The sequence below is a fragment of the Brevundimonas sp. TWP2-3-4b1 genome (assembly GCF_049897665.1).
Classification (GTDB): Bacteria; Pseudomonadota; Alphaproteobacteria; order Caulobacterales; family Caulobacteraceae; genus Brevundimonas; species Brevundimonas subvibrioides_B.
The window spans coordinates 1-54,336 of sequence record NZ_JAFCWQ010000020.1 but is presented as its reverse complement, the minus strand read 5'-3'; the positions used below and the strand labels follow the sequence as shown (position 1 = coordinate 54,336).

General features: G+C 66.1%; 64 protein-coding genes and 2 tRNA genes (1 of these 66 only partly in view). 21 read left to right on the top strand and 45 right to left on the bottom strand.

Annotation, left to right across the window (positions count from 1 at the left end; translation table 11 throughout):
- From ACP7A5_RS14215 to ACP7A5_RS14195, 5 genes are all read right to left on the bottom strand, one after another.
- Positions 1–256, bottom strand: the 5' end (the start) of a protein-coding gene (locus ACP7A5_RS14215) for a TIR domain-containing protein (RefSeq protein WP_426042522.1). 566 nt of this gene lie to the left of the window's left edge; the window shows 256 of its 822 coding nt (coding positions 1–256); it begins with the start codon at positions 254–256; its stop codon lies beyond the left edge, outside the window.
- A gap of 69 nt (positions 257–325) precedes the next feature.
- Positions 326–1,858: an acyl-CoA carboxylase subunit beta gene (locus ACP7A5_RS14210; protein ID WP_426042521.1), complete on the bottom strand. Its 1,533-nt coding sequence runs from the start codon at positions 1,856–1,858 to the stop codon at positions 326–328.
- A 252-nt stretch (positions 1,859–2,110) separates the two neighbouring features.
- On the bottom strand, positions 2,111–2,842 hold the full coding sequence (gene recO / locus ACP7A5_RS14205) for a DNA repair protein RecO (RefSeq protein ID WP_426042520.1): 732 nt from the start codon (positions 2,840–2,842) through the stop codon (positions 2,111–2,113).
- Positions 2,842–3,327: a nuclear transport factor 2 family protein gene (locus tag ACP7A5_RS14200; protein ID WP_426042519.1), complete on the bottom strand. Its 486-nt coding sequence runs from the start codon at positions 3,325–3,327 to the stop codon at positions 2,842–2,844. Before ACP7A5_RS14200 ends, recO begins: the two co-directional genes overlap by 1 nt.
- 35 nt (positions 3,328–3,362) lie before the next feature.
- A complete protein-coding gene (locus tag ACP7A5_RS14195) occupies positions 3,363–3,974 on the bottom strand; it encodes a flavodoxin family protein (protein ID WP_426042518.1) in 612 nt (203 codons plus the stop codon).
- A 316-nt stretch (positions 3,975–4,290) separates the two neighbouring features.
- Between ACP7A5_RS14195 and ACP7A5_RS14190 the strand changes: the two genes are divergently transcribed.
- Genes ACP7A5_RS14190 through ACP7A5_RS14165 form a run of 6 tightly spaced genes read left to right on the top strand, consistent with a single transcriptional unit; the run spans position 4,291 to position 6,433 of the window.
- Complete coding sequence (locus ACP7A5_RS14190; protein ID WP_426042517.1) at positions 4,291–4,638, top strand: ArsR/SmtB family transcription factor; 348 nt, start codon at positions 4,291–4,293, stop codon at positions 4,636–4,638.
- On the top strand, positions 4,622–4,993 hold the full coding sequence (locus ACP7A5_RS14185) for an SRPBCC domain-containing protein (RefSeq protein WP_426042516.1): 372 nt from the start codon (positions 4,622–4,624) through the stop codon (positions 4,991–4,993). Before ACP7A5_RS14190 ends, ACP7A5_RS14185 begins: the two co-directional genes overlap by 17 nt.
- On the top strand, positions 4,905–5,126 hold the full coding sequence (locus ACP7A5_RS14180) for an SRPBCC domain-containing protein (protein ID WP_426042534.1): 222 nt from the start codon (positions 4,905–4,907) through the stop codon (positions 5,124–5,126). Before ACP7A5_RS14185 ends, ACP7A5_RS14180 begins: the two co-directional genes overlap by 89 nt.
- A 4-nt stretch (positions 5,127–5,130) precedes the next feature.
- Positions 5,131–5,610, top strand: coding sequence for an SRPBCC family protein (locus ACP7A5_RS14175; protein ID WP_426042515.1), 480 nt, complete (start codon positions 5,131–5,133; stop codon positions 5,608–5,610).
- An 11-nt stretch (positions 5,611–5,621) separates the two neighbouring features.
- Entirely contained in the window at positions 5,622–6,050 is a 429-nt protein-coding gene (locus ACP7A5_RS14170; protein WP_426042514.1) for a VOC family protein, read from the top strand.
- Positions 6,047–6,433, top strand: coding sequence for a DoxX family protein (locus tag ACP7A5_RS14165; RefSeq protein ID WP_426042513.1), 387 nt, complete (start codon positions 6,047–6,049; stop codon positions 6,431–6,433). The genes ACP7A5_RS14170 and ACP7A5_RS14165 overlap by 4 nt, the downstream gene beginning before the upstream one ends.
- A 24-nt stretch (positions 6,434–6,457) precedes the next feature.
- On the opposite strand, the gene ACP7A5_RS14160 is transcribed toward ACP7A5_RS14165, so the two are convergent.
- The 35 genes from ACP7A5_RS14160 to ACP7A5_RS13990 all read right to left on the bottom strand — a co-directional run bounded on the left by ACP7A5_RS14160 (position 6,458) and on the right by ACP7A5_RS13990 (position 36,443).
- Positions 6,458–7,696, bottom strand: a complete 1,239-nt coding sequence (locus ACP7A5_RS14160; protein WP_426042512.1) for a serine hydrolase domain-containing protein — start codon at positions 7,694–7,696, stop codon at positions 6,458–6,460.
- A gap of 146 nt (positions 7,697–7,842) precedes the next feature.
- A complete protein-coding gene (gene era / locus ACP7A5_RS14155; RefSeq protein WP_426042511.1) occupies positions 7,843–8,793 on the bottom strand; it encodes a GTPase Era in 951 nt (316 codons plus the stop codon).
- The gene (rnc, locus tag ACP7A5_RS14150) at positions 8,790–9,503 is read right to left on the bottom strand and encodes a ribonuclease III (protein ID WP_426042510.1); all 714 of its coding nucleotides are present in this window, start codon (positions 9,501–9,503) and stop codon (positions 8,790–8,792) included. Before rnc ends, era begins: the two co-directional genes overlap by 4 nt.
- Positions 9,503–10,225, bottom strand: a complete 723-nt coding sequence (gene lepB / locus ACP7A5_RS14145) for a signal peptidase I (RefSeq protein WP_426042533.1) — start codon at positions 10,223–10,225, stop codon at positions 9,503–9,505. Before lepB ends, rnc begins: the two co-directional genes overlap by 1 nt.
- 402 nt (positions 10,226–10,627) lie before the next feature.
- Positions 10,628–11,029 (bottom strand): holo-ACP synthase, encoded by a 402-nt coding sequence (gene acpS / locus ACP7A5_RS14140; RefSeq protein WP_426042509.1) that lies wholly within the window; start codon positions 11,027–11,029, stop codon positions 10,628–10,630.
- Entirely contained in the window at positions 11,026–11,778 is a 753-nt protein-coding gene (locus ACP7A5_RS14135) for a pyridoxine 5'-phosphate synthase (protein ID WP_426042508.1), read from the bottom strand. The genes acpS and ACP7A5_RS14135 overlap by 4 nt, the downstream gene beginning before the upstream one ends.
- Positions 11,779–11,804: 26 nt before the next feature.
- Positions 11,805–12,389 carry an orotate phosphoribosyltransferase gene (gene pyrE, locus ACP7A5_RS14130; protein ID WP_426042507.1) on the bottom strand — a complete coding sequence of 195 codons (585 nt, stop codon included), beginning with the start codon at positions 12,387–12,389 and terminating at the stop codon, positions 11,805–11,807.
- A 54-nt stretch (positions 12,390–12,443) separates the two neighbouring features.
- Entirely contained in the window at positions 12,444–13,145 is a 702-nt protein-coding gene (locus tag ACP7A5_RS14125; RefSeq protein WP_426042506.1) for an ABC transporter ATP-binding protein, read from the bottom strand.
- Entirely contained in the window at positions 13,138–14,439 is a 1,302-nt protein-coding gene (locus ACP7A5_RS14120; RefSeq protein WP_426042505.1) for a lipoprotein-releasing ABC transporter permease subunit, read from the bottom strand. The genes ACP7A5_RS14125 and ACP7A5_RS14120 overlap by 8 nt, the downstream gene beginning before the upstream one ends.
- The gene (proS, locus tag ACP7A5_RS14115; RefSeq protein WP_426042504.1) at positions 14,436–15,749 is read right to left on the bottom strand and encodes a proline--tRNA ligase; all 1,314 of its coding nucleotides are present in this window, start codon (positions 15,747–15,749) and stop codon (positions 14,436–14,438) included. Before proS ends, ACP7A5_RS14120 begins: the two co-directional genes overlap by 4 nt.
- Positions 15,750–15,843: 94 nt before the next feature.
- Positions 15,844–16,107: a DUF1467 family protein gene (locus ACP7A5_RS14110; RefSeq protein WP_426042503.1), complete on the bottom strand. Its 264-nt coding sequence runs from the start codon at positions 16,105–16,107 to the stop codon at positions 15,844–15,846.
- A gap of 1 nt (position 16,108) precedes the next feature.
- Positions 16,109–16,531: a methylmalonyl-CoA epimerase gene (mce, locus tag ACP7A5_RS14105; RefSeq protein WP_426042502.1), complete on the bottom strand. Its 423-nt coding sequence runs from the start codon at positions 16,529–16,531 to the stop codon at positions 16,109–16,111.
- Positions 16,531–18,216, bottom strand: a complete 1,686-nt coding sequence (locus ACP7A5_RS14100; protein WP_426042501.1) for a ribonuclease J — start codon at positions 18,214–18,216, stop codon at positions 16,531–16,533. The genes mce and ACP7A5_RS14100 overlap by 1 nt, the downstream gene beginning before the upstream one ends.
- Positions 18,213–18,995: a type III pantothenate kinase gene (locus ACP7A5_RS14095; RefSeq protein ID WP_426042532.1), complete on the bottom strand. Its 783-nt coding sequence runs from the start codon at positions 18,993–18,995 to the stop codon at positions 18,213–18,215. Before ACP7A5_RS14095 ends, ACP7A5_RS14100 begins: the two co-directional genes overlap by 4 nt.
- Positions 18,992–19,753 (bottom strand): biotin--[acetyl-CoA-carboxylase] ligase, encoded by a 762-nt coding sequence (locus ACP7A5_RS14090; protein ID WP_426042500.1) that lies wholly within the window; start codon positions 19,751–19,753, stop codon positions 18,992–18,994. Before ACP7A5_RS14090 ends, ACP7A5_RS14095 begins: the two co-directional genes overlap by 4 nt.
- Positions 19,754–19,757: 4 nt before the next feature.
- Positions 19,758–21,203 carry an NADH-quinone oxidoreductase subunit NuoN gene (gene nuoN, locus ACP7A5_RS14085; protein WP_426042499.1) on the bottom strand — a complete coding sequence of 482 codons (1,446 nt, stop codon included), beginning with the start codon at positions 21,201–21,203 and terminating at the stop codon, positions 19,758–19,760.
- A gap of 7 nt (positions 21,204–21,210) precedes the next feature.
- Positions 21,211–22,698 (bottom strand): NADH-quinone oxidoreductase subunit M, encoded by a 1,488-nt coding sequence (locus ACP7A5_RS14080; protein ID WP_426042498.1) that lies wholly within the window; start codon positions 22,696–22,698, stop codon positions 21,211–21,213.
- A 3-nt stretch (positions 22,699–22,701) separates the two neighbouring features.
- Positions 22,702–24,810 (bottom strand): NADH-quinone oxidoreductase subunit L, encoded by a 2,109-nt coding sequence (nuoL, locus tag ACP7A5_RS14075; RefSeq protein WP_426042497.1) that lies wholly within the window; start codon positions 24,808–24,810, stop codon positions 22,702–22,704.
- A gap of 4 nt (positions 24,811–24,814) precedes the next feature.
- The gene (gene nuoK / locus ACP7A5_RS14070; protein WP_426042496.1) at positions 24,815–25,123 is read right to left on the bottom strand and encodes an NADH-quinone oxidoreductase subunit NuoK; all 309 of its coding nucleotides are present in this window, start codon (positions 25,121–25,123) and stop codon (positions 24,815–24,817) included.
- The gene (locus tag ACP7A5_RS14065) at positions 25,123–25,749 is read right to left on the bottom strand and encodes an NADH-quinone oxidoreductase subunit J (RefSeq protein WP_426042495.1); all 627 of its coding nucleotides are present in this window, start codon (positions 25,747–25,749) and stop codon (positions 25,123–25,125) included. Before ACP7A5_RS14065 ends, nuoK begins: the two co-directional genes overlap by 1 nt.
- A gap of 63 nt (positions 25,750–25,812) precedes the next feature.
- The gene (gene nuoI, locus ACP7A5_RS14060) at positions 25,813–26,304 is read right to left on the bottom strand and encodes an NADH-quinone oxidoreductase subunit NuoI (RefSeq protein ID WP_303694282.1); all 492 of its coding nucleotides are present in this window, start codon (positions 26,302–26,304) and stop codon (positions 25,813–25,815) included.
- Positions 26,301–26,519: a hypothetical protein gene (locus tag ACP7A5_RS14055; protein WP_426039149.1), complete on the bottom strand. Its 219-nt coding sequence runs from the start codon at positions 26,517–26,519 to the stop codon at positions 26,301–26,303. Before ACP7A5_RS14055 ends, nuoI begins: the two co-directional genes overlap by 4 nt.
- The gene (gene nuoH / locus ACP7A5_RS14050) at positions 26,516–27,589 is read right to left on the bottom strand and encodes an NADH-quinone oxidoreductase subunit NuoH (protein ID WP_426042494.1); all 1,074 of its coding nucleotides are present in this window, start codon (positions 27,587–27,589) and stop codon (positions 26,516–26,518) included. The genes ACP7A5_RS14055 and nuoH overlap by 4 nt, the downstream gene beginning before the upstream one ends.
- A 4-nt stretch (positions 27,590–27,593) precedes the next feature.
- A complete protein-coding gene (nuoG, locus tag ACP7A5_RS14045; RefSeq protein WP_426042493.1) occupies positions 27,594–29,639 on the bottom strand; it encodes an NADH-quinone oxidoreductase subunit NuoG in 2,046 nt (681 codons plus the stop codon).
- On the bottom strand, positions 29,639–30,136 hold the full coding sequence (locus tag ACP7A5_RS14040) for a hypothetical protein (protein WP_426042492.1): 498 nt from the start codon (positions 30,134–30,136) through the stop codon (positions 29,639–29,641). The genes nuoG and ACP7A5_RS14040 overlap by 1 nt, the downstream gene beginning before the upstream one ends.
- 3 nt (positions 30,137–30,139) lie before the next feature.
- Complete coding sequence (nuoF, locus tag ACP7A5_RS14035; RefSeq protein ID WP_426042531.1) at positions 30,140–31,453, bottom strand: NADH-quinone oxidoreductase subunit NuoF; 1,314 nt, start codon at positions 31,451–31,453, stop codon at positions 30,140–30,142.
- Positions 31,454–31,840: 387 nt separating this feature from the next.
- The gene (locus ACP7A5_RS14030; protein ID WP_426042491.1) at positions 31,841–32,119 is read right to left on the bottom strand and encodes a hypothetical protein; all 279 of its coding nucleotides are present in this window, start codon (positions 32,117–32,119) and stop codon (positions 31,841–31,843) included.
- Positions 32,116–32,292, bottom strand: coding sequence for a hypothetical protein (locus tag ACP7A5_RS14025; RefSeq protein ID WP_426042490.1), 177 nt, complete (start codon positions 32,290–32,292; stop codon positions 32,116–32,118). The genes ACP7A5_RS14030 and ACP7A5_RS14025 overlap by 4 nt, the downstream gene beginning before the upstream one ends.
- A complete protein-coding gene (nuoE, locus tag ACP7A5_RS14020) occupies positions 32,292–32,954 on the bottom strand; it encodes an NADH-quinone oxidoreductase subunit NuoE (RefSeq protein WP_426042489.1) in 663 nt (220 codons plus the stop codon). Before nuoE ends, ACP7A5_RS14025 begins: the two co-directional genes overlap by 1 nt.
- The gene (locus ACP7A5_RS14015; protein WP_426042488.1) at positions 32,954–33,142 is read right to left on the bottom strand and encodes a hypothetical protein; all 189 of its coding nucleotides are present in this window, start codon (positions 33,140–33,142) and stop codon (positions 32,954–32,956) included. Before ACP7A5_RS14015 ends, nuoE begins: the two co-directional genes overlap by 1 nt.
- Entirely contained in the window at positions 33,139–33,486 is a 348-nt protein-coding gene (locus tag ACP7A5_RS14010; RefSeq protein ID WP_426042487.1) for a hypothetical protein, read from the bottom strand. Before ACP7A5_RS14010 ends, ACP7A5_RS14015 begins: the two co-directional genes overlap by 4 nt.
- Positions 33,486–34,664 (bottom strand): NADH-quinone oxidoreductase subunit D, encoded by a 1,179-nt coding sequence (locus ACP7A5_RS14005; protein ID WP_303694485.1) that lies wholly within the window; start codon positions 34,662–34,664, stop codon positions 33,486–33,488. Before ACP7A5_RS14005 ends, ACP7A5_RS14010 begins: the two co-directional genes overlap by 1 nt.
- Positions 34,665–34,780: 116 nt before the next feature.
- On the bottom strand, positions 34,781–35,464 hold the full coding sequence (locus tag ACP7A5_RS14000; protein ID WP_426042486.1) for an NADH-quinone oxidoreductase subunit C: 684 nt from the start codon (positions 35,462–35,464) through the stop codon (positions 34,781–34,783).
- A complete protein-coding gene (locus ACP7A5_RS13995; protein WP_426039141.1) occupies positions 35,461–36,096 on the bottom strand; it encodes a NuoB/complex I 20 kDa subunit family protein in 636 nt (211 codons plus the stop codon). The genes ACP7A5_RS14000 and ACP7A5_RS13995 overlap by 4 nt, the downstream gene beginning before the upstream one ends.
- Entirely contained in the window at positions 36,066–36,443 is a 378-nt protein-coding gene (locus ACP7A5_RS13990; protein ID WP_426042485.1) for an NADH-quinone oxidoreductase subunit A, read from the bottom strand. Before ACP7A5_RS13990 ends, ACP7A5_RS13995 begins: the two co-directional genes overlap by 31 nt.
- A gap of 257 nt (positions 36,444–36,700) precedes the next feature.
- Here ACP7A5_RS13990 and ACP7A5_RS13985 point away from each other — a divergent pair.
- From ACP7A5_RS13985 to ACP7A5_RS13965, 5 genes are all read left to right on the top strand, one after another.
- Positions 36,701–36,777 (top strand) — tRNA-Asp (locus tag ACP7A5_RS13985).
- Positions 36,778–37,145: 368 nt separating this feature from the next.
- A protein-coding gene (locus ACP7A5_RS13980) for an IS5 family transposase (protein WP_426042484.1) occupies positions 37,146–37,900 on the top strand; the annotation gives its coding sequence in 2 pieces (ribosomal slippage) (positions 37,146–37,479 and positions 37,479–37,900; 756 coding nt in all).
- Positions 37,901–38,146: 246 nt separating this feature from the next.
- On the top strand, positions 38,147–39,184 hold the full coding sequence (locus ACP7A5_RS13975) for a PAS domain-containing protein (RefSeq protein ID WP_426042483.1): 1,038 nt from the start codon (positions 38,147–38,149) through the stop codon (positions 39,182–39,184).
- A gap of 93 nt (positions 39,185–39,277) precedes the next feature.
- Positions 39,278–39,871, top strand: a complete 594-nt coding sequence (locus ACP7A5_RS13970) for a PAS domain-containing protein (protein WP_426042482.1) — start codon at positions 39,278–39,280, stop codon at positions 39,869–39,871.
- 52 nt (positions 39,872–39,923) lie between these two features.
- Positions 39,924–40,157: a hypothetical protein gene (locus ACP7A5_RS13965; protein ID WP_426042481.1), complete on the top strand. Its 234-nt coding sequence runs from the start codon at positions 39,924–39,926 to the stop codon at positions 40,155–40,157.
- A 125-nt stretch (positions 40,158–40,282) separates the two neighbouring features.
- Here ACP7A5_RS13965 and ACP7A5_RS13960 read toward each other — a convergent pair whose 3' ends face one another.
- Entirely contained in the window at positions 40,283–41,860 is a 1,578-nt protein-coding gene (locus ACP7A5_RS13960) for an ATP-binding protein (protein WP_426042480.1), read from the bottom strand.
- Positions 41,861–41,914: 54 nt separating this feature from the next.
- Entirely contained in the window at positions 41,915–42,655 is a 741-nt protein-coding gene (lipB, locus tag ACP7A5_RS13955; protein ID WP_426042479.1) for a lipoyl(octanoyl) transferase LipB, read from the bottom strand.
- Positions 42,656–42,731: 76 nt separating this feature from the next.
- Between lipB and ACP7A5_RS13950 the strand changes: the two genes are divergently transcribed.
- The 9 genes from ACP7A5_RS13950 to ACP7A5_RS13910 all read left to right on the top strand — a co-directional run bounded on the left by ACP7A5_RS13950 (position 42,732) and on the right by ACP7A5_RS13910 (position 49,815).
- Complete coding sequence (locus tag ACP7A5_RS13950) at positions 42,732–42,983, top strand: FliM/FliN family flagellar motor switch protein (RefSeq protein ID WP_425987590.1); 252 nt, start codon at positions 42,732–42,734, stop codon at positions 42,981–42,983.
- Between the two features lie 42 nt (positions 42,984–43,025).
- Positions 43,026–43,110, top strand: a tRNA-Leu gene (locus ACP7A5_RS13945).
- 65 nt (positions 43,111–43,175) lie between these two features.
- Entirely contained in the window at positions 43,176–44,585 is a 1,410-nt protein-coding gene (gene mgtE, locus ACP7A5_RS13940) for a magnesium transporter (protein ID WP_426042478.1), read from the top strand.
- Positions 44,586–44,663: 78 nt separating this feature from the next.
- Positions 44,664–46,172 carry a glycoside hydrolase family protein gene (locus ACP7A5_RS13935; protein WP_426042477.1) on the top strand — a complete coding sequence of 503 codons (1,509 nt, stop codon included), beginning with the start codon at positions 44,664–44,666 and terminating at the stop codon, positions 46,170–46,172.
- A 44-nt stretch (positions 46,173–46,216) separates the two neighbouring features.
- Entirely contained in the window at positions 46,217–47,380 is a 1,164-nt protein-coding gene (locus ACP7A5_RS13930) for an isovaleryl-CoA dehydrogenase (RefSeq protein WP_426042476.1), read from the top strand.
- A gap of 36 nt (positions 47,381–47,416) precedes the next feature.
- A complete protein-coding gene (locus ACP7A5_RS13925; RefSeq protein ID WP_426042475.1) occupies positions 47,417–47,905 on the top strand; it encodes a helix-turn-helix domain-containing protein in 489 nt (162 codons plus the stop codon).
- Complete coding sequence (locus tag ACP7A5_RS13920) at positions 47,898–48,281, top strand: type II toxin-antitoxin system VapC family toxin (protein ID WP_303694968.1); 384 nt, start codon at positions 47,898–47,900, stop codon at positions 48,279–48,281. The genes ACP7A5_RS13925 and ACP7A5_RS13920 overlap by 8 nt, the downstream gene beginning before the upstream one ends.
- A 162-nt stretch (positions 48,282–48,443) precedes the next feature.
- Positions 48,444–49,079, top strand: coding sequence for an exopolysaccharide biosynthesis protein (locus ACP7A5_RS13915; RefSeq protein WP_426042474.1), 636 nt, complete (start codon positions 48,444–48,446; stop codon positions 49,077–49,079).
- A 76-nt stretch (positions 49,080–49,155) separates the two neighbouring features.
- The gene (locus tag ACP7A5_RS13910; protein ID WP_426042473.1) at positions 49,156–49,815 is read left to right on the top strand and encodes an exopolysaccharide biosynthesis protein; all 660 of its coding nucleotides are present in this window, start codon (positions 49,156–49,158) and stop codon (positions 49,813–49,815) included.
- Between the two features lie 448 nt (positions 49,816–50,263).
- Here the strand turns inward: ACP7A5_RS13910 and ACP7A5_RS13905 are convergent, their stop codons facing one another.
- From ACP7A5_RS13905 to flbT, 3 genes are all read right to left on the bottom strand, one after another.
- Positions 50,264–51,094, bottom strand: coding sequence for a flagellin (locus ACP7A5_RS13905; RefSeq protein WP_426042472.1), 831 nt, complete (start codon positions 51,092–51,094; stop codon positions 50,264–50,266).
- A 324-nt stretch (positions 51,095–51,418) separates the two neighbouring features.
- A complete protein-coding gene (gene flaF, locus ACP7A5_RS13900; RefSeq protein ID WP_425987647.1) occupies positions 51,419–51,784 on the bottom strand; it encodes a flagellar biosynthesis regulator FlaF in 366 nt (121 codons plus the stop codon).
- Positions 51,781–52,164, bottom strand: coding sequence for a flagellar biosynthesis repressor FlbT (flbT, locus tag ACP7A5_RS13895; RefSeq protein WP_426042471.1), 384 nt, complete (start codon positions 52,162–52,164; stop codon positions 51,781–51,783). The genes flaF and flbT overlap by 4 nt, the downstream gene beginning before the upstream one ends.
- Before the next feature lie 138 nt (positions 52,165–52,302).
- Here flbT and ACP7A5_RS13890 point away from each other — a divergent pair, with 138 nt between their 5' ends.
- Positions 52,303–54,090, top strand: coding sequence for a tetratricopeptide repeat protein (locus ACP7A5_RS13890; RefSeq protein ID WP_426042470.1), 1,788 nt, complete (start codon positions 52,303–52,305; stop codon positions 54,088–54,090).
- Positions 54,091–54,336: the final 246 nt, after the last annotated feature.

The window sequence follows — 54,336 nt, the reverse complement described above, 5'->3', positions numbered from 1 at the left end:
CGGCGCTGAGGTATTCATGGACTTTTGACGGAGGAGTTTCTCCACCGCCCATAAATACAGGTCCTCGATCCAGCGAACCGGCCTGGTGGTATCGGACATACTCCACCGTATCCGCTCCGAATGTGCGTTGAAGCGCTTCGTCGATTGCAGCTTCAAGAGCTTTCGTTTCAGGGGCCCAGCGCTTTGACACGGATGTCGGATCAAACGCCTCGAGATCGAGGACGCGGCGGTTGAGCCGTTCGACGCCCTTGACCATCTGCTCAGTTGAGAGATGCGCCGCTCTGACGGAAGGTGGAGGGCGACGAGCCATCGTGGAATCCCCGAATCACAGCGGAATATTATCGTGCTTCTTCCACGGGTTCGTCTGCTGTTTGTTCTTCAACGTCCGTAGGGCCCGGATCAGCCGCCGGCGCGTGCCGTGCGGCATGATCACGTCGTCGATGTATCCTAGGCCCGCCGCCACGAACGGGTTGGCGAAGCGGGCCTTGTACTCGGCCTCCCGCGCCGCCAGGGCCTCCGGGTCGCCGGCTTCCTTGCGGAAGATGATCTCGACCGCGCCCTTGGCGCCCATGACGGCGATCTCGGCCGAGGGCCAGGCGTAGTTGACGTCGCCGCGCAGGTGTTTGGAGCTCATCACGTCATAGGCGCCGCCATAGGCCTTGCGCGTGATCACGGTCAGCTTGGGCACGGTGGCCTCGGCATAGGCGAACAGCAGCTTGGCGCCGTGCTTGATCAGGCCGCCGTACTCCTGGCGCGTGCCGGGCATGAAGCCGGGCACGTCGACGAAGGTGACCAGAGGGATGGAAAAGGCGTCGCAGAAGCGCACGAACCGGGCGGCCTTGCGCGAACTGTCGATGTCGAGGACGCCGGCCAGGACCTGGGGCTGGTTGGCGACGATGCCGATCGGCTGGCCGTCCAGCCGGCCGAAGCCGCAGACGATGTTCCTGGCGAAGTCGGCGCCGATCTCGAAGAATTCGGCCTCGTCGACCGTCTTCAGGATCAGCTCCTTGATGTCATAGGGCTGGTTCGGATTGGCCGGGACCAGGGTATCGAGCGAAGCCTCGTCGCGGTCGGGGTCGTCGTAGCTGTCGCGGACCGGGGGCTTCTCGCGGTTCGACAAAGGCAAAAAGCCGATCAGGCGGCGGACCTCGCTGAGGGCCTCCAGATCGTTCTCGAAAGCGCCGTCGGCGACGCCGGACTTCTGCGAATGCACGCGGGCGCCGCCGAGGTCCTCATGCGTCACGACCTCGTTGGTGACGGTCTTCACCACGTCGGGGCCGGTCACGTACATGTAGGAGGTGTCCTTCACCATGAAGATGAAGTCGGTGATGGCGGGGGAATAGACGTCGCCGCCGGCGCAGGGGCCCATGATGACGCTGATCTGGGGGATGACGCCACTGGCAAGCGTGTTCTGGAGGAAGATGTCGGCATAGCCGGCGAGGCTCTCGACCCCCTCCTGGATGCGGGCTCCGCCGGCGTCGAACAGGCCGATGATGGGCGCGCCATTGGTCAGGGCCATGGTCTGGAGCTTGACGATCTTAGCCGCATGCGCGCCGCTCAGAGAGCCGCCGAAGACCGTGAAATCCTTGGAGAAGACATAGACCAGACGACCGCCGATCGTGCCGCGTCCGGTGACCACGCCGTCGCCGGGGACGCGCTGGGTTTCCATGCCGAAGTCGTGCGAGCGGTGCTCGACGAACATGTCGGTCTCTTCGAAGGAGCCCTCGTCCAGCAGGACCTCGATCCGCTCGCGGGCCGTCAGCTTGCCCTTGGCGTGCTGCGAGGCGATGCGGGCAGGGCCGCCCCCCTGACGCGCGGCTTCGCGGCGGGTTTCGAGCTGTTCGAGGATGGGCGTCATGCGGGCGGTCTCCGTGTCGTTATGGATTAGGAGGCGGGCGGTTGGGAGGCAAGCAGAGCGAGTCTCCTCCCTGTTCGCCTCTTGGCGAATGGGGAGGTGGCGCGGCGCTTCTTCAGCGCCGTGACGGAGGGGGCGAGGCGGCGTTGAAGGTCGGGCTTCCCATCGTCGGGACCGTGTCGCCCCCTCCGCCAGCTCGCGAAGAGCTCGCTGCCACCTCCCCATCGCTGCGCGACAGGGAGGAGACAGTGTGCGCTACAACCGCCCCTGCTCCGCCAGCTTGTCGACCAGCCAGACGCGGGCCGCCGGGATCGGCCTGTTCTGGGGGTGGAAGACGAACTGTTCGAGGAAATGGCCGGTCAGATCGAGGCCGGCGCGGACATCGCCTTCCGACAGGCCCGCCTGGGCGCCCAGCATGAAGGGCGGCAGTTTCAGCAGCTTGTCGGCATAGGGCGCACCAGCCTCGCGGGACACGGCGCGGCCGGTGCGGGGGCTTACCCACAAGAGATCATCCATTGATCCGGTGACAGCGCAGCGCGACAGGTCCAGGCCGAAGCCGAGATCCTCCAGCAGACCGGCCTCGAAACGCACGAAGATGGCGGGCCAGACGGCCGGGATCTGGAACGCCGCCATCAGGGCCTCGAAGGCCAGGAAGGCGCCGGGGTGGGGCTCGCGTTCCGGCAGGGCGCCTTGGGCCACGGCGGCGGCGGCGGCGAGGCCGGTCAGGGCCAGGCCGTCGTCGAACAGGGCGCTGGGCCCCTCCCCCACCGGCTCCAGACGCGCCGAGCCGAGGTGGTCGCTGGTCCGGGCGCGATAGTCGGCGATGACCCGGGCGCCGGGCTGGAGGAAGGGCTTCATGCGCCGCGACGCCCCGCCGGCGACATAGGCCGAGTGGCGGCCATGGGTCTCGGTCAGCAGGTCGGCGACCACGCCGGTGTCGCCATGGGCCCGCGCCGACAGGACGAAGGCCTCTTCGTGGAATTCCATCAGGGCGCCGGGTCTTCCCCGGCCGCTTCGTAGGTCTTGATGATGCGGGCGATGGGGCTGGCCAGGTCGTTGGGAATGGCGAGGCTGAGCACGTACTGTTCGATCTTCCAGCCGTCGGCGGTCAGTCGCATCACGCCGGAGCCGCGTGTACGGCCGTAGCTGTCGTTGGTCAGCTGTTCCTCAAACCAGGCGATGCAGCGGCACTCGATCGGGGCGATGGTGATGGTCCGTTCGGTGGCCGGATAGGACCAGCCGTTGCCCTCATTGAAATAGGGGGTGGCGTAGGCGCGCAACTCCGCGATGGTCCAGTGCTCGCCGGCGTCGGTGCCGACGAAGCGGGCGTCGGCCGTATAGAGGGCGAAATAGGCGTCGGCGTCGGCGGCGGCCGAGGCGACGTTCAACTGGTCGAGGACGGCGGCGACCTCGGCCTTGGCTGGGTCGGGCGTGGTCTGGACCGCCAGAGCCAGCATGAGCGCTGCAAACATCGACGCCTCCCAATGGTGAAGCGCGAACCCTAGTCTTACTCGCCGCTTTCCGGAACCGGATAGGTGTCCGGCTTCAGAACCTTCGACAGGGCGATCAGGTTGCGGGCGGCGTTGCGGCCGACGCGATCAGAATAATCGTGGCCCTGATCGGTCTCGACATAGTCCGGGCCGGGGCCCGGGCCGAGGTGCCAATAGGTCCAGCTCTGCGCCGGGATGGTGAAGCCCATGTCGATCAAGCCTTGCGAGATCGTCGCCACGATATGGTGGGCGCCGTCCTCGTTGCCGGTGATGACGATGCCCGCAACCTTGCCGAAGGCGACGGGGCGGCCGGTGTCGTCGGTCTCGCCGAACCAGGCGTCCATACGTTCGAGCGCGCGCAGGGCGACGCTGGACATCTGACCGAGCCAGGTCGGGGTGGCGAACACAACGATGTCGGCGGCCTTCAGCTTCCTGTCGACGCCCGGCCATTGGTCGCCACCGCCCTCGTCGGCGGTGAAGCCGGGCTTGATGTCGAGATCGACCAGTCGGATCATTTCGACGTCGGCCCCGGCCTTCTCCAGCCCGGCGATGACGACCTTGGCAAGCGCCTCGGTGTTGGAGACGCCGGGCGAAGGCTTGAGGGTGCAGTTCAGGACGACGGCGCGCATGGTGATCTCCGGGCTTGGTCGGGAGAACGGACGGCGATTGAGCCTGTTCCTCCCCTTCTTTCGTCATCCTCCGGCGAAGCGCAGCGGAGACCGGGGGACACAGTGGCGCGCGGGAGCGCGAACCTGCCGCGCACACGCCTGCTTCTGACATCGAGCGTGAACAGATCGCCTTCGGCGCCGCTGCGTCCCCCGGTCTGCGCCGCCAAGCGGCGACTTGCCGGAGGATGACGAAAGAAGAGGAACCGCATTTAACCGAAAGGTTGACAACCCGATCCAGACAGAGCATTTAACCGATCAGTTCAACACGAAACCCGTCATGCAGACCGATCCCCTCTCCGCCAAGTTCGCCGCCCTGGCCGACCCGACGCGTCGGGCCATCCTGGCCAGGCTGACCGAGGGCGAGTGTTCGGTCGGCGACCTGGCGGAACCGTTCGACATGAGCCTGCCGGCCGTTTCCAAGCATCTGAAGGTGCTCGAGAAGGCTGGTCTGATCTCTCGCGGCAAGGAGGCCCAGTGGCGCCCCGCCCGACTGGAGCCGATGGGCCTGAAGGGCATGGCCGAGTGGCTGGAACACTACCGCCGCTACTGGGACCAGAGCTTCGACCGTCTGGAAGATTATCTGCGCAAGATTCAGAAAGGAAACGACGATGGCAATAGAAGCTGAGACCAATCCCTGCGACACCGACGGCGCAGCACACGCCTTCGACCTGACGCTGGAACGCATTATCGATGCGTCGCCGGAGAAGGTCTTCAGGGCCTATACGGACCCCGCGATCCTGGCCCAGTGGTTCGCGCCCAAGCCCTGGAAGATCGTCGATCCGATCATCGAGGCCCGCGTCGGCGGCCGCTTCAACTTCACCATGCACGGGCCGGACGGCGAGGTGTTCCCGAACAGCGGCGTCTTCCCTCGAGGTCGTACCCAACCGCCGCATCATCACCACCGACGCCTTCACCTCCGGGTGGAAACCGGCCGGCCAGCCCTTCATGGTCGCCCGCGTCGACATGGAGCCGACCGGTGACGGCAAGACGAAATACACGGCCGTCGCCAGCCACTGGAACGAAGACGCGATGAAGCAGCACGAGCAGATGGGCTTCCACGAGGGCTGGGGCACCGTCGCCGACCAGCTGGCCGAAATCGTGAAGACGTTCTGATCCGATGAGCCCCCTCGTCGCCGAGACACCCGCCCGTCCGACCCTGAACCTGCAGCGCGTTTTCGATGCGCCGCGCGACCTCGTCTGGCGCGCCTGGTCCAACCCGGAGATCCTGGTGCTGTGGATGGGGCCGGTCGAATGGCCGGCCGTCAGCGCCACAGTCGACTTCCGGGTCGGTGGCGAGTGGCGCATCTGCCTGCGCTCGCCGACGACCGGCGAGGACCTGTGGCAGGGCGGGGTCTATCGCGAGATCGTCGCCCCCGAACGGATCGTCTTCACCTTCAGGTGGGACGAAAGTCACGAGGACGGTCCGCCCGTCGACACCCTGGTCACCGTCCGCTTCGCCGAAACGGCGGACGGCCGGACACACATGGACTTCACCCACGAGGGCCTGAAGTCCGAACAGAGCCTGACCGGCCACAAACATGGCTGGACCTCCACCGCCGACCGGCTGGAAGCCTGGCTGGCCGCCAACCCCGACTGAAGGTGAGCAGAATGAAGATCGTGACCAGTCTGAGCTTCCCCGGCACCTGCCGCGAAGCCTTCGATTTTTACGCCGGCGCTCTGGGCGGCGAGATCACGGCCGCCATCCCCTATGGCGAGGGTTTCCCCGGCATGCCGACGCCGCCGCAGATCCGCGACTGGCTGATGCACTGCTGGCTGCAGGTCGGCGACCAGGCGATCATGGGCTCCGACATGCACCCGGACTTTGCGCCGGACATGCACAAGCCAAAGGACGGCTTCGACGTCACCCTGCATTTCGACAAGGTCGAGGACGCTCGCCGCATCTTCGAGGGCCTGTCGCAGGGCGGCGAGGTCCGCATGCCGTTTGCCGAGAGCCCCTGGTCGCCCGGCTTCGGCGGCTTCACCGACAGGTTCGGCGTGCCGTGGATGATCAACACCACGCCTGCGGCCCAGTCGTGAAGGCCTCGCCGAAGGTCTGGTCCGGTCGCGTCCTGACCGGCCTGTTCGCCCTGTTCATGCTGGGCGCCTCGATCACTCCGAAATTCATGGGCATGCCGATCGCGGCCCAGACCCTGGTCGATCTTGGCTGGTCGCCCGAGTGGGTTCTGCCGATCGGTCTGATGGAGCTCGGCTTCCTCGCCCTCTACCTCTATCCGCGCACCAGCGTGCTGGGCGCCGTCATGATGACCGGCCTGCTCGGCGGAGCGATGGCGACCCAGGTACGGATCGACAATCCCTTGTTCACCCACCAGCTGTTCAGCCTGTATCTCGGTCTCCTCATGTGGGGTGGGCTGTGGCTCCGGGACCCGAAGCTGCGGGCGCTGTTCCCCTTCCGGCGCTGAGATGCGAACGGGCGGCTCTGGCGGCTAGTCCGCCAATGCGGTCGGGAACGCATGGCCGAGGACCTCTGCCATGGCCTGTTGCGAGATCAGCAGGACCTGTTGCTGCTGATGATAGTTGTTCGACAGCACGATCACGGCGATCCGCTTGTCCGGCTGCCAGACCTCGATGTTGCGGAAGCCCGACCAGCTGCCGGTATGGTAGATTTCCCAATCCTGGAAGGCGGGGGTGACCCGCGCGCCCAGCCGGTTGGCCATCAGGCCGTAGCCCCAGGCGCGATGGGGCCGCCCGCCCCGCTCGTTCGGCTGGTCGGCGGGAGAATGGTCCATGATCATCTGGGCGTAGCTGTATGGGCTCAGGACATGACCGCCGTGCAGGGCCTGTTCCCACACCAGCTGATCGTCCAGGGTCGAATAGAGGGCGCCGGCGCCGGCCACGATCGAGACGTTCGGATTGCGCTGGGCCGTCAGCCCCTCGGGGAAGGTCGCGTGGCCGGTGACGATGCCGAGGTCCGTATCGTCGTCGAAGCCGGTGTCGGTCATGCCGAGCGGCTCGAAGAAAGCTGTGCGTAGATAGTCGGGGAAGTGCTGGCCGCTGGCCTTCTCGACGATGGCGGCGGCCAGGTTGAAGCCGGCGTTGTTATACCGGACCTTGGTTCCCGGCTCGAACGACAGCCGGAACAGTCTGGAGTCCTCGGTCAGTTCGTCAAGCGTCGCGGGGGTGGTGCGGCGATTGCCCCAGCCGGGGCGGGCCATCAGGTCGGGAATGCCGGAGGTATGCGAGATCAGGTGATGGATCTTAAGCGGCGCCCAGGCGGCGGGGCACGGCTGGATCCATTGGCAGACCGGATCGCCGATGGTCAGCCTGCCCTCGTCCTGCAGCTTCAGGATGGCGGCGGCCGTGAACTGTTTCGAGATCGAGGCGAGGCGGAAGCGCGAACCGACCCGAAGCGGCGCCCCGGTGGCGACGTCGGCGGTTCCGTAAGCCTGGCGGAACAGGATCTCGTCGCCGCGTGCGACCAGGACGGCGCCCATGAACCGGCCGGCGTCGGCCTCGCGTTGCAGGCGGGCGGTCAGTTGCGGCAGGGCCTCGACGACCTCGACCGGCGGGCGCGGCGGCAGGGGCGCGAGACGCGACGAGGCCGTCGGCGGCGGCTGCGAGGTCAGGACGGCGGCAAGACCGGCGCCGCCTATCAGGACGACGGCGGCGATCAGGCCGAGGAAGAGCCGGGGATGGTTCCCGGCGGTACGCGGAACGTGAAACATCGGGCTTGGTTAGTCAGTTTTCGGGATTCGTCATCCCACGGACCGATCCCATTTCCGTCATCCCCCACTCTTTTCCGTCATCTCTGGAGCGCAGCGAACCCGAGGATGACGGAAGAGCATGGGTGAGCGACGGATGCGGTGGTCGACTACGCGTTGAAGTCGAGGCCGAACTGGGCGTAGAGCGCGCGGCTGTCCTGCCACTTCGGATCGACCTTGACGGTGATGAACAGGTGGACCGGACGGTCCAGCAACTCCGTCAGTTCCTCGCGCGACTTCTGGCCGATCCATTTCAGGGTCTGGCCGCCCTTGCCGAGGATGATGGGGCGCTGGCTCTCGCGCTCGACATAGATGGTCTGTTCGATGCGGGCCGAGCCGTCGGCTTTCTCGTCGAAGGCCGTCGTCTCCACGGCGGCCGAATAGGGCAGCTCCTCATGGACGCGCAGATAGACCTTCTCGCGCGTGATCTCGGCGGCGAGGACGCGGATCGGCACGTCGGCGGACTGGTCTTCGGGATAGAGCCAGTGGCCCAGCGGCATATCGCGCGCCAGACGCTGTTTCAGGTCGTCGACGCCGTCGCCCGAAAGAGCCGAGATCATATAGACCTCCGAATAGACGCCGGTCTCGAACAGGCTGTGCGACAGGGCCAGCAGGGTGTCGCGGCGCATGCCATCGATCTTGTTGAGCACCAGAATGACCTTGGTCCCCGTGGCCTTCAGGTTGGCGATGATGGTCTCGGTGTCCTCCGCCGACTTGCGGTCCGCGCCCGTGCCGTCCTTGCCTTCCGAGGCGATGTGGGAGGCCGCGTCGATCAGGTGGACGACGACGTCAGCGTCCTGGGCTCCGCCCCAGGCCGAGGCGACCATGGCCCGCTCCAGCCGGCGCCGCGGGGTGAAGATGCCCGGGGTGTCGACCAGCACGATCTGGGCGTCGCCCTCGATGGCGATGCCGCGCACGGGAAAACGCGTCGTCTGGACCTTCTGGGTGACGATGGAGACCTTGGATCCCGTCAGCCGGTTCACCAGCGTCGACTTGCCGGCGTTCGGCGCGCCGATGATGGCTGCAAAGCCCGCGCGGTGCTGGGGGTTGGTATCAGTCAAATCACGCCTTCACGTTGGAGCATGGCCATGGCGGCCGCTTTTTCCGCGTCCTGACGCGAACGTCCAGGAGCGGTCAAGGGTTCGACCCCTTCGATGGAAACCTCGACCGTGAAGGTCGGGGCATGGTCGGAGCCGGTCTGGCCCACGACGCGATAGGTCGGCAGGGGGCGACCCTGGCCTTGCGACCATTCCTGCAGGGCGGACTTGGGATTGTTCAGGGCGCGCGGCGCCGGCGTGGCCAGTTCTTCGGCCCAGACGCGGTCAAACATGGCGCGGGCGGCGTCCAGGCCTGCGTCGAGGAAGACGGCGGCCAGCAGGGCCTCGACGGCGTCGGCGACGACCCCCTCCTTGCGACGACCGCCGGTCTTGGTCTCTCCGGGCGAGAGACGCAGGGCCTCGCCGATGCCGAGACGTTCGCCGACGCGGCCGCACGCATGCTTGTCGACCAGGGCGTGCAGGCGCGAGGACAGCTCACCCTCGTCCGCCGCAGGAAAATCGGTGTGCAGCCGCTGGGCGACCAGCAGGCCCAGGACGCGGTCGCCGAGGAACTCGAGCCGTTCGTTGTGGCGCGCAGGCTTTCCGGCGGCCTTGTCGGCCCCCTCCCCAACGCTGGAATGGGTCAGCGCCCGCTCCAGAAGGGCGGGGTCGCGGAACGCGTGGCCGATGCGGTCGACCAGGGCGGCCACTGCTTCGGCGCGGGCATTGGCCATCAGTCGAGGACGCGGAAGAAGCGGCTGGGCCGGACATTGGCGAACCAGCTGACCGGATTGAACAGCGAAGCCCCGGGCTCCCACGAGAACATGATGATCTCGGCCTTGCCGACGAGGTTCTCGTCGGGAACCAGGCCGACGCCGGCCGATTCCTGGACGCGGCTGTCGATCGAGTTGTCGCGGTTGTCGCCCATCATGAAATAGTAGCCGGCCGGAACTTCATAGACCGGGGTGTCGTCCAGATCGCCGCCGGGGCCGAAGTCCTGGATGGTGATGGTCTTGCCGCCCGGCAGGGTCTCGCGCACCTGGGTGACCGGACGCGGGCCGAAGATGTCATTGACCTCGCCCTGGCTGACGACCACGTCCTGAACCGGCTGGCCGTTGATATGCAGCCTGTTGGCGATCATCTGGATCTGGTCGCCCGGCAGGCCGATGACCCGCTTGATGTAGTCGGTCTTGTCGTCGCGCGGCAGTTTGAACACGACGATGTCGCCTCGCGCCGGCGCGCGACCGAACACCCGATCGTCGCCCAACGGCAGGTTGATCGGCAGGCCCGACGAGAATTTGGAATAGCCGTAGGCCCATTTGGACACGACGATGTAGTCGCCCTCGTAGAGGTTGGGCTCCATCGAGGCCGACGGGATGGTGAAGGGCTGGAACAGCAGGACGCGCAGGACGAAGGCGATGGCCAAGGCCACGACGACCGTCTTGACGATCTCCATCGCCTCAGAACCGGCCGATCCGCCATCGTCGTCGTTCTCGTCGTCCTTGACGCGGACCTGGGCGGGGCCGGGGATCTTTTCCTTCTTGTCGTCGAAGGGGGCGTCGCCGGCGTCGCTCCAGATCGGACGATGCGTGTCGGGGGTCACGACGGGGTCCGGGGTGACCGTGTGATCGCTCTCGGAGGCGGCGAACTCCGCCTCGGGCGTCACGGCATCCGGCTCGCTCGGGGTCAGGTCCACATCGTCAGGCGAGACGTCCTGGCTGACCACGGAGGACGATTCCGCGTCCGTCGTGTCGACCACGGGCTTTTCGCCGTCTTCGGGCTTGTTGTCGCTCATCGTGTGAAAGCTCGATCCCTGGCCGCCGAACGCGGCTCGTATCCGCGCACGGGTATAGCCCGATTACGCCGTGGGCAAGGCTTCGATCACCACGAAGGCGAGTGCATAGGGGTGTTCGTCGGAAAGCGTCAGATGAATGTGCGGGGTGTGGCCTGCAGGCGTCAGCCGCTTCAGGTGCTCCGCCGCCGGGCCGGTCAGGGCCAATGTCGGCTGGCCCGAGCCCAGGTTCACCACACCCACGTCCTTCCAGTAGACGTCGCGGCGCATGCCGGTGCCCAGGGCCTTGGCGCAGGCCTCCTTGGCCGCAAACCGTTTGGCGTAGCTCCAGGCGACGTCGGGCTTGCGTTCGGAGCGGGCGCGTTCGATCCCGGTGAAGCAGCGGGTCTTGAAGCGGTCGCCGAAGCGGTCGATCGACGCCTGGATGCGCCGGATGTCGGTCAGGTCGGCTCCGACGCCGATGATCACGTCCCTGCGCCGGTCCGGACGGCCTCCATCGCCCCGCGCATGCGGCGGATGGCGGCGGCGAGGCCGACGAACACCGCCTCCCCGATCAGGAAATGGCCGATGTTGAGCTCGCGGATCTCGGGGATGGCCAGGACCTCGGCGGCGGTCTCGTAGTCCAGTCCGTGACCGGCGTGGACCTCCAGCCCGAGGATATCGGCCTGGGCGCAGGCGGCGGCGAGGCGATCGAACTCCACGCCGCGCTGTCCGACCGGCAGGTGGCAATAGCGGCCGGTGTGGAACTCCACGACCTGGGCTCCGACGGCGGCGGCGGCCTCGACCTGTTCGGCCGAGGGATCGATGAACAGGCTGACGCGGATGCCGGCGTCGCTCAGCGCCTGCACCACGGGTGCCATGGTCGCCTCGTGTCCGGCCACGGCCAGACCGCCTTCGGTGGTGACCTCCTCGCGCCGCTCGGGCACCAGACAGGCGGCGTGGGGCCGGTGACGCAGGGCGATGGCCAGCATCTCGTCGGTCACAGCCATCTCGAAGTTCAGCGGTTTGCCGGCCTCCGAGCACAGGGCGGTCAGGCGTTCGACATCGGCGTCGCCGATGTGGCGGCGATCCTCACGCAGGTGGGCGGTGATGCCGTCCGCTCCGGCGCCGATGGCCTCCTGGGCCGCGCGCACGGGATCGGGATGGACGCCGCCGCGCGCGTTCCGGACCGTCGCGACATGGTCGATGTTGACGCCGAGGCGAACCTTTTCTCTCACACTGACCCCCGCTGGAAGTTTTGAAATCACTTGGACAGCCGCCGGCTGCCCGGATCCTCGACCGGGATCGCCGCCAGTTCAGGCGGCAGGGCGTCGGCGGGCCAGGCGGGCACGTCCAGCGTCGCCAGGGCCACCAGCGGCACGCCGACAGCGGCCCGCCCGCCGGAGCGATCGACGATGCAGGCGGCGGCCACCACCGTGCCGCCGGCGGCCTGGATGGCCGCGATGCATTCGCGGCTCGACAGGCCCGTGGTGACGATGTCCTCGACCATGACGACCTTCTCGCCCGGCTCGACGTGGAAGCCGCGACGCAGCTTGAAGGCCCCGCCCTCGCGCTCGACATACATGGAGCGGACATTCAGGTGTTTCGCCGTCTCATAGCCGGGAATGATGCCGCCGACGGCCGGAGAGATGGCGACATCGACCGGCCCGACGGTGGCGACGATCTTCTCGGCCAGGGTCTTGCACAGCCGCTCGCAACGGGCGCCGTCCATGAAGACCAGATTCTTCTGCAGGAAGACCGGGCTGTGCAGCCCCGACGAGAGGACGAAATGTCCCTCGCGCAGGGCGCCCGCGGCGCGGAACTCGTTCAGGACGTCTTCGGTGTTCATGGCGCCGTTCTAGGACGTGAACCCCGTCAGGTGAAGCGTGGCCTTGCGCCTGCGTCAGTATTCCCGGCTCTCGGCCTGGCGTTGTTCCAGATGGCCGTCCTTCAGGGCGAAGACGCGGTCCATGTGACCGGCCAGCTCCATATTGTGGGTGGCGATCAGGGCGGCGACGCCGGTCTCCTTGACCAGTTTCTGCAAGGCCTCGAACACAGTCTGGCTGGTGGCCGGATCGAGATTGCCCGTCGGCTCGTCGGCCAGCAAAAGGCGCGGCCTGTTGGCCAGGGCGCGGGCCAAGGCGACGCGCTGCTGTTCCCCGCCGGACATCTGGGCCGGCTGGTGCAAGGTGCGTTCGGACAGGCCGAGAGCGCCCAGGGCCTCCTCGGCGCGCGCGCGGGCCTGTTCCAGAGAATAGCCGGCGATCCGCATCGGCAGGGCGACATTGTCGCGCGCGTCGAACTCCGGCAGCAGGTGGTGGAACTGGTAGACGAAGCCGACGCTGCGCAGACGCAGCCGGGTCCGGGCCCGCTCGTCCAGAGTCCCGACGTCTTCGCCATCGATGCGGACCTCACCAGAGGTGGGGCGCTCCAGCAGTCCGGCCGCGTGCAGCAGGGACGACTTGCCAGACCCCGACGGGCCGATCAGCCCGACCAGTTCGCCGGGAAAGATGTCGAGGTCGACGCCCTTGAGCACCGTCAGGTCGCCCTGGCCGGTCGTATAGGTGCGCGTCACCCCGCGCAGGGAGAGGACCGGGCTACTCATAGCGCAGGGCCTCCACAGGATCGATCCGCGACGCGTTCCACGACGGCGGCAGGCTGGCGACGCAACTCATCAACAGAGACCAGAAGGCGACCCACATGACGTCGACCGGATCGACCTCGGCCGGGATGGCGTCGAGCATATAGACGTCGGCGTTGAACAGCTGGACCCCGGTGATCGCCTCCAGGAAATGCTGGATCGCGCCGATGTTGAGGCAGAACAACAGGCCCAGGGCCAGCCCCGCCAGTGTTCCGGCCACGCCGATGGTGGCGCCGGCCATGAAGAAGACGCGCAGGATCGACGAGGGGCTGGCCCCTATGGTGCGCAGGATGGCGATGTCGCGGCCCTTGTTCTTCACCAGCATGACGATGCCGGAAATGATGTTCATGGCGGCGATGGCGACGACGAGGCCGAGGATGATCGACATCGCCACCCGCTCGACCTTCAGCGCGCCCCAGAAGGCCGCCAGCTTGTCACGCCAGTCGACGACGAACCCGCCCGGACCGGCCGCCTCGCGGACAGGCGCGAGGTAGTCGCCGACGCGGTCGGGATCAGCGACCTTTATCTCGATGACGTCCCACAGTCCCTCCTTGCCGAAGAACAACTGGGCCTGTTCGAGCGGCATGAAGATGAACGCGCGGTCGTAGTCGGCCGTGCCCGAGGAATAGGTCCCGCCGACAGTGTAGGTCTTGTTGAGCCCGCCGAGATTTCCGAATGCCGAGTCGGCGCCGGTCGGCGAATAGATCTCGATCGGATCGCCGACCCGCAGGCCCAGCGAATCCGCCAGGGCCTGGCCGACCAGCACATTGTCGCCGCCGTAGGCGCCCTGGCCGAAGCTGGCGCGCGCCTGGTCCGACAGGCTGGCGTTGACGTATTTCATGGTGTCGAGGTCGGCGGGGGCGATGCCGCGCACGAAGGCGCCGGTCGTCTGGCCGCTAGCCCGGATGATGGCTTGGGACTCGGTCAGGGGCGTGACGCTGACGACGCCCTCGACGCCGCGCAGACGATCGACGATGGCGTCGCGGTTCGAAGCGTTCAAGACCTCGCCCTGGACGTACATATGGCCGTTGAAGCTCAGCATCCGGCCCAGCAGTTCATTCCTGAACCCGGCCATGATGCTCATGACGCTGATCAGCACGGCGACGGCCAGCATGATGCCGATGAAGGAGATGATGGCGATGGTCGCGACGCCGCCCTCCTTGCGCCTGGCGCGCAGGTAACGCAGCGCGAGGCCGATCTCCCAGGCAGAGAAGGCGCCGGCGGGTTTGGGCGGAGGGGTCGTCGTGCTGACCGTCAACCGATGGCCTCCAGAGCGGCGTCCAGGGCCACGGTCGACTTCTCGCTGGTCGCCCGGCGCTTCAGCTCGACCACGCCCTCGGCCACGCCCTTGGGACCGATGACCAGCTGCCACGGAATGCCGATCAGGTCGGCGGTGGCGAACTTGCCGCCCGGACGCTCGTCGGTGTCGTCATAGAGGACCGACTTGCCGGCCTTCTCCAGAGCCTCGACGGCCGCCTCGCAGGACTCGCAGACCGACGGATCGTTGGCGCGCAGGTTGATCACGACCACGTCGAACGGGGCCACGGCGTCCGGCCAGATGATCCCCGCGTCGTCATGGCTGGCCTCGATGATGGCGCCCAGCAGACGCGACACCCCGACGCCGTAGGAGCCCATGTGGACATCGGTATCGACGCCGTCCGGCCCAGCGACCTTCGCCTTCATCGGGGCCGAGTACTTCGAGCCGAAGTAGAAGATGTGGCCGACCTCGATGCCGCGCGCGGTCAGGCGATCGCCTTCCGCCGTCTGGCTCTCGAACTGGGCGGCGTCATGCATTTCCTCGGTCGCGGCGTAAAGCGAGGTTCGCCCGTCGACGATGGCCTGCAGGTCGTTCCAGTCGACGTCGGGACCTGGAGCCGGCATCTCGACGAGGGCCTTGTCGCAGAAGACCTGGCTCTCGCCCGTGTCGGCCAGGACGATGAACTCGTGGCTCAGGTCGCCGCCGATCGGGCCGGTGTCGGCGCGCATCGGCACCGCCTTCAGACCCATGCGGGCGAAGGTGTTCAGATAGGCCACGAACATGCGGTTGTAGGCCCGGCGGGCGGAGGCCTCGTCGATGTCGAAGCTGTAGGCGTCCTTCATCAGGAACTCGCGGCCCCGCATGACGCCGAAGCGCGGCCGACGCTCGTCGCGGAACTTCCACTGGATGTGAAACAGGTTCAGCGGCAGGGCTTTGTAAGATTTGACGAAACTCCGGAAGATGTCGGTGATCATCTCCTCGTTGGTGGGGCCGTACAGCAGCTCGCGTTCGTGCCGGTCCGTAATGCGCAGCATCTCCGGCCCGTAGGCGTCGTAGCGGCCCGACTCGCGCCACAGGTCGGCCAGTTGCAGCGTCGGCATCAGCAGTTCGACGGCCCCTGCCCGCTCCTGCTCCTCGCGCACGATCTGTTCGATGCGATTGAGGACGCGCAGACCCAGCGGTAGCCAGGCGTAAATGCCGGCGGCCTCCTGTTTGATCATTCCGGCGCGCAGCATCAGCTGGTGCGAGACGATCTGGGCGTCGGACGGCGCCTCTTTCAGCGTGGGCAGGAAATAGCGCGACAGGCGCATGGCGGATTCCAAATCGAGTCAGGGATACGTCAGTGCTTTAACCGGGTCGGCACGGCGAAAGCTAGGCGGCATTCCTCCCCCGATGAGGGAGGATTCAGCGAACCGGCGGGGCGAGGTCCGGCAGAGGCATCCAGCCGATAAAGACCAGCCACATCACGAACATCCACAGCAGGAACGACACCCAGGTCGTGGTGATGAATTTCCGCTTCAGGTTCGGCGTCTTCGGCGCGCCCCACTGGCTGCCGTCGGTCGGTGGCTCGTGCGTCTCGCTGGCCGTGCCCAGCGGCAGGACAGTGAACAGAACCACCCACCAGACAACAATGTAGATGGCGAACATGGTGATCGGGCCGATGGGCATGTCAGTGAGCTTCCTTCCGAGTTTCCATCAGCTCGACCAGAACCCCGCCCATGTCCTTCGGGTGCAGGAACAGGATGGGGGTGCCGTGCGCGCCGATGCGGGGTTCGCCAGTGCCGAGCAGGGTCGCCCCCCTGGCCCGCATGGCATCGCGGGCGATCAGGATGTCCTCGACCTCGAAACAGACATGATGCTGCCCGCCCCTGGGGTTTTTGGCCAGGAAGCCATGGATCGGGCTGTCGTCGCCCAGCGGCTCGATCAGCTCAATCTGGCTGTTGGGCAGGTCGATGAAACAGACGCGCACGCCCTGGGCCGGCAGGTCGAACGGCTCTCCGGCCGACGCTGCGCCGAGCATGTCGCGATACAGGGCGATGCTGGTCTCGATAGAGGGCGTTGCAACGCCGATGTGGTTCAATCTGCCGATCATCACAGCCTCAGGATCACCGTCTCGACGATCGGGCGGCGGTCCCAGATCTGTTGCGAGGCCTTCTTCAGCACCCGCGCCACGGCCTGTTCGACCACCGTGTCGTCATCGCGAGCCTCGTTCTTCAGGGAGCCCACAACCTGCTCGACGCGCTCGGCCAGGTCGTCCAAGGCATCGCCCAGCGGCGTGACCTCGTCGCCCGGCAGACCGATGGCGCGGACGTCGATGTCCGAGACGATCCTGCCGCGCTTGTCCATGGCGAAGCTGACCACCAGAACCCCGTTGGTCGAGGCGTGACGACGCTCGCGCAGGGCCTCGCCCTTCTCGGTGACGACCATGCCGCCGTCGACATAGAGGCGACCGTTCGGCACCTCGTCGATGATCACGGCCTTGCCGGGCGCCAGACGAACGAGGTCGCCGTTGCGCGGCGTCACCGTCTCCTCGACGCCCAGATCACGCGCAAAGGCGGCGTGTTCCATCAGGTGGCGGCGCATGCCGTGGGTCGGCACCGAGATGCGCGGACGGGCCCAGGCGTACATCTGTTTGATCTCGTCGCGGCACGGGTGGCCGGAGACGTGGATGCCGGGGTGGTCCTTCTCGGTGTAGAGGCGCACGCCGCGGTCGGCCATCCGGTCCTGCAGGTTGGCGATCGGCAGCTCGTTGCCGGGAATGACCCGCGACGAGAAGATGCAGTGGTCGCCCAGCCCCAGTTTGATGAAGGGGTGCGAACCGTCGGCGACGCGCGACAGGGCGGCGCGATCCTCGCCCTGGCTGCCGGTGCAAAGATACAGGATCTCGTCCGCCGGCCAGTGACGGGCCTCATCCTCGGTCAGGATGCGCTGCGAGTCGTTGAACAGGCCGACGTGGCGGGCGGCGGCGGTGATGCGGTGCATCGACCGGCCGGCCAGGGCGACGCGGCGCCCGGCTTTGTCCGCCGCCTTGATGACGCTGACCATGCGGGCGACGTTGGAGGCGAAACAACCGACGGCGATGCGGCCCTTCTTGAGGCTGCCGATCAGTTCGATCAGGCCGTCCTGGGCCTCCGTCTCCGACCCGGCCTCACCCTCGACGAAGACGTTGGTGCTGTCGCAGACCATGGCCAGCAGGCCGTCGTCGCCCATCTTCGTGATCGTGGCGATGTCGGTCGGTTGACCGATGACCGGGGCGGGATCCAGCTTCCAGTCGCCGGTGTGGAAGACCGTGCCCAGGGGCGTCGTGATCTTCAGACCGTTCGGCTCGGCGATCGAGTGGGTCATGGTGACGAAATCGACCTGGAACGGGCCGAGGTCGACGTGGCCGCCGATCGGGATTTCGATGATCTTGACGTCCCTGACGCCGTTGTCGCGCAGCTTCTCGCGGATCAGGAAGGCGGTGAAGGGCGTGGCGTACAAAGGCGCCTTCATCCGGCTCCACAGCCAGGGCAGGGCTCCGATATGATCCTCGTGCGCGTGGGTCAGGACGATGCCGCGGATGTTCTCGCCCTCGAGGAAGGACGGATCCGGGACGATGATGTCCACGCCGGGCGTCGACAGGTCGCCGAAGGTCACGCCGACGTCGACGATCATCCACTGGCGATTGTCTTCCGGCCCGTAGCCGTAGCAGTTCAGGTTCATACCGACCTCGCCAGAGCCGCCTAGCGGCAGGAAGACGAGTTCGTCGTTGGCCGAAGCCTTGGTTTGTTTTGTCATGTGTCCGTCAGATGGGTATTGCGGCGCCAGATTTCGAGCATGCCGCGGATGGTCAGGTCCGGATCGAACCGGTCGATGGATGGGGTCGCCCCCTCGAACAGGGAGGCGACGCCTCCGGTTCCGATGACGGTCATGGGTTTGCCCCACTCCGCCTTGATGCGTGAGACCATGCCCTCAATGAGGCCGACATAGCCCCAGAAGACGCCGGACTGCATGTTGGACACCGTGTCCTTGCCGATGACCGTGTCCGGCTTCTGGATGGCGATGCGCGGCAGCATGGCGGCCACCTCGTGCAGGGCCTGCAGGGAAAGATTGATGCCGGGCGCAATGGCCCCGCCCTCGAACGCCCCGTCGGCGGCGATGACGTCGAAGGTGGTCGCCGTGCCGCTGTCAATGACGATCAGGTCGCCCGGATAGACCAGGTGCGCGCCGATGGCGTTGACCAGCCGGTCGGCGCCGGCCTCCGACGGCTTCCTGATCCGCACCGGGATGCCCAGCTCGACATTGTCGCCAATGACCAGGGGCTCGACCGACAGATAGCGGCGCGCGAGGTTTCGCAGGTTGAAGATCGACTGCGGCACGACGCTGGAGATGATGCAGCCGTTCAGCGACCCCAGGTCGATCTTGCGCATGGCCAGAAGCTGCGTCAGCCAGACGGCGTATTCGTCAGCCGTACGGCTGGCCTCTGTCGCCGTGCGCCACTGGGCGATCCAGCTTTCGCCGTCATGGACCGCGAACAGCGTGTTGGTATTTCCCTGTTCGATGGCGAGCAGCATCAGGCGGCCCTCTCGTGAGCATCGGCGCCGAAGAAGACATCACCCGCCGAGATGAGGCGCAGGGCTCCGTCCGACGTGCGCAGACGAAGGGCGCCGTCCGGGGCCACGCCCTCGGCATGGCCCTCGACCGTCTCATGCCCCAGCCGGGCGACGCAGGGGCCGTCCAGGCCTTCGGTGCGCGCTGTCCATGCGTCGAGAATCGGCTGGAAGCCCAGGCTGTCCCAGCGCGCCTGCCAGACGGCGAAGGCCTCGGCGAGGACGGTGGCAGCGGCTTCGACCGGGGGCGGATAGGCGATGTCGGCGCGCAGATGGGCGGCGAGGCTGGTCGCGGGGCGCTCTGTCCCCTCTGGCGCATGGGCCAGGTTGACCCCGATGCCGACGGCCAGCCACAGGGCGCCGTTCGCATGGACGCCGGACTCGATCAGGATGCCCGAAGCCTTGGCGCCCGCAATCAGCACGTCGTTGGGCCATTTGATCGAGACCACGCCCGGAACGGCGAAGGCGTCCAGCAGGTCCGCGACCGCGAGCGCGGCCACGAAGGTGACCTGAGCGGCCTCGGCGGGCGGCTTTCGCGTCAGGGTCAGCAGGGTGGCGAACAGGTTGCCCGTGTCGCTGTTCCACGCGCGGCCCCGCCGGCCGCGTCCGGCGGACTGGCGGCGCGCAACGATCCACTGGCTCGCGATTTCACCGGCCTCGGCGCGGCGGCGGGCCTCGGCGTTGGTGGAATCGATCTCGTCGAGGACGTGGATGGCGGGCGTCACCGCCCTACCCCGCTCCGAAACCGGTGGCTGCGATACGGGTCAGGGGCTCCAGCCAGGTCAGGCCGACGATTACCAGCGGGAAGCTGAAGGCCGCGCAGGCCCAGCCGATCCACTGGGCTTCCACCGGCGCCTTGTCGGTCGGCGCCGTGCCCTCGGGCGCCGCGTCGAACCACATCAGCTTGATGATGCGCAGGTAGTAGAAGGCGGCCACGACCGAGGCCACAAGGCCCGCGGCTGCGACCATCCAGTAGCCGGCCGAAGCCGCCGCGCCGAAGACGTAGTACTTGCCCCAGAAGCCGGCGAACGGCGGCATGCCCAACACCGACAGCGACAGAATGGTAATGGCCAGGGCCGTCAACGGACGGTCGTTCTTGAGGCCAGCGAGGTCGGCGATCTTGCGGATCGGACGGCCGTTCCGGCTGAGTGACAGCAGGATGGCGAAGAAACCCATGGTGTCGATCATGTACAGGGTCATGAACATGACCATGGCCTGCAGCCCCTGTTCGGTGCCGGCGGCGATGCCGAGGACGGCGTAGCCGATGTTGGCGATCGAGGAGTAGGCGAGCAGGCGCTGGACGTCCTTCTGGGCCAGACCGCCCCAGGCGCCGACCAGGAAGCTGGCCAGGGCGATCAGGATCAGGACCTGGGCCCACTGGTCGTGGGCGCCGAGGAAACCTTCCGACAGGGCGCGGGCGAACAGCACCATGGCGGCCATCTTGGGCGCCGTGGCGAACAGGGCCACGACCGGCGTCGGCGCGCCTTCGTAGACGTCGGGCGTCCACATGTGGAACGGCGCGGCCGAGACCTTGAAGGCCAGACCACAAATCAGGAAGACCAGGCCGAAGATCAGGCCCGGGCCCGGGTTGGCGGCGGCATAGGCGGCGATGTCCTCGAACCGCATCGAGCCGGCGAAGCCGTAGATCAGGCTGGCGCCGTACAGCAGCAGGCCCGACGACAGGGCGCCGAGGACGAAATACTTCAGGCCGGCTTCCGACGCCTTGAGGTCGTCGCGATGGTAGGCGGCGAGGATGTAGAGGGCGAGGGAGTGCAGCTCGACCCCGACGTAGAGCGAGATGAGATCGCCGGACGACACCATCATGCCCATGCCGACGGCGGCGAGGACGATCAGGATCGGGAACTCGAAGCGGGCGATGTTCATCCGCTGCATCCAGCCGCCGCCCAGAACCACGGCGAAGGCCGAGGCGATGTAGATCGCGACCTTGGCGTAGATGGCCAGCGGGTCGGCGACATAGGCGCCGTTGAAGGCCTGACCCAGCGGGCCGGTGGCGGCGACGGCGGCCGCTGCGACCAGCAGGGCCACAGACAGGATGGAGATCAGCCGAGCCGACTTCTCGCCGATGAAGGCGCCGAGCAGGAGCAGGACGAGAGCGCCGATCGCGAGCGTCAGCTCAGAGGCGGCGAGGTTCAGGGCGTAGGACAGGTCAGGCATTATTCTCTCACCCGCCGGTCGCGAGCTGCCAGCCGTTGACGACGGCGTCGACGGAGGCGGCGGTGTAGTTCAGGACCAGGTCCGGCTGCACGCCCAGCCAGATGGTGCCGACGATCAGGGGGACGAAGATGACCAGCTCACGCAGGTCGATGTCCTTGATCGTGGCCAGGGCCGGGTTGGTGATCTCGCCGAACATGACGTTGCGGTACAGGGTCAGGGCATAGACCGCCGACAGGATGACGCCGGTCGCCGCCACGAAGGCGGCCCAGGTAGAGGCCTGGTAGACGCCGGTCAGGGTCAGGATCTCGCCGATGAAGCCCGAGGTTCCCGGCAGGCCGACGTTGGCCATGGTGAACATCAGGAAGATGGCGGCGTACCAGGGCATCCTGTTCGTCAGGCCGCCGTAGAAGGCGATCTCACGCGTGTGCATCCGGTCATAGACGACGCCGACGCAGAGGAAGAGCGCGCCCGAGATCAGCCCGTGGCTCAGCATCTGGAAGACGGCGCCCTGCAGGCCCTGGGCGTTGCCGGCGAAGATGCCCATGGTCACGAAGCCCATGTGGGCGATCGACGAATAGGCGATCAGCTTCTTGATGTCGGTCTGACGGAAGGCGACCAGCGAGGTGTAGGCGATGGCGATCACCGACAGTGTGAAGACCAGCGGTCGGTACGCGACCGAAGCATCGGGGAACATCGGCACGTTGAACAGGATGAAGCCGTAGCCACCCAGCTTCAGCAGGATGCCGGCCAGGATGACCGAGCCCGCCGTCGGCGCCTGGACGTGGGCGTCGGGCAGCCAGGTGTGCACCGGCCACATCGGCATCTTGACCGCGAAGGAGGCGAAGAAGGCCAGCCACAGGATCGACTGAGCCTGCGGCCCGAAGGCGTATTCCTTCAGCGCCGGTATCGAGGTCGTGCCAGCCTCGTTGGCCATCCACAGCATGGCCAGCAGCATCAGGACGGACCCGAGCAGGGTGTAGAGGAAGAACTTGTAGGCAGCGTAGATCCGGTTCGCCCCGCCCCACACGCCGATGATGATGAACATCGGAACGAGGGTGCCCTCGAAGAAGATGTAGAACAGGAACAGGTCCAGCGACGTGAACACGCCGATGACCAGGGTTTCCAGCACGAGGAAGGCGATCATGTAGTCGCCGACGCGCGTCTCGACCGACTTCCAGCTGGCCAGGATGCAGATCGGCATCAGGAAGGCCGTCAGCAGGACGAACAGGATCGAGACCCCGTCGACGCCCAGATGATAGCCCGCGCCTGCGAACCAGACGTAGTTCTCGACGAACTGATAGGCCGCATTCGTACTGTCGAACTGAAGCACCAGCACGGTCGAGACGGCCAGCACCACCAGGGTGGTGATCATGGCGACCCAGCGGGCGATGCTATCCTCGTTGGACTTGGCCATCAGCTTGGCCAGCAGGATCAGTCCCGCGCCGACCAGCGGCAGGAACGTCACCACGCTCAGGATGTTGGGGATCGTACCCATAACTCAGGCGCCCCAGGTGTAGATGGCGAAGGCGAGCAGACCGGCCACGCCGAGCAGCATCACGAACGCATAGTGATAGACATAGCCGGACTGGATCTTGGCCAGTCGCGCGGCGGACTTCAGCGAGGCCCAGGCGAAGCCGTTCGGCCCCAGCCCGTCGATGATCTTGACGTCGCCGACCTTCCAGAAGAAGTCGCCCAGCGCCTTGGCGCCCTTGACGAAGATGACGTCGTAGATCTCGTCGAAATACCACTTGTTGTAGAGGAAGCTCCACAGCGGTCCCTCGTTGGCGGCCATGCGTTTCGGCAGACCTTCCTTCAGCACGTAGAACCAGAAGGCGATGAAGGCGCCGGTCAGGGTGACGATCAGCGGCGACCACTTCACCCACAGCGGAACGTCATGGCTCTCGTGCAGGACGTGGTTGGTCGGGCCGTTGAAGATGGCGCCGCGCCAGAACTCGGTCTCGTAGTGACCGATGAAATTCGGGGCGAAGACGAAGCCGGCCGCGATGGCGCCGATCGACAGGGCGATCAGCGGAACCAGCATGATCCACGGGCTCTCGTGCGGCTTCAGCGGACCGTGGTGGCCGTGGTCGTCGTGGGCGTGATCGTCGTGCGCGTGATCATCGGGCAGCGGCTCGGAATAGGTCTCGAGCTGGGCGTGGGAGGCATGGTCGTCGTGACCCTGGTCGTGCGCGTTCGCCGCCATCGCCTCTTCCGTCCACTGCGGTTTGTTGTGGAAGGTCATGAAGATCAGCCGCCACGAGTAATAACTGGTCAGGCCCGCCGCGAAGATGCCGACGACGAAGGCGAAATAGCCGGCCGGCGAATGGCCGCTGGTCGCCGCCGCGAAGGCGCTCTCGATGATCGAGTCCTTGGAATAGAAGCCGGCGAAGCCGCCGATCCCGGGGATTCCCAGGCCGGTGATGGCGATCGTGCCGATCATCATGACCGCATAGGTCACGGGCAGCAGCTTCCACAGCCCGCCCATCTTCCGCATGTCCTGCTCGTGATGCATGCCGTGGATCACCGAGCCGGCGCCCAGGAACAGCAGGGCCTTGAAGAAGGCGTGGGTGAACAGGTGGAACATCGACGCCTCATAGGCGCCGACCCCGGCCGCGAAGAACATGTAACCCAGCTGCGAACAGGTCGAATAGGCGATGACCCGCTTGATATCGTTCTGCATCAGACCGACCGTCGCGGCGAACAGGGCTGTGACCGCGCCGGTGACGGCGATGATCAGCGACGCCGTCGGGGCGTATTCGTAGATCGGGCTGAGCAGGCAGACCATATAGACGCCGGCGGTGACCATGGTCGCTGCGTGGATCAGGGCCGACACGGGTGTCGGGCCTTCCATGGCATCGGGCAGCCAGGTGTGCAGGAAGAACTGCGCCGACTTGCCCATCGCGCCGATGAACAGCAGCACGCCCGCCAGATCGAGCGCCGACCAAGTGTAGCCGAGGAACTCCCAGCCCGTGCCGGCCTTCGAGGCGATCATCGGGAACAGTTCGGCGAACTGGATCGTGCCGAACATCCAGAAGACCGTGATGATGCCGAGCGCGAAGCCGAAGTCGCCGACGCGGTTGACGACGAAGGCCTTGATGGCGGCGGCCGAGGCGGTCGATTTCTTGAACCAGAAGCCGATCAGCAGATAGGAGGCGAGGCCCACGCCTTCCCAGCCGAAGAACAGCTGCATGAAGTCGGCGGCGGTAACCAGGGCCAGCATGGCGAAGGTGAACAGCGACAGGTAGGCGAAGAAGCGCGGCTTCGAGTCGTCCTCGGCCATATAGCCCCAGGAATACAGGTGCACGAGCGAGGACACCGTCGTGACCACGACCAGCATGGTCGCCGACAGGGCGTCGATGCGGATCGACCAGTTCGACTGGAAATCGCCAACGTTGATGAAGGGCGAGACGACGACCGTGAACGGCTCGAGCTGACCCCAGGTCCACTGGCTGAACACGGTCCAGGCCACGGCGCACGAGAAGAACAGCAGGCCGGTCGTGACGGCTTGAGACGGGATGTCGCCGACGCGGCGGCCGAAGAAGCCGGCGATCGCCGCGCCGAGCAGGGGGGCGAAGACGCCCAGGGTGACCAATAGTTCGAGGCTCACGCGGTCAGCCCTTCATCACGCTGGCGTCGTCAACCGCGATATCGCCGCGGTTGCGGAAGAAGGTCACCAGGATGGCGAGGCCGACGGCGGCCTCGGCGGCGGCCACGGTCAGGACGAACATGGCCATGATCTGCCCCGACACGTCGTTCAGATAGGCCGAGAAGGCGACGAAATTGATGTTCACGGCCAGCAGGATCAGCTCGACCGACATCAGGATAATGATGACGTTCTTGCGGTTCACGAAGATGCCGAAGACCCCGATGGTGAACAGCAGCGCCGCCACCGCCAGATAGTGCTGCAGGGTGACTTCCATCAGCGCAGTTCCTCGCCGGTGACGCCGACGCCGGTGACGACGCCCTTGATCTCGACCGAGGTCTTGCGGTCGCGGTTGGTCTGGGCGCCCGGATCCTGGCGGCGGACCGAGGTCCGCTTGCGCAGGGTCAGGACGATGGCGCCGATCATGGCGATCAGCAGCACGATCCCGGCCGCCTGGAAGAAGTAGATATAGTCCGTGTAGAGCACCCGCCCGATGACCTCGACGTTCGAGGCGTCTGCGGTCGCCACGGCCGGGCCCACGGCGTTGGCGGCCGCCCCGCCCTGCACCACCACGATCGAGATCATGATCATCTCGGCCAGCAGGATGCCCGCCACGATCGCGGCCAGGGGCAGATAGGTCGCATATCCCTCGCGCAGGCGGACGAAGTCGACGTCCAGCATCATGACCACGAACAGGAACAGCACCGCGACGGCGCCGACGTAGACGACCACCAGCAGCATCGCCAGGAACTCCGCGCCCAGAAGGACGAAAAGTCCCGCCGACGAGAAGAAGGCCAGGATCAGCCACAGGACAGAGTGCACGGGGTTGCGCGCCGTCACGACCAGGAGGCCGGACAGAACGGCGGTCGCCGCCAGCAGATAGAAGGCTATGCCTTGCAGCATGGGAGGGACGATGCCCCTTTCAGTCGGTTGGGCGGCGACCCGTAAGGGAATCGCGCGCTTCGTTTAGCGATAGGGGGCGTCGAGTTCCAGATTCTTCGCGATCTGCCGTTCCCAGCGGTCGCCGTTATCCAGCAGTCGGGCCTTGTCGTAGTAGAGTTCTTCTCGCGTCTCGGTCGCGAAGGTCGAGTTTGGTCCCTCGACGATGGCGTCCACCGGGCAGGCCTCCTGGCACAGGCCGCAGTAGATGCATTTGACCATGTCAATGTCGTAGCGGGTCGTGCGGCGACTGCCGTCAGACCGCGGCTCGGACTCGATGGTAATCGCCTGGGCCGGGCAGATGGCCTCGCACAGCTTGCAGGCGATGCAGCGTTCCTCGCCGTTGGCGTAACGACGCAGGGCGTGCTCGCCCCGGAAACGCGGCGATTGCGGGCCGCGCTCGAACGGAAAGTTGACCGTCTTCTTGGGACGGAAGAACTCGCGCATGGTCAGGCCGAATGCGCCGACCAGATCGATCAGCAGCGCGCCCTTCGCGGCCTGGGCGATACGGGTGATCATCGGACGGGGTCTCCCGGACGCGTGCAGTCGCGCTCGTAGCGATCCGTGTCCTTGTTCATGATGGCGCACAGGCGAACCCGTTCGGTCTCTCGGCGCTGGATGTCATCCTGGCGACGCTGCCACTGATAGACGGACGCAGGCTCGGCCTCATAGGCGGGCGGCAGACAGCCGGCCAGGGTGACTGCGGTCAGGGCGAGAAGGGCCATACGGATCACGCCCCCACCGCGAAGACGCGCCAGGCCGAGACGGCGGCCACGGCCACCAGCGAGGTCGGCAGGAAGATCTTCCAGCCCAGACGCATCAGCTGGTCGTAGCGGTAGCGGGGCACGAAGGTCTTCACCATCGCGAACATGAAGAACCAGAACAGGATCTTGACGAACAGGACCGCGAACAACAGCAGGTTGACGACGAAAGGGTTCCAGTCGGCGGTGAAGTCAATCGGGAAGCCCGGGTTCCAACCGCCGAAGAACAGGATCGAGATCATCGCGCACATGAAGATGATGTTCACGTACTCGCCCATCATGAACAGCAGATAGGGCGTCGACGAATACTCGACCTGATAACCGGCCACGAGCTCTGACTCGGCTTCGGGCAGGTCGAACGGCGGGCGGTTGGTTTCAGCCAGGGCGGAGATGAAGAACATGATCATCATCGGGAACAGGACGACCACCAGCGGCCAGGTGTCGGCCCCGCCGCCAAAGGCGTACCAGTTCCAGATCCAGCCTTCCTGCGACGTCACGATGGACGACAGGTTCATCGTCCCGGCCAGCAGGATGACGTTGATGATGATCAGGCCGATGGAGACCTCATAGGACACCATCTGGGCGGCGGAGCGCAGCGAGCCCAGGAAGGGGTATTTCGAGTTCGAAGCCCAGCCGCCCATGATGATGCCGTAGACGCCCATCGAACTGATCGCGAAGACGTAGAGGATGCCGACGTTTAGGTCCGAGATGACCCAGCCCGGCGCGAACGGAATGACCGCCCAGACGGTGAAGGCCATGATCACGGTGATGACCGGCGCCATCAGGAAGACGACCTTGTCCGCGCCGGCCGGGACGACGATCTCCTTCAGGACGAACTTGATCATGTCGGCGAAGGACTGAAGCAGGCCGAACGGACCCACGACGTTGGGGCCCTTCCGCATCATGACGGCCGCCCAGATCTTGCGATCCGCCAGCAGCAGGAAGGCGACCGCGATCAGGACGCCGACGGTGACCAGCAACACAGCGCCGGTCGTGGCGAGGGTCCAGCCGACGGGCGTGGTCCAGAAGGAAGTGGATTCCATCGCCCTACTCCGCCGCCAGCAGGGCCGGAGCCACGCGCTGGGCGCTGAGCTCGGCCATCGTCGCGCTGGCGCGCGCGATCGGGTTGTTCAGATAGGGATCGACCACGGCCGAGGTGAAGTCGACATCACCGGCGTCGCCCTTCTGGCCCAGGCTCGCGACGTCGAAGAATGCGGCGGGGGGCAGGTAGTCAATTCGACCAAAGGTGGGGTGGTCTTTCATCAACAAATCGCGAAGTTGACCAAGAGTGTCAAACGGCAGGGTCTGGCCGACGCGTTCCGACAGTGCGCGGAGGATGGCCCAGTCTTCCTTGGCCTCGCCCTTCGGGAAGACGGCGCGTTCGGCCATCTGCACCCGGCCCTCGGTGTTGACATAGAGGCCCGACTTCTCGGTCCAGGCGGCGCCCGGCAGGATGACGTCGGCGGTGTGCGCGCCCCGGTCGCCGTGGCTGCCCAGATAGACTTTGAAGGCCCTGGACGGGCCGGTCTCGATCTCGTCGGCGCCCAGCAGGAACAGGACATCGAGAGCCCCCGGCTGGACCATCTCGTGAGCCGACAGGCCGCCGGTCGCGGGCACGAAGCCCATGTCCAGACCGCCGACGCGGGCGGCAGCGTGATGCAGGACGTTGAACCCGTTCCAGCCGTCCTTCACGACGCCGAGCTTGGCGGCCAGCTTGCCGAGCTGTTGCAGGACCTTCGCGCCGTCCGGACCCGACAGGGCGCCGGCGCCGACCACGATGGCGGGGCGTTCGGCATTCGACAGGGCGTCTGAGGCGACCTTGGGCAGCTTGGCCAGGGTCTTCGTTCCGCGGCCTACGACGTCGAAATCATAGGTCAGGTCGGCGGCGTCGCCGATGACGCCGACGCGGGTCTTGCCGGCCAGCCAGCTCTTGCGGATCCGCTGGTTCAGCAGCGGCGCCTCGGTGCGCGGGTTGACGCCCACAAGCAGGATGGAGTCCGCCTCTTCCAGCCCTTGCAGGCCGGTGTTGAACAGCCAGCCTTCGCGCGGGCCATAGCCCATGGCTGCGCCGTCCTGACGGCAGTCGGTGTTCGACGATCCCAGCGCGCGGAACAGGTCCAGCGCCGCCTTCATCGATTCCGCGTCCTGCAAGTCGCCGGCGATGACGCCGATCCTGTCTGCCGGGGCGGCCTTCAACTTCGACGCCACGGCGTTCAGCGCCTCGTCCCACGAGGCGACGCGCAGCTTGCCGTTCTCACGAACATACGGGCGGTCCAGACGACGCGCCTGCAGCCCGTCGACGACGTAGCGGCTCTTGTCCGACAGCCACTCCTCGTTGATGCCCTCGTGCACGCGCGGCAGGATGCGCATCACCTCGGCTCCCTTGGACTGGGCCGAGATATTGGAGCCCAGGGAGTCCATGACGTCGATGGTCTCGGTCTTCTTCAGCTCCCACGGGCGATAGTGGAACTGCCACGGCCGGTGGGTCAGGGCGCCGACGGGGCACAGGTCGTTGACGTTGCCCGACAGCTCGGAGTTCACCGCCTGCTCCAGGTACGTCGTGATCTCGGCGTCTTCGCCGCGCGAGATCATGCCGATGTCCGGCACGCCCGCTACTTCACTGATGAAGCGCACGCAACGGGTGCACTGGATGCACCGCGTCATGAAGGTCTTGATGGTCGGACCCATGTGCTTTTCTTCGACTGCGCGCTTGTTCTCCGCATAGCGGGAACCGTCGCGGCCGTAGCCCATGGCCTGGTCCTGCAGGTCGCACTCGCCGCCCTGGTCGCAGATCGGGCAGTCGAGCGGATGGTTGATGAGCAGGAACTCCATCACCCCTTCGCGAGCCTTCTTCACCATCGGCGTATCGGTGAAGATCATCTGGCCCTCGGCGGCCGGAAGCGCGCAAGACGCTTGCGGCTTGGGCGGTCCGGGCTTCACCTCGACCAGGCACATGCGGCAGTTGCCGGCGATCGACAGTCGCTCGTGGTAGCAGAAGCGCGGGATCTCGTGCCCGGCGCGCTCGGCGACCTGAAGCACGGTCATGCCGGGCTCGAACTCGACATCGACGCCGTTGACCTTGGCGACGGGCATCAGCGGACCTCTTCTTCAGCGCGAACGACCTCGGCGGCCGTCTGCGTCGTGCCGTCAGGCAGCGTTTGGGTGATCTCGATCTCGTCGCCGCGCATGGCGTAACGCACGACCGGATCGCCGGATTCATTCATCCACCGCACGGAGGCGGGGTCGGGCAGATCGAGCGGCTTCCACACGACCAGACCGTCGGCGGCGCGGCACTGGGCCTTTATGACGCCGCCGTCGACGGGTGCGCGCCACCGGGCGTTGACGACCTCGCCCTCGATGCCGGACAATTCGATGGCGGCGACGTCCTGGCCGTGGATAGCGGCGAGACCGGCCTTGCACACGCGGCGCAGGTCGACCGCCGTCAGGACGGCGGGCGTCTGCGCCACGGCGTCGGACACCGGCGCCTCGGCGGCGACGATCTCGGTCGGCGTCGGCTCGGCCCTCTCCGGCGCGCGATTGCACGCTGCCAGAGAGGCGACCGCAACAGTCAGGATGAGCACAGCCCGCATCCCCTACTCCGCCGCGATGGCGTGGCCGGCGAAGTTCGCGCGGCGGGTGCGGTAGGCCGAGATGCGGTCTTCAATCTCGTGGCGGAAGTGGCGGATCAGGCCCTGGACCGGCCAGGCGGCGGCGTCGCCGAGGGCGCAGATGGTATGGCCCTCGACCTGGCCGGCGACGTCGAGCAGCAGGTCGATCTCTGACGGATCGGCCTCGCCCACGGCCATGCGTTCGAGCACGCGCCACATCCAGCCGGTGCCTTCGCGGCACGGCGTGCACTGGCCGCAGCTCTCATGCTTGTAGAAATAGCTGATGCGGGCGATCGCTTTCACCAGGTCGGTGTCATTGTCCATGACGATCACGGCCGCAGTACCCAGGCCAGACTTCATGTCGCGCAGGCTGTCGAAGTCCATGAGCGCCGTCTCGGACATCTCGCGCGTGATCAGCGGCACGGAGACTCCGCCCGGGATCACGGCCTTCAGGTTGCCCCAGCCGCCGCGCACGCCGCCGCAGTGCTCTTCCAGCAGCTGGCGCAGCGGGATCGACATGGCTTCTTCGACATTGCACGGCCTGTTCACGTGGCCGCTGATCGACATCAGCTTGGTGCCGGTGTTGTTCGGACGACCGAAGCCGGCGAACCACTCGGCCCCGCGACGCAGGATCGTGCCGACGACGGCGATCGACTCGACGTTGTTCACCGTGGTCGGGCAGCCGTACAGGCCCGCACCGGCCGGGAACGGCGGCTTCAGCCGCGGCTGGCCCTTCTTGCCCTCCAGCGATTCCAGCAGGGCGGTCTCTTCGCCGCAGATATAGGCCCCGGCGCCGTGGTGGATGTAGACGTCGAAGTCCCAGCCGTGGACGTTGTTCTTGCCGATCAGCCTAGCTTCATAGGCCTGCTTGACCGCCGCCTCCATCCGCTCGCGCTCGAGCACATATTCGCCGCGCAGATAGATGTAGCAGGCGTGGGCCTGCATCGCGAAGGAGGCGATCAGGCAGCCTTCGATCAGCAGGTGGGGGTCATGACGCATGATCTCCCGGTCCTTGCAGGTGCCGGGCTCGCTCTCGTCGGCGTTGACGACGAGATAATGCGGACGATCCTTGAGTTCCTTGGGCATGAAGGACCACTTCAGGCCGGTCGAGAAGCCGGCGCCGCCGCGGCCGCGCAGCCCCGAGTTCTTGACGTTGGTGATGAGCCAGTCGCGGCCCATGTCCAGCATGTCCTTGGTCGCGTTCCAGCAGCCGCGGGTCTTCGCGCCATCCAGACCCCAGTCCTGGAGCCCGTACAGGTTGGTGAAGATGCGATCCTTGTCCTGCAGCAGGCCGGCCATCAGCGGGGTCCCTCCACGACCTGAGCCGCCCACGCCCCTGCCGCGCGGGCGCGAGAGTTCGCTGCGACGATCGCCGGTCTGGCGCTCGGTTGGCGGCGGCGGACGCTGGCCGCCTGAACGTGTTGGTGTCTGATCAGGCGCATTCGGGGAACCGGCGGGAGAAGACGGAGGGGACGGCGCGGCAGGCGCTGGCGTTGCGGGCTGCGCGGAGGCTCCGCCCAGCGGCAGGGCGCTGGCGCCCATCAGATTGGCCATGAACAGGCCGGCGACGCCGCGCTTCGGATGTTTCGATGTCACGACGGTCCCCCGAACGTCTTGGGATCATGAAGTGTGCACGCGCGGTCAGACAATCACGCGACGGTTCCCCGTGGGCGAGAAGCAGCGCACTCATTGTCCGCGTCCATCGAGCTCGGCCAGACGGCGGCGATGATAGCGGGTGCGAAGGAAGATGGCGGCGAGCATCAGGGCCCAGCCGCCGCCGAGGGCGACATAGCCGGTCATCTGGACGGTCGCGCCGAAGTCGCCCGCACGCCCGGCCGACCAGACGAGGATGGCGCCCAGCAGCACCAGGCCGAACCCGGCGAGGCGCGGCGTGCGGCCCACGGTGCGCAGTTCGGCGCGATAGGCCGCGACCTGGACGTCGGTTTGGGGATCGGACTGGCTCACTGCGAGTCCTTCTTGCGGGTGGTCAGCCAGGCCGACACGCCCAGCAGAATGAACATCGCGCCGATGCCTGCGAACGCGATCTGTTCCCCCAGCCACGCGGCCAGCAGGAACATCAACCCGGCGACACCCCACAGCATGGGGGCCAGACGCTGAATGTCTTTCGGTTCGACCATCAGGCGGGCACCGGATCGGAGTTCGGCAGCCTGGCGATCGGCTGGGCGGCCGAGCCGTCATAGAGTTTCGGATCGGTCAGGGTCAGGGCCCCGCCCTCGGGCGCCGAGTTGACGCGATCGACGCGCGGACCCGGCTTCGGCGTCTTGCCGGCGGCGAAGTCGTCGATGATCCGGTTCATGTCCGAGGCCGTCAGGTCCTCGAAATAATAGTCGTTGATCATGGCCATCGGCGCGTTGACGCAGGCGCCCAGGCACTCGACCTCTTCCCAGTAGAATTTGCCGTCGGCCGACAGGGTCTGTTTCGGGCCGATGCGGTCCTTGCAGACCTTCATCAGGTCGCCCGAGCCGCGCAGCATGCACGGGGTCGTGCCGCAGACCTGGATCAGGGCGGCCGAACCGACCGGCTCCAGCATGAACATGGTGTAGAAGGTCGCGACCTCCAGCACCCGGATATAGGCCATGCCCAGCAGGTCGGCGATGGCGCGCAGGCTCGGCTCGGAGACCCAGCCTTCCTGTTTCTGTACCAGCCAGAGGATCGGGATCACCGCCGACTGGCGACGGTCCGCCGGGTATTTGGCGATCCACCACTCGGCCTTCTTCATCGTGTCCTTCGAGAAGGCGAACGAGGCGGGCTGTTCCTTGGCGAGGCGGCGAACCGACATCAGACGTCCATTTCCGAGGCGACGACGCCGTCGCCGATCATCTTCTTGCGCAGGGTAAGAATGCGATGCTGGCCCTGACGGGTCAGCAGCACGTTGTGCTGCCAGGTCTCGCCGCCGCTGTCGGTCACCGAATAGGACAAGACGGACCAGCCCTGACGCACGAGATCGCTGAGAGGGGTGTCGCTCATGAGAAGGCCTTCTTGCGAAGGGCTTCGACCCGCGCGCGGGCGCGGCGGACGGGCGGCAGAAGGAAGCTGGCGGCGAAGCCGATGATCGACAGTCCGAGGAGGATCGGGAACCACCAGGCCGCATCACGAAGATCAGGGAGGAACCCGCCCACGGTGATCATGACCAGCAACGGCGCGAGCGGGCCGACGACGAGCACCTCGTCCAGCATCCGGCCCTTGCGGCCGCCCGGATGCATCGCGTTCCGGGGATCGTTCATATTGGCGACGAAGATCACGCCGCCGATCATCAACAGACCGGCGATCACGACCGTGCTCAGGGTGATGTTGGCGAACAGTTCGGTCACTAGCGGTCGACCTCGCCGAAGACGATGTCGAGCGAGCCCAGGATGGCGGAGACGTCGGCCAGCATGTGGCCGCGGTTCATCCAGTCCATCGCCTGAAGGTGACGGAAGCCGGGGGCCGAGATCTTCACGCGGTACGGCTTGTTGGTGCCGTCGGAGACCAGATAGATGCCGAACTCGCCCTTGGGCGCCTCGACGGCGGCGTAGACCTCGCCGGCCGGGGTGTGGAAGCCTTCGGTGTAGAGCTTGAAGTGATGGATCAGGGCTTCCATCGACCGCTTCATCTCGCCGCGCGACGGGGGCACGATCTTGTTGTTCTCGACCATGACCGGCTCGCCGGGGCAGTTGCGGAGCTTGTGGATGCACTGCTCCATAATGTGCACCGACTGTTTCATCTCCTCGATGCGCACGAGGTAGCGGTCCCAGCAGTCGCCGTTCTTGCCGACGACGATGTCGAACTCCAGCTCGGCATAGCATTCGTAGGGCTGCGACTTGCGCAGGTCCCAGGCGATGTCGGAGCCGCGCAGCATGACGCCGGTGAAGCCCCACTGCAGGGCCTGTTCCTTCGACACGATGCCGATGTCGACGTTGCGCTGCTTGTAGATGCGGTTCTCGGTGACGAGGCTCTCGATGTCCTTGAGCGCCGTCGGAAACTCGGCGCACCAGCGGCCGATGTCGTCGATCAAGGCCATCGGCAGGTCCTGGTGGACGCCGCCGGGCCGGAAGTAGTTGGCGTGAAGCCGCGCGCCGCAGGCCCGCTCATAGAAGACCATGAGCTTTTCGCGCTCCTCGAAGCCCCACAGAGGGGGCGTCAGGGCGCCCACATCCAGGGCCTGGGTCGTCACATTCAGCAGGTGCGACAGGATGCGGCCGATTTCCGAATACAGAACCCGGATCAGCTGGGCGCGGTACGGGACCTCGATCTCGAGCAGACGCTCGATGGCCAGGCAGAAGGCGTGCTCCTGATTCATCGGCGCGACGTAATCGAGCCGGTCCAGATAGGGCACGTTCTGGAGGTAGGTGCGGGCCTCCATCAGCTTCTCGGTGCCGCGGTGCAGCAGGCCGATGTGCGGATCGACACGCTCGACGACCTCGCCGTCCAGCTCCAGCACCAGACGCAGCACGCCGTGCGCGGCCGGATGTTGCGGGCCGAAGTTGATGGTGAACTTGCGGTCGTCCATCTCGCGCGCATGCGCGGTCCGGCCATCGTCGAAGGCGATGTGACCCAGGTCGTCGGCGACCTGGTCCAGCGTGGCGCGGTCGGGGGTCGCGTTGGCGATGGGGTGTCCGTCAGCCATCAGGCCTTGCCTCCCGAAGGCGCGGCGCCTGCGACAGCAGCGGCTTGCGCCGCCTTCTCGTCGCCCGGCAGAACCGGGACCGGATACTCCGCGCCTTCCCAGGGGGAGAGGAAATCGAAGTTGCGATATTCCTGCGTCAGCTTGACGGGTTCGTAGACCACCCGCTTCTGCTCCTCGTCGTAGCGGACCTCGACATAGCCCGTCATCGGGAAGTCCTTGCGCAGCGGATGCCCCTGGAAACCGTAGTCGGTCAGGAGCCGGCGCAGGTCCGGGTGGTTCGAGAACAGGATGCCGTACATGTCGAACGCCTCGCGCTCGAACCAGCCGGCCGACGGATAGACCTCGATCACGCTGGGGACCGGCTGGACCTCGTCGGTCGTGCACTTGACCCGGATGCGGGCGTTCCGCGTCAGGGAGATCAGGTGATAGACGACGTCGAACCGCTCGGCCCGGTCCGGATAGTCCACGCCGCAGACGTCCAGCAGCTGCTGGAAGCCGAACCGGTCGCGCAGCGAGGTCAGGACCTCGACGATCCGGTCGCGGTGGCAGGCGATAGTCAGCTCGCCCCAGGCCAGGCTGGCATCGACCTTCAGCTCGGCGACCATCTCCTGACCCAGCGGGGTCAGGCTCTCGGTATTGCGCGCGACGGTCGCGAGGTGGCCGTTCATCGAAGGAACGCTCATCGCTCGATCGTCCCGGTGCGACGGATCTTTTTCTGCAGCTGCAGCAGGCCGTAGATCAGGGCTTCCGCCGTCGGCGGACAGCCCGGAACGTAGGCATCGACAGGTACAATGCGGTCGCAACCGCGCACTACGCTGTAACTATAGTGATAATATCCGCCACCATTGGCGCAAGAACCCATCGACAACACGTAACGCGGATCCGGCATCTGATCGTAGACCTTGCGAAGCGCCGGAGCCATCTTGTTGGTCAGGGTGCCGGCGACGATCATCAGGTCCGACTGACGCGGGCTGGCGCGCGGGGCCATGCCGAAGCGCTCCAGGTCATAGCGCGGCATCGACGCCTGGATCATCTCCACGGCGCAGCACGCGAGACCAAAGGTCATCCACATCAGCGACCCCGTCCGGGCCCAGTTGATGACGTCGTCGAGCGACGCGGTCAGGAAGCCCTGCTCGGCGACCTCGGTGTTGACCGCCTCGAAGAACTTGTCGTGCAGCTTGGGGTCATAGCCCTGGACCGTCGAACGCGCGCCCTGGCCAAAGGCTGTGGGCAGCGGCGACGCCAAACCTGAAGCGGGGGGGGCGATCAGGCCGGTGGGGGAAATCACTGCCATTCCAGCGCGCCCTTCTTCCATTCGTAGATGAAGCCGACGGTCAGGACGCCCAGGAATGACATCATCGACCAGAAGGCGAAGATCATGCCGCCCTTGGTCAGGTCGAAGATCGACACGGCCCAGGGGAACAGGAAGGCCACTTCCAGGTCGAAGATGATGAACAGGATCGACACCAGGTAGAACCGCACGTCGAACTTCATCCGCGCATCGTCGAAGGCATTGAAGCCGCACTCGTAGGCCGAGAGCTTCTCCGAGTCGGGGTTCGACGGCGCCATCGCCCAGGAGGCGGCCATGAAGCCGACGCCGACGATCGTGGCGATGCCCACGAAAATCACGATCGGCAGATACTGAAGAAGAAATGCGTTCATTGGATACGTCCACGCCGCGAGGGAGGGCGGCGGATTCGGCGCTTTCTAGACCCAACCTCGGCGCGGTTCAAACCCAAGCGGCGAAAGGATTTTTCTTGCGAACGGTTCGCACTAATCCGACTCCGGGATGCCCTCGTTCTGCGACCGGACGTGTGCGCGGAAAACTGTCGCAAAGGCCCGAAAGGTCGCTTGACACCGGGGCGACCCCCCGCCTAAACGACGCCCCTCGCCGCGACGGAAACGACACGGTGGGAAACGCGGGTGTAGCTCAGTTGGTTAGAGTGCCGGCCTGTCACGCCGGAGGTCGCGGGTTCGAGTCCCGTCACTCGCGCCACTTTCTGTGATTGCAGAAAGTGGCGCGCTCCCCCGCTGCTTTTTGCCCATCCAGCCATTCCGAAGCTCGCTTTCGGCAGGGAGATGGTGCGCCAGCGAGCATGTTCCTCACGGCGGCATCAGGCCGCCTTATTGAATGGCGCGATTTCAGCGAGGCTCGCCTAGCTGACTGCTGCAGACGAGAAGAACCTGCAGGCGACTAACGGAAGAGGTACGTGTCGATGCTGAAACGTTGCGCAACGGTTCGGCTTTTTCAGCGAGTCGGCGCCCTTTATTGCCAGTCGGCTTATGTGGTTTAGGCTCAGGACCCATTAAAGGGATTCCCCGCGGGGCTTTGACCTGATTCACTGGAGGCAGGAGGAGCCTGTCATGAGTGATCTGTTCTGGCTGACGGACAAGCAGATGCGGCGGATCGAGCCGTATTTCCCGCTCTCGCATGGCATCCCACGGGTGGATGACAAGCGGGTGCTGAGTGGCATCATCTTCGTGATCCGCAACGGCCTGCGCTGGCGTGATGCGCCCAAAGACTACGGGCCGCACAAGACGATCTACAACCGGTTCATCCGCTGGAGTCGGTTGGGCGTGTTCAACCGGATCTTCGCCGAACTGTCCGCCAAGGGGCCCCGGCCCGAGCGATTTATGATCGACGCCACCCATCTGAAGGCCCATCGGACCGCAGCCAGCCTGCTCAAAAAGGGGCTGTTCCCCGACGTATCGGGCGAACCAAAGGCGGGCTGAACTCCAAGCTCCATGCCGTGTGCGACGGCCAGGGGCGTCCGTTGGTCCTGTTGCGCTCCGAAGGCCAGATGAGCGACGACAAGGGAGCCGCCCTGATGATCGACGCCCTGCCCAAAGCCAAGGCCTTGCTGGGCGACCGGGGCTACGACGCCGACTGGTTCCGGGCCGCCCTGATCCAGCGGGGCATCACCCCGTGCATCCCTTCAAAGGCCAACAGAAAGGTCCAGATCGACCACGACCGAACCCTCTATCGCCAACGCCACAGGATCGAGAATATGTTCGGCAGGCTCAAAGACTGGCGACGTGTCCACACCCGCTACGACCGATGCGCCCACACCTTCATGTCCGCCATCGCCATCGCCGCAACCGTCATCTTCTGGCTATGACCAATGAATCCTGAGCCTAGGTGGAGACGAGTTACCATTCGCCTGACAGCACCCACTGTTCGCCTTCGAACCTCATCAAGCAACGACTCGCTCGCTTGCAGCCAGAATTTGTCGCTCTCAAGTTCATTGCAGAGTTTGTCTACAAGAGGTGGCGGCGGTTCGGATCGATGATATACAGCCGAAGGGCCAAGTCGTCGGCCGACGGGCTAATGCAAAATAGCTCCCAGAGTTGCCGAGGACGATGACTTGATCGAAAACGGAACTCTTGGCTGCTCGGCAAAAGCAGAGATTGACTCTCACCCTTGGGAAACCACGCCCTTGGGTGCGCGGGAGAGCTGGCCCCTGCCGGTGCAGACGCTCGTCGACGTCATGCTCGGATCGACGCAGGCCATGTTCGTCGTATGGGGGGCCCAGCGCACCCTGATTTACAATGACGCCTATGCCGCGATCCTGGCGAACAAGCACCCCTCGGCCATGGGCCGGGATTTGCTGGAGGTGTGGGAGGAGATACGAGCCAGTCTTCAGCCTATCGTCGACGAGGCCTACGCTGGCAGACCGGTTGCTATGGACGACATTGCTTTGACCATGACCCGCAAGGGTTATGAAGAAGAAGCTCACTTCGCCTTTTCCTATACGCCGGTTCGCGACGAGCGGGGGGCCGTGGGGGGGTTTTTCTGCGCGTGTGTAGAAACCACCGAACAGGTCGTTTCTGGGCAGAAGCTCAAAGAGGCCGAGGCGCGGTTCCGCGCGGTGCAGGAAACGTCGATCGACGGCTTCACCTGGTTCATAGGCCGCCGCCTCCTGGAGGAGATGCCGGGCAACCGGGAAGAGGGGTTGTTCGACGCCTATGTCCAGGTCGTCGACCAGGACAAACCCTGGGTAACCGAGCTCAGCTATGCCCATGAAGGGGTCGATGTCTTCCTGCGGCTGACGGCCACCAAGGTCGGTGACGGCTTTGCGGTGTCTTTCGCCGACCTGACCGAGCGCCGTCGCTACGAGGTCCGTCTGGCCGAGGCGGCAGCCGCGGTCGAAAACATGGCGGAGGGGTTCCTCATTCTCGACCCCCAGTTCCGGATTCAGCAGATGAACGCCGAAGCCGCGAGGATTGACGGCCGTCCGGCACAAGAGATCATCGGGCTTCATCTGCTGGAGGCGTGGCCAGAGGCGCGCGAGGCGCCGACATGGGCCGCCTATCAGAAAGCGATGCGAGACCAGATGCCGGTGGAGTTCGTCTACCAGCATCGCTCCGAGACGCACGATCTATGGCTGGAAGTGCGGGCATAGCCGACCGTCCATGGTCTTGCTGTGCTCTATCGGGACGTCACGGAGCGGTTCAATGCCGAGCGCACGCTTCAGGAGGCGTCGGAACGCGTCCAGATGGCGCTGGACGCCGGCGCGATCGTGGGCACCTGGGTATGGGAGATACCCTCCGACCGATTCACCGCCGACGAGCGCTTCGCGGAAGCTTTCGGGCTCGATCCAGACTCGTGTCGTAACGGCATCGAACTCGCTGAGGTAACGAAGGTCATCCACCCGGACGATATAGCCTTGGTCAACGACGCCATCGCGGAGGCCCTTGCGCACGGCGGCGCCTATCGGTGTCAGTATCGGGTTGCCCACGGCGCAGGCTTTCGGTGCCTTGAAGCCAGCGGGAAGGTCGAACTCGCGGCAGACGGCTCGCCGGTCCGCTTCCCCGGGGTTCTTATCGACATCGACGAAAGGCGCGCGGTCGAGGCCGAGCGCGACCGCGCGCTGGTCCTTCTAGAAGGCTTCACAGCGGCGGTTCCGGGCGTGGTCTATGCGAAGGACAGGGACGGCCGGATGCTCGTCGCCAACCGCGGCACGACCGAACTGATCGGCAAGGTCCTGTTCTGGCAATCAATCCAGTCGCCGCTTCCGACCCCGAACGGACCTGCGCGATGTCCGCTTACGGCGCATCCCCCGAATGTCCGTAATCGGGCGTCAGGCTAAGGGCCGAACCCGACCCGTAGCGGTCATCCGCGCCGTCGGCTATTTGGATGGGATGGCATCGGGCAACGCGCTATTGAGACGGGTCGATAGTGCCGACGGCAAACGCTACGTCGAGCTACGAGCGCACGGTGATCTGTTCGTCTTTGAAGAGTTCGCCGAGGCCACAGATGGCGATTACACATTCATCGCTCCGAGCCACTGCTCAGGGCTATACGCCACCTCGTCGGAGGCCGAGCGGGACATGATGGCTGAGTTGCCGTGGCTGCGGGAAGGCAAGGTCCGCTAACCACCACTAGGCGACCCTCAGAGGGTCCGCTTCTGGGCGACAGATCGAATGTCCGCTTTCCGCCTGGCAGCCTATGACCGATCCCGACCCGGGTCGGACAGTCGGCGAGCCCGCTCTCCGCCCCCCTACTCCACCACCGCCTGGGCGATCCCGGCCAGCAGGATCGCCGCCGTCACCGGCTTGGCCACGTGCAGGTCCGCCCCGGCCGCCAGCGCCTCATAGCGGTGCTGGGCCATGGCGTTGGCGCTCAGCATGATAATCGGGGTCCGCAGCCCACCACGCTCGGCCATGCGGATCGCGCGGGTCGCAGTCAGGCCGTCCATGACCGGCATCTGCATGTCCATCAGGATGACGTCGAAGCGCGACCGCGCCACGGCCTCCACGGCCAGGGCGCCGTTCTCGACCGTGACCACCTCCGCCCCCGCCGAGCCCAGGATCAGCTGGACCACCCGCTGGTTGGTCGGATGGTCCTCGGCCAGCAGGACCCGTAGCGACCGCTCGGGCAGATAGATCGGGACCGGCCCCATCTCCGCCGGCGCCGCCAGTCCGTCGTATTCCTCCAGCGCCACGACCCTCTGCAACGGCAGGGTCAGGGTGAAGGTCGAGCCCTCGCCGGGGCAGGAGCGCGCCTCGACCACCCCGCCCATCAGCTCGGCCAGGGCCCGGCAGATCGACAGGCCCAGCCCCGTGCCGCCGAACCGCCGGGTGATGGAGGTGTCGGCCTGGTTGAACCTCTGGAACAGGGTCGCGCCCGTGGCGGCGTCGAACCCTACGCCGGTGTCGGACACGATGAAGGTCAGGACGCCCTCGCCGACCTCGTCGCCGCTCACATCCCAGTCGACGGTGACCGAGCCCTCGGAGGTGAACTTGACCGCGTTGGACAACAGGTTGTTGATGATCTGGCCTATGCGGGTGCTGTCGCCCATGAAGACGCCGCGCGCGCCCGAGCCCTGACGTTCCTCGAACATCAGCCCCTTTTCGGCGGCGCGATTATGCGACAGGTCGATGATCCCGGCCAGGGCCTCGCCGAGGTCGAACTGGCGGGATTCGAAGTCCAGCTGGCCGGCCTCGATCTTGGACACGTCGAGGATGTCTGAGACCAGCCGCTCCAGCGTCACCCCGGCGCCCTGTATCAGGTCCACCATCTCCCGCTGTTCGGGGCTCAATTCCGTGCGGCGCAGGGAATCGACGATACCGATGACCCCGTTCAGCGGGGTGCGGATCTCATGGCTCATATTGGCCAGGAAATCGGACTTGGCCCGGCTGGCCGCCTCGGCCGCGGTCTTGGCCTCGATCAGGGCCTGATCGGCCGCGACCCGGTCGGTGACGTCGCGCGCCACGCCGTAGATGCGGTCGCCGAACCGGTGGGCGCGCCATTCCAGGGTGCGATAACCGCCGTCGCGGTGCCGGTAGCGGTTGACCTGGCCCAGGACGGGATCGCCGGCCACGCGGTTTTCCACCTCGACCACGCTCTCACGCGTCGCCGGCAGGTCGTCCGGGTGGACCAGACGCAGCAGCTGCGTCCCTTCCAGCTCCTCGGCGCGCCAGCCGAGATGGGTTTCCCACGACCGGCTGACCTTCAGGATCGTACCGTCCAGGTCGCGGATGATCAGCATGTCCAGGGTGACGTCGAAGAACGTCGACAGTTCGGCGCCGGCCACAGGGCGCGTCTGAGGCGCAAACACCGCCATCATTCCATCCATGCAGCCCCCCTCACGCGACTCGAACCTTACCGGCGTCAAAATACAGCTTCAACGTTAAGAGCGCATGTCGGGGGCAGCGTCATTTTCGACCGCACCGAAGACACGGACGAAGCTTGTCTTCAGGGCCGCATCCGCCTCGTCCATCGTCCCGGGGACGCCCAGGTCGAGCAGACTGGTCACCCCGTGCTTGGCGATGCCGCACGGCACGATGCCGCTGAAATGATCCAGATCGGGCTCGACGTTCAGGCTGATGCCGTGGAAGCTGACCCATTTCCTGACCTTGACGCCGATGGCGGCGATCTTGGCCTCTCCGCTTGTCATCCGCGAAGACGCGGAGCGGCGATCCAGGACGACCCAGACCCCGACCCGTCCCTCGCGCACATCGGCCGCGATGCCGAGTTCGCCGAGCGCCCCGATCAGCCATTGCTCCAGACCGCGCACGAAGCCGCGCACGTCCCTGCCCCTCTGGTTCAGGTCCAGCATGACATAGGCCACCCTCTGGCCCGGTCCGTGATAGGTGAACTGCCCGCCCCGCCCCGTCCGGTGAACCGGAAAGCGCCCGGCATCGATCAGGTCGTCGTCCTTCGCAGAAACGCCCGCCGTATAGAGCGGCGGATGCTCGAGCAGCCAGACCCGCTCGGCCGCCTCGCCGGCGGCGATCAGGGCGACGCGGGCCTCCATCTCGGCGACGGCGTCCTCGTAGGGAACATAGCCGGGCTCGACGACCCATTCGACGGGACGACCGTCGGGGCGGATCAGCGGGGAAACGGCGGCGCTTAACGGCTCGGCAAGCATGATGGCCTCAATGTGAGCGTGAGGGCCGCCAATGCAAGTTCCGCCGCCATTACCCTCCAGCGTATCCGGAGATCCCTTGAGCCAGATCGAAGCCGTCGATGTCGAACTGTCCATCGTGCTGGGCCGCTCCGTGCTGCCTATGTCCCAGCTCCTGAAGATGGGCCGTGGCGCCGTGATTCCGCTCGACGCCTCCGAACACGACGAGGTCTGGATCCTCGCCAACAACCACCCCGTGGCCCGCGGCCAGATCGAAATTCGCGAAGACCGGATCGCCATCACCGTCACCCGCCCCGCCGACCTCTACGACTTCATGGCCGGCTCGGCCTAGACGCCGCTTTATCTCTCCGCTATCAGCCCCCCTCCGATGCGAGCGGTCGTGGCGGAATTGGTAGACGCGCAGCGTTGAGGTCGCTGTGGGGCAACCCGTGGAAGTTCGAGTCTTCTCGACCGCACCATCAGACTAGGGACTAAGAATCCGGCACTACCAGGCTGATTCACATCGAGAGAGGGAAGCCCCCGCGTGAGCGAACGAACCGCCACTCTCGATCCCGACGTCAACGAAGACCACGAGGCGCTGGACGAGGACTATGTCCTGACGGCGTCTTTCGTGGAGAAGGTGGTCGACGCCGCCGACGACGGCGACGGGATACGCCTGCGCTCCCTGCTGGAAGACCTGCACCCCGCCGACGTCGCGGACCTGATGGGTTTCCTGACCGCCGAGCATCGTGGCGTTGTGGTCCTGTGGCTGCCGCCCGAACTGCTGGCCGAGACCTTGCCGGAGCTCGACGACGGCATCCGTGAGGAGGTGCTGGAACGCGTCGCCCCGGGCACGCTGGCCGAAGCGCTGCAGGAACTGGATTCCGACGACGCCGCCGCCGTCGTCGAGGACTTGGAGGATGACCAGCGCGAGAAGGTGCTGGCCGCCATGCCGGCGACCGACCGCGCCGCGATCGAAAGCTCCCTGGGCTATGCGGAGGACTCCGCCGGCCGCCTGATGCAGCGCGAGGTCATGGCCGCGCCCCTGTTCTGGAGCGTCGGCGACACCATCGATCACGTCCGGGCCCAGGGTGAGGACCTGCCCGAGCTGTTCTTCGACATCTATGTCGTCGATCCGCTTAACCGCCCGGTCGGCGGCATTCCCATCAGCGGCCTGTTGCGCGCCGCGCGGACGGTGAAGCTGTCGGACCTGATGGAGTCGGTGAACGCCATCGCCGCCGACACCGACCAGGAAGAGGTCGCTTATGTCTTCGAGAAATATCACCTGATCTCGGCGCCGGTCGTCGATGCGGCGGGCCGTCTGGTCGGTCAGATCACCGTCGATGACATCGTCAACATCATCCAGGAAGAGAACCGCGAGGACATCCTCCGCCTCGCCGGCGTTCAGGACGAGGATCGCGGGTCTTCCGTCACCGAGATCGTGCGCGGCCGCGTGCCCTGGCTGGCCATCAACCTGATCACCGCCGTTATCGGCGCCAGCGTCATCGGCTGGTTCGAAGGCACCATCCAGCAGATCGTCGCCCTGGCCATTCTGATGCCGATCGTCTCGGCCATCGGGGGTAACGCGGGGACGCAGGCGCTGACGGTTACCGTGCGGGCCCTGGCGACACGCGAACTGAACAGCTCGAACGCGCCCAGGACCTTCATGCGCGAACTGGTCGTGGGCCTGGCCAATGGCCTGATCCTCGCCCCGCTGATCGGCCTGGCCACGGCGCTATGGTTCCGGGACGAGGACTGGAAGATCGGACTGGTCATCGGCGCGGCCATGGTGCTGAACCTGGTCGTCGCCGCGACTGTCGGAGTCCTGACGCCGTTGACCCTGTCCAAGCTGAAGTTCGACCCGGCCGTCTCGTCCGCCGTTTTCGTCACGGCGACGACCGATTTCTTCGGGTTCCTGATCTTCCTGGGCCTCGCGACCATCGTCCTGTTGTAAGAACGAAGTCGAACGGCGCGACCCTTGCTCCCTCCCCCGTGGGGCGACCGCGCCCTGTCTCGATTTGGGTCATTACCGGTGTCCGACGCAGCCAGGCAGAATCTGAAGGTCTCCCGCGAGGGGATCGTGCTGATCAAGAGTTTCGAGGGTTTCCGGCCCCGGGCGATCCAGCGCGCCGAAGGCGGCTGGATCATCGGCTACGGCCACACCCTGTCCGCCCGCGAGGGCGCATCGGTGTCGGAATCCGACGCCGAACTGCTGCTGCGCTACGACCTCCTGCCCGTCGAGGCGTCGGTCAATGAAGCTGTCCCCGGCGACCTGAACCAGCATCAATTCGACGCCCTCGTCAGCTTCGCCTTCTCGGTCGGCGTCGATCGCTTCGCCGGTTCCGACGTCCGCCAGCGTCTCAACGCCGGCGCGCCCGGCGAGGCTGCTGACGCCATGATGGGCTGGCCCGAGCCTGCCCTGCCGGAGACTGCCCTGCGCCGCCGCGCCGCCGAGCGCGCCCTGTTCGTGGCCAATCCTTTGGCGCCGGTCGCTCTGTCCGACCTGCTGTCCGCCCCCCTGCCTCCTCCCGCCGTCGTCGTTCCGTTCGACGAGCCGAAGGTCGAATCCCGGACCGAAACCCTGAGCGGACCCGAGCCGGTCCCGGCCGCCGGCGAGGACGTCTCCACTCCCGTCAACCCGCGAGCCGCCGCCGTCGCCGCCCTGCTGGGCGAATCGACCGCCCGCATCGTTGAGACCAATGCGTCGCCGGCGCCCTCCAACGACAATCCTTCGGCCGCTGATCTGCCCGAGACGGATGCCGTCTCGCCGGAGCCGACTGGTGAGCCGCCGAGCGACGAACAACTGGCCCCCGAAGCGGATATCGAAACCGCCTCCGGAGTCGAGACCGGGACCGCCACCGAGCTGACAGCCGCCCCCGCGCCGGTCGTCGATTCCGTGATCCTGAACGCGACCCGTTACGCCCCATACAGCTCCGTGATGATCGGGCCCCTGCCCTTCCTGCCGGTGGCGACTGTCCGCGAGGAGCCCACCGGGCCCGAGTTCGGCGAGACCGAGCCCGCGGTCGAAACGACCGTGCCCGAGGCTGTAGAGGCCGCACCCGACGACGATCAAATCGCGGCGATCGCCGAGTTGGCGGCCGTTCCGGTCGAAACCGTCGTCGTCAATCCGGCCCCGGTCGCCGAACTGGTGCTGACCCCGCTGGAGAATGCACCCGAACCCGCCATGGAACGTCCCCTGTGGACGCCCGAGCAACGCGACGCACCTGACGCCTCGGATAGCAATCTTTTCGGCGAGGACCTGACCCTGACCCATGGCGGCGGTTCGATCATGCGCCACGAAATCGAGATGGAGGCTCCGGCCCGTTTCGACTGGAGCGAGACCGGCCCCTTCATCTTCATGGGCGGCGTGGGCCTGGTGTCGTTCGGCGCCTCGATGGCGGCCTTCCGCCGCGCGGCGGAACAGTCCGGCGGCAACGAGCTGACCCTGATCGGCTGGGTCCTGGCCCTGATCGGTCTGGCCTGCGTCGGCGTGTCGTCGATCAACCTCTACCGTCGCTTCGGTCTGCCCGGAGGGGACTGACACCCCCTCCCCACCCCGGTAGGGATCGTGCTACGCCGCTCGCCATGAGCATTCCGAACGCACCCCAATCGATGGAATTCGGCCTCGGCGAGAACGCCGACATGATCCGCGAGACCACGGCCCGCTGGGCCGCCGACCGCCTGGCCCCGAGGGCCGCCGAGATTGACGAGACCAACACCTTCGCCCGCGACCTGTGGCCCGAGATGGGCGAGCTGGGTCTGCACGGCATCACCGTTCCCGAAGAGGACGGCGGCCTCGGTATGGGCTACCTCGAGCACGTCGTGGCGATGGAAGAAGTCTCCCGCGCCTCCGCCTCGATCGGCCTCAGCTACGGGGCCCACTCCAACCTCTGCGTCAACCAGATCCGCCGCTGGGGCAGCGACGCGCAGAAGCGCAAATACCTGCCGAAGCTGATCAGCGGCGAACACGTCGGGTCCTTGGCCATGTCCGAGGCCGGATCGGGCTCCGACGTCATGTCGATGCGCACCCAAGCCCGTAAGGACGGCGATCGCTACGTCCTCAACGGCACGAAATTCTGGATCACCAACGCCCCGCACGCCGAGACCCTGGTCGTCTACGCCCGCACCGGCGAGGGCAATGGCGGCGTCACCGCCTTCCTGATCGAAAAGGGGATGAAGGGCTTCAGCGTCTCGAAGAAGCTGGACAAGATGGGCATGCGCGGCTCGGACACCGCCGAACTGGTGTTCGAGGACTGCGAGGTCCCGGAAGAGAACGTCATGGGTCCGGTCGGCGGCGGCGCCGGCGTGCTGATGAGCGGCCTCGACTATGAGCGGGCGGTGCTGGCGGCCGGGCCGCTGGGCATCATGCAGGCGGCGCTGGACGTGGTCCTGCCCTATGTCCGCGAGCGCAAACAGTTCGGCAAGGCCATCGGCTCCTTCCAGCTGATGCAGGCCAAGGTCGCCGACATGTATGTCGCCCTGAATTCGGCCCGGACCTACGTCTACGCCGTCGCCCGTGCCTGCGACGCCGGCAAGACCACCCGGTATGACGCCGCCGGCGCCATCCTCCTCGCCTCCGAGAACGCGGTGAAGGTCTCGCTGGAGGCCGTCCAGGCCCTCGGCGGCGCCGGCTACACGAAGGAATGGCCGGTCGAGCGCCTCGTCCGCGACGCCAAACTCTACGACATCGGCGCCGGCACCAACGAGATCCGGCGGTTCCTGATCGGCCGCGAGTTGCTGGGGTCGTAAGTTGCACGCGAACTTTGGCAAGCCTATAGTTCGCAAGTGGCAAACCTCGACCAATATCTCTCACGCAGGCGCGGCAGTCAGGCCGAGCTTGCAAAACGATTGGGGCTCGGCGCCGGAACCCTCAGTTCTATTCGCAACGGCCAGCGAAGACCGTCGAGTACATTGGCGAAGCGCATCGAAGACGCCACCAACGGCGAGGTCTCGGCTGCGGCGCTTCTGGGCCTGTCAGAGACGGCCGTTGAGTTCGATCACCAGCTCGCCGCTCATGACCTCGGCGACGGTCGCTGGGCGGTGAACGTCGGCCCGGACGGATCTGCCGTCCTGACGCCGCAGATGGTTCACGCGCTGGGCTTCGCATCCGGCGATCAACTCGTTTTCATGAAGACAGGGGGATCGGTGAACGTAACATCCGCGTCCGACGCCCTCGCCCGTGCCCGCAAGATGTTCGCACAACGCGTACCTTCCGACATGGATGTGGTTGGAAAGTTTATCGCCGATCGGCGCGCCGAAGCCGCGCGTGAATAGGGCGGTCATCGACGCCTCGGTTGTGCTGGCGGCACTGAAGGGCGAACCGGGCGGTGAGCGGTTGGCGGACATGCGCGCCGGTCGGCTGATCAGCTCGGTCAATCTGACGGAAGTGGTAACCCGATTGCTCGACCTTGAGTTTTCCGACCGGCAGGCCCTCTCGATGGTCGAGGCGCTCGGGCTGACCGTAGTCCCATTCGACGCACAGACGGCTGTCCGCGCCGGACTGTTGCGGGAGAGGACGAGGACCGCAGGTCTGTCGCTGGGAGATCGCGCCTGTCTGGCTCTGGCCGCCACCTTGTCACTGCCCGTTCTTACGGCCGATCGAAACTGGGACCGGGTGTCGGCGGACGTCGAGGTCCACCAGATCCGCTAGGCGGGAACCTCCCTTGCTGGCGTCGACTTCCTTCCGGAGAAGGAGACACACTCATGCCCGCCAAATCCGCAGCACGGCAAACGGCCGCTGGCGCCGCCCTGTCGGCCAAGCGCCGCGAGTGATCTGCTCGAAACCGTCGCCTTCGGGCCCTAAGGTCGCCTCATGAGCCTGACGGAGACCTCGACCGGCCGCCCCCGCCGCTTCTCCGATACGCTGGAGCGGATGGGTGCACACGGCGGCGAGAGGCTGCATCTCGGCGAGATCGTCGAGGCCTTCGGCGAACGGGCCTTCGGCGCCGTCATGCTGCTGTTCGCCATCGTCAACATGCTGCCCTGGCCGCCCGGCGGCACGACCCTGACCGGTGCGCCCCTGCTGTTCCTGTCCGCAGAACTGGCCTGGGGCCGGGACAGGCTGTGGCTGCCCCGATGGCTTGGCCGGGCTTCGGTCAAGCGGGACAGGTTCCGCACCCTCAGCGGGCGGCTGATGAAGATCATCCGTTTCTCGGAGGCCCTGTCGCGGCCGCGTCTGTATTTCATGACCGGCCGTCTGGGTCAGGGCCTGATCGGCCTAGCCTGCCTGTGCCTGTCCGCCATACTCGTCCTGCCCGTGTTCGGAGGAAACCTGATCCCGGCCGTGGCGATCGGCTTCTTCTCGCTCGGCATCATGCAGCGGGACGGTCTGACGGTGCTGCTGGGCTGGAGCATGACAGGCGTCACCGTGGCCGTCCTCATCCTCGCCTGGAACCTTGTCCTCGCGGGCTTCACCGCCGGGTTCGATTGGTTCGGTCGGATCGTCTAGTTCTTTCGGAATGTTAAGTGGCGGTTCGTCGCCAGCGTGCATAGATCGTCATAACCCCTCGCCGAGCCCATCTCTGATGCCCGACTACGATTTTCAGAGCGACCACCGGCCCTTCTCCCGGGTGCTCGACGACATCGGCGCCAAGGACGATCCGAAGCTGTATCTCGGCGAGCTGGTGAACGCCTTCGGCGAGCGGGGCTTTGGCGCCCTGATGGTCTTCTTCGGCCTGATCAACGCCATCGCCTCCCCCATCCCCGGCTCGACGACGATCCTGGGCGCGCCCATGCTGTTGATCTGCCTGCAGCTGGTCATTCGCCGCGACCAGCTCTGGATGCCCCGATGGGCGCTGAAATCCAGCCTGCCACGCGAGAACTATCGCGCCACCATCGGCAAGGTGCGCAGGCCGCTCCAGTTCGTGGAGAGACTGTCCAGACCGAGGCTTGATTTCATGAGCAGCGAAATCGCCGAGGTCGTGATCGGCGTCGTCACGACCTTGCTGACCCTCATCGTCATGCTGCCGATCTTCGGCGGCAACCTGTTTCCGTCCCTGTTCGTGGCCCTGTTCGGCTTCGGCCTGATGCAGCGTGACGGCGTTCTGATCGGCGTCGCCTGGCTGGGCGTCGCCGGCTTCTGCATCTTCGTCTGGGCCGCGTGGGAGCTGATCTCCCGCCTGTTCCTCGCCAGCGCCGGCTGGTTCGTGAGCCTGGGCGACGGAGTCCAGGGGCTCTTCTCCTAGCTCAGGCAGCGAGACAGAGCCTGTCCTCCAGCCAATCGAAGATCGGACCGGGGGGCGCGTCGAGCGGTAGAGCGCGCCACACAGGCAAACAAAAAGGCCCGCCGGGCGAATCCGGCGGGCCTCATTGTCTGACCGCGTTACGGTCGGACCTTAGCAGCCTGAAAGGATCAGGCCCGGACCTCGCGAGAGGACCAAGCTTCGGTCACCGTACGGGTTTGGGACAATGAGATCACTTGATCACCTCCTTTCGACTGTTGAACAGGGAGGTTGAAGGTAGGGCTGGTTCGGAGCTTTCGCAAAGCCCCCCTCCGCATTTCGTGATCGCCACGCTCAAGCCGCGAGAGACGTCCCAACCCGCGCTCGATCAGCGAGGCTCGCCAAGCCGGGCGATGGCGCTACGGAAAGCAAAACGCCGGGGAGCGAACTCCCCGGCGTCCTGTACGCTTAATCAGCTTCTGAACAGCGACACCAGGATTTGAGGCGCCTGGTTGGCGATGCCCAGCGCCTGGACCCCGAGCTGCTGCTTCGTCTGCAGCGACTGGAGCTTGGCGCTTTCCTTCGCCAGGTCGGCATCCACCAGATTGCCCACCCCGGATTCCAGTGCGTCCGTCAGTTTCCCGACGAAGGTGCGGTGGGTCTCCAGAGCCTTCGACTTGGTGCCCAGACGCGCGAGCGCGGAGGACACGTTGTCGATCGAGGCGTTCACCAGACCCAGAGCCGTGGCGGCCAGGGTCGAGGTGCCGATGGTCGTGGTCGTCGCAACGGTGACGTTCGTCGAACCCAACGACAGCACCTCGGGGGTGACCGTCAGCGAGCTCGTGCCCGCCGCGTTGGCCAGAGCCTGGAAGCCGGTCGCGCCGGTCTTCAAAAGGTTGATCCCGTTGAAGTCGGCGTTTCCGGCAACCGTGTTGATCTGGTCGCGGATGGACTTGAAGTCCTCGTTCAGCGCCTTCCTTGATGCCGTCGTCAGCGACTTGTCAGTCGCCGCCAGTGCCTTCTCCTTCAGTTGCAGCAAGAGATCCGAGATGCTCTCGCCGGCCGCCAGTCCCACGTCCACCGCCGATATGCCGCGGTCGAGCGAGGATTTCACCGCCCCCAGGGCGCCGATGTCGGCCCGTTGACCCTGGGCGATTGCCCAGATGGCCCCGTTGTCCTTGGCGCTGGAGACCTTTTTCCCGGTGTTGATCCGGGTCTGGGTCATCGCCAGATCGGCGTTGGTGGCGTTCAGGTTCTGCAGCGCGACGAGCGCGCCAAGGTTCGTATTGACCGAGTTGGTCATGGTAGGGTCCTTCCATTCTGGTCGGGGGAGCGGCCTTCTGGCCGTTGAACCGGTTCTGGTCCTGCGCGCGGTCTCGCAAGGACCGCGCCGGGCCGATCAGATTGAAAGGATTGGGAAAGTTATCAGGCAATTCCGCCGCTCGGCAATTTTCCGCCGGTCAGCGCCCTACTTTGCCCACCCAACGGGTCCTGGAGCATGATCGTTTCTGGTGGACCCGCTTCGCGAGTCCGACATGAAGCGGGAATCTTGCTCTCGCTTAATTCTGGAGCCTGATTCACGGCATCAGCGGAATCGCGAAGCGATTCCTCCTTAGCCGATCAGGCTCTAGGGCGCGGGCGTAGCCTGCGGGGCCAGGCCCTGCATGATCGAACGGTTGATGTCGATCAGCGGCTCGAAATCCTCTTCGCCGCGCATGACGGCCGAGGAATGGCGGCCGACGAACAGGCTGATCGAGATGATCTGGGCCTTCAGCGGATTGTTCAGCTGGTTGTCGGAATCGGAGCAGTCGGTGGCCAGAACCGACCAGAGGCGACGGTTCCAGTCCAGGGCGTCGATGCGGGTCTTCACGTCGCTCATGTCGACGGTTGCGGCGTGCATCAGCGCGCGCGTGACCTGTCCGAACAGGCGGTATTCCATCTCGCGCGGCGTCTCGGTACGCGTCGACGCCTGGGCATAGGCCTTCAACATCAGGTCAGGCTTTCCTCGTAGTCGACGATCTTCCGCGCGCTCATCAGGGCCTTGTAGTATTCGCGCGCCATCACGTGCTTCGACGCCGCGACGCAGTCGACCATGATAGCCGGGTTGCGCGTGGCGCTCATGAACTCGGTCAGGCGGGTGACGAACTCGTCGTAGACCTTGGGTGCGGAGCTTTCGTCCAGGTACATCATCATGACCGGGAAATAGATGCGTTTGGCGGGCGTGGTGACGTCCTCCAGCTGCATGATGTCCTTCTCGCGCAGGACCGAGGCCTTGTTCTGCAGAATCAGCACGCCGCGTCGGTCGCCGTTCTGCACGACGGCGCCGTTCAGGACGAATTTCTCCCCCGGCTTCAAGGAAAGTTTCAACGGCATCGGCACCCTCCTGCATCCGCTTGATTCCGACATAGCCGGGCGGTGACTGACGCAGGCTAAACAGCCGTAGTTAACCATGTGTTCTAGAGCGCGGCCGTATTGCCCCTTATCAGCCCTTCTCCCGCGCCGAGACCCGCCATGCCCGTCGTCGATCCCTCACCCTCCGAACTGGCCCTGGGTCATATGCCGATGGCCCAGGGGTCGGCCGGCGACGCCGCCTCCCCCGCCGCGATCCGGCGCCTGTCGCACGCGCTCGCCGACCGCAAGGAATCCACCCTCAAGGCCCAGAAGAAGACGATCGAATCGCTGAAGGCGGCCGTCGCCTCGATCCGGGTCGGCGACTATGACGCCGGCACGCGCCGCTGCCTGGCGATCCTCCAGACGGATGAAAGGAACGGTCTGGCCTGGCACGTCCTGGCGATCTGCCGCGAGAAGTCCGGCCATCTGTCCGAGGCGCTGAACGCCTACGACGCGGCGCTCCGCATCCGGCCCGAGGATGCGAACATCGCCCACGATTTGGCCCGCCTGGCCCAGCGTCTCGGCCACCTCGACATCGCAGAGAAGCTGCTGCGGAAATTCCTGCTGGTCGAACCCGGCCACATCGAGGGCACCAACAACCTGGCCTGCGTCCTGCGCGACCAGAAACGCTACCAGGAAGCCATCGACTCCCTGCGCGAGCTGATCCAGATCGAGCAGACCAATCCGACCCTGTGGAACACGCTCGGTACGGTCCTCAGCGACCAGGGCCAGATGAAGGAATCCCTGACCTTCTTCGACGAGGCGCTGCGGATCGACCCCGCCTTCGCCAAGGCCCGCTACAATCGCGCCAACGTCCTCCAGCCGCTGGGCCGGCCTGCAGAGGCTCTGGACGATCTGGATGAAGCCCTGAAGGGCGCCGAGACCCCCTACGAGCACGCCATGATGCGGATGGCGCGGGCCATGACCCTGATGGGCCTGGGCCGGCTCAAGGAGGGCTTCGACGCCTACGAAGTCAGGCTGGATCCGGAAATGCCCGAGGCGATGCATGTCGTGGTGGATGCTGCACGGTGGGATCCGGAGACCGAGGACATTCGCGGCAAGCGGCTGCTGGTCGTTGGCGAACAGGGCATCGCCGACGAGATGGTGTTCGGGACCTGCCTGCCCGACGTGATCGAGGCGGTCGGCACGGAGGGCAAGGTCTTCATCGCCGTCGAACCCCGGCTGGTCGATCTCTACCAGCGCTCCTTCCCGACCGCCGTGGTCGGCGGGCACCGGGCTGTGCGGATCGAGGGCCGCCTGACCCGCTACTGCCCCTTCATGGAGGAGGTCGCGGAGACCGACGGCAAGGCCGATTGCTGGACACCGATGGCCAGCCTCAGCTCCGTTTATCGCCAGAGCCTGGCCGCCTTCCCGGACCGCGACGGCTATCTGACGCCCGACCCCGCGCGGGTTGCTCACTGGAAGAGCAAACTGGAAGCGCTTGGCCCGGGCCTGAAGATCGGCCTGCACTGGAAAAGCCTCGTTCTCACCGGCGTGCGCGCCCGCTACTTCTCCAGCTTCGAGCGCTGGGAGCCGGTCCTGACGGCGCCCGGCTGCGTCATGGTCAACCTGCAGTGCGGCGACGTGACCGAGGACCTCGCCGCCGCCGAGGCCGCCGGGGTGAAGATCTGGACCCCGCCCATAAATCTGAAGGACGACCTCGACGATCTGGCCGCCCTGTCGAACGCACTCGACCTCGTCATCGGCCCCGGCATCGCCGGTACCAACCTGGCGGCCGCGACGGGCGCACGGACCTGGCTGATCCACGCGGCGGACGACTGGCACCTGCTCAACACCGACCGCTACCCCTTCTACCCCCGCGTGCGCACCTTTGCGACCGGCGGCTTCGACGGCTGGCCGAGGGCCATCGCCGAGGTGCGCGCGGCGCTGGAGGCGGAGGTGAAATAGCCCTCTCCCCTTGCGGGAGAGGGAGGCGGCGCACGGGCGCTTAGCGACCGTTCTTGCGCCGGCGGGTGAGGGGTCACACGGGCCGTTCCGTTGAGCCCCGGCAACCCCCATTTCAGCCGTCGGCGTGACCCCTTGTGTCTTTGCTTTCATTGTAGAGTGCGGATGCGGGCGGCTGTTCGCGCAGCCGCCCGCCGCGGCCTTGAACCCGTGTGCCCCTTGGCCCTTTGAGGCCGTGGGTGAGCCTGG

Bases quoted from the DNA above. Each gene is read 5' to 3' on its own strand.
- ACP7A5_RS14170 (WP_426042514.1), top strand. From the start codon at position 5,622: ATGAAGATCGTGACCAGTCTGAGCTTCCCCGGCACCTGCCGCGAAGCC.
- ACP7A5_RS14015 (WP_426042488.1), bottom strand. From the start codon at position 33,142: ATGAGCGACACCCCTCTCAGCGATCTCGTGCGTCAGGGCTGGTCCGTC.
- ACP7A5_RS13910 (WP_426042473.1), top strand. From the start codon at position 49,156: ATGCCCGACTACGATTTTCAGAGCGACCACCGGCCCTTCTCCCGGGTG.
- nuoH (WP_426042494.1), bottom strand. From the start codon at position 27,589: ATGGAATCCACTTCCTTCTGGACCACGCCCGTCGGCTGGACCCTCGCC.
- ACP7A5_RS14005 (WP_303694485.1), bottom strand. From the start codon at position 34,664: ATGGACGACCGCAAGTTCACCATCAACTTCGGCCCGCAACATCCGGCC.
- ACP7A5_RS13960 (WP_426042480.1), bottom strand. From the start codon at position 41,860: ATGGATGGAATGATGGCGGTGTTTGCGCCTCAGACGCGCCCTGTGGCC.
- ACP7A5_RS14210 (WP_426042521.1), bottom strand. From the start codon at position 1,858: ATGACGCCCATCCTCGAACAGCTCGAAACCCGCCGCGAAGCCGCGCGT.
- ACP7A5_RS13890 (WP_426042470.1), top strand. From the start codon at position 52,303: ATGCCCGTCGTCGATCCCTCACCCTCCGAACTGGCCCTGGGTCATATG.
- ACP7A5_RS14025 (WP_426042490.1), bottom strand. From the start codon at position 32,292: ATGGTCGAACCGAAAGACATTCAGCGTCTGGCCCCCATGCTGTGGGGT.
- flbT (WP_426042471.1), bottom strand. From the start codon at position 52,164: ATGCCGTTGAAACTTTCCTTGAAGCCGGGGGAGAAATTCGTCCTGAAC.
- proS (WP_426042504.1), bottom strand. From the start codon at position 15,749: ATGCGCCTGTCGCGCTATTTCCTGCCCACGCTGAAAGAGGCGCCGTCC.
- ACP7A5_RS14065 (WP_426042495.1), bottom strand. From the start codon at position 25,749: ATGCTGCAAGGCATAGCCTTCTATCTGCTGGCGGCGACCGCCGTTCTG.
- ACP7A5_RS14195 (WP_426042518.1), bottom strand. From the start codon at position 3,974: ATGCGCGCCGTCGTCCTGAACTGCACCCTCAAGCCTTCGCCCGGCGTC.
- ACP7A5_RS14080 (WP_426042498.1), bottom strand. From the start codon at position 22,698: ATGGGTACGATCCCCAACATCCTGAGCGTGGTGACGTTCCTGCCGCTG.
- mce (WP_426042502.1), bottom strand. From the start codon at position 16,531: ATGATCGGCAGATTGAACCACATCGGCGTTGCAACGCCCTCTATCGAG.
- ACP7A5_RS13930 (WP_426042476.1), top strand. From the start codon at position 46,217: ATGAGCATTCCGAACGCACCCCAATCGATGGAATTCGGCCTCGGCGAG.
- ACP7A5_RS13905 (WP_426042472.1), bottom strand. From the start codon at position 51,094: ATGACCAACTCGGTCAATACGAACCTTGGCGCGCTCGTCGCGCTGCAG.
- ACP7A5_RS14185 (WP_426042516.1), top strand. From the start codon at position 4,622: ATGGCAATAGAAGCTGAGACCAATCCCTGCGACACCGACGGCGCAGCA.
- ACP7A5_RS13995 (WP_426039141.1), bottom strand. From the start codon at position 36,096: ATGGAAGAAGGGCGCGCTGGAATGGCAGTGATTTCCCCCACCGGCCTG.
- nuoK (WP_426042496.1), bottom strand. From the start codon at position 25,123: ATGGAAGTCACCCTGCAGCACTATCTGGCGGTGGCGGCGCTGCTGTTC.
- ACP7A5_RS13970 (WP_426042482.1), top strand. From the start codon at position 39,278: ATGGCGCTGGACGCCGGCGCGATCGTGGGCACCTGGGTATGGGAGATA.
- ACP7A5_RS14190 (WP_426042517.1), top strand. From the start codon at position 4,291: ATGCAGACCGATCCCCTCTCCGCCAAGTTCGCCGCCCTGGCCGACCCG.
- nuoG (WP_426042493.1), bottom strand. From the start codon at position 29,639: ATGCCCGTCGCCAAGGTCAACGGCGTCGATGTCGAGTTCGAGCCCGGC.
- ACP7A5_RS14160 (WP_426042512.1), bottom strand. From the start codon at position 7,696: ATGTTTCACGTTCCGCGTACCGCCGGGAACCATCCCCGGCTCTTCCTC.
- ACP7A5_RS14110 (WP_426042503.1), bottom strand. From the start codon at position 16,107: ATGCCCATCGGCCCGATCACCATGTTCGCCATCTACATTGTTGTCTGG.
- nuoE (WP_426042489.1), bottom strand. From the start codon at position 32,954: ATGTCGGTTCGCCGCCTCGCCAAGGAACAGCCCGCCTCGTTCGCCTTC.
- ACP7A5_RS14100 (WP_426042501.1), bottom strand. From the start codon at position 18,216: ATGACAAAACAAACCAAGGCTTCGGCCAACGACGAACTCGTCTTCCTG.
- nuoF (WP_426042531.1), bottom strand. From the start codon at position 31,453: ATGGCCGGCCTGCTGCAGGACAAGGATCGCATCTTCACCAACCTGTAC.
- rnc (WP_426042510.1), bottom strand. From the start codon at position 9,503: ATGGCCAATGCCCGCGCCGAAGCAGTGGCCGCCCTGGTCGACCGCATC.
- ACP7A5_RS13915 (WP_426042474.1), top strand. From the start codon at position 48,444: ATGAGCCTGACGGAGACCTCGACCGGCCGCCCCCGCCGCTTCTCCGAT.
- ACP7A5_RS13990 (WP_426042485.1), bottom strand. From the start codon at position 36,443: ATGAACGCATTTCTTCTTCAGTATCTGCCGATCGTGATTTTCGTGGGC.
- nuoI (WP_303694282.1), bottom strand. From the start codon at position 26,304: ATGATCACCCGTATCGCCCAGGCCGCGAAGGGCGCGCTGCTGATCGAT.
- ACP7A5_RS14125 (WP_426042506.1), bottom strand. From the start codon at position 13,145: ATGAGTAGCCCGGTCCTCTCCCTGCGCGGGGTGACGCGCACCTATACG.
- lepB (WP_426042533.1), bottom strand. From the start codon at position 10,225: ATGGAGATCGTCAAGACGGTCGTCGTGGCCTTGGCCATCGCCTTCGTC.
- nuoN (WP_426042499.1), bottom strand. From the start codon at position 21,203: ATGCCTGACCTGTCCTACGCCCTGAACCTCGCCGCCTCTGAGCTGACG.
- ACP7A5_RS14200 (WP_426042519.1), bottom strand. From the start codon at position 3,327: ATGTTTGCAGCGCTCATGCTGGCTCTGGCGGTCCAGACCACGCCCGAC.
- recO (WP_426042520.1), bottom strand. From the start codon at position 2,842: ATGGAATTCCACGAAGAGGCCTTCGTCCTGTCGGCGCGGGCCCATGGC.
- ACP7A5_RS14175 (WP_426042515.1), top strand. From the start codon at position 5,131: ATGAGCCCCCTCGTCGCCGAGACACCCGCCCGTCCGACCCTGAACCTG.
- ACP7A5_RS14000 (WP_426042486.1), bottom strand. From the start codon at position 35,464: ATGAGCGTTCCTTCGATGAACGGCCACCTCGCGACCGTCGCGCGCAAT.
- pyrE (WP_426042507.1), bottom strand. From the start codon at position 12,389: ATGAACACCGAAGACGTCCTGAACGAGTTCCGCGCCGCGGGCGCCCTG.
- lipB (WP_426042479.1), bottom strand. From the start codon at position 42,655: ATGCTTGCCGAGCCGTTAAGCGCCGCCGTTTCCCCGCTGATCCGCCCC.
- ACP7A5_RS14040 (WP_426042492.1), bottom strand. From the start codon at position 30,136: ATGCGGGCTGTGCTCATCCTGACTGTTGCGGTCGCCTCTCTGGCAGCG.
- ACP7A5_RS13965 (WP_426042481.1), top strand. From the start codon at position 39,924: ATGGCATCGGGCAACGCGCTATTGAGACGGGTCGATAGTGCCGACGGC.